The organism is Streptomyces sp. NPDC048352 (genome assembly GCF_040651895.1).
Classification (GTDB): domain Bacteria; phylum Actinomycetota; class Actinomycetes; order Streptomycetales; family Streptomycetaceae; genus Streptomyces.
In genome coordinates this window covers 57,672-113,754 of sequence record NZ_JBEZKZ010000010.1, presented here as the reverse complement: position 1 = coordinate 113,754, position 56,083 = coordinate 57,672, and the positions used below count along the sequence as shown (strand labels likewise).

At 73.5% G+C, this 56,083-nt stretch carries 48 protein-coding genes and 3 pseudogenes (2 of these 51 only partly in view); 18 read left to right on the top strand and 33 right to left on the bottom strand.

Translation table 11 applies throughout. The features are described 5' to 3' along the window. From AB0D45_RS08475 to AB0D45_RS08465, 3 genes and pseudogenes are all read right to left on the bottom strand, one after another. Positions 1-1,373, bottom strand: the 5' portion of a protein-coding gene (locus AB0D45_RS08475; RefSeq protein WP_362456089.1) for a glycoside hydrolase family 20 protein. 262 nt of this gene lie to the left of the window's left edge; the window shows 1,373 of its 1,635 coding nt (coding positions 1-1,373); it begins with the start codon at positions 1,371-1,373; the stop codon falls past the left edge of the window. Positions 1,374-1,448: 75 nt separating this feature from the next. Next, a pseudogene (locus tag AB0D45_RS08470) lies at positions 1,449-1,616 on the bottom strand (heme-binding protein); the annotation flags it as partial. 40 nt (positions 1,617-1,656) lie between these two features. Continuing rightward, positions 1,657-2,871 (bottom strand): MFS transporter, encoded by a 1,215-nt coding sequence (locus AB0D45_RS08465; protein WP_362456087.1) that lies wholly within the window; start codon positions 2,869-2,871, stop codon positions 1,657-1,659. Positions 2,872-3,074: 203 nt separating this feature from the next. Between AB0D45_RS08465 and AB0D45_RS08460 the strand changes: the two genes are divergently transcribed. Further along, complete coding sequence (locus AB0D45_RS08460) at positions 3,075-3,527, top strand: MarR family transcriptional regulator (protein ID WP_361610021.1); 453 nt, start codon at positions 3,075-3,077, stop codon at positions 3,525-3,527. A 1-nt stretch (position 3,528) separates the two neighbouring features. On the opposite strand, the gene AB0D45_RS08455 is transcribed toward AB0D45_RS08460, so the two are convergent. From AB0D45_RS08455 to AB0D45_RS08440, 4 genes are all read right to left on the bottom strand, one after another. After that, entirely contained in the window at positions 3,529-4,080 is a 552-nt protein-coding gene (locus AB0D45_RS08455; protein ID WP_362456085.1) for a hypothetical protein, read from the bottom strand. Further along, positions 4,077-4,751 carry a SigE family RNA polymerase sigma factor gene (locus AB0D45_RS08450; protein WP_362456083.1) on the bottom strand — a complete coding sequence of 225 codons (675 nt, stop codon included), beginning with the start codon at positions 4,749-4,751 and terminating at the stop codon, positions 4,077-4,079. Before AB0D45_RS08450 ends, AB0D45_RS08455 begins: the two co-directional genes overlap by 4 nt. Before the next feature lie 8 nt (positions 4,752-4,759). Beyond that, on the bottom strand, positions 4,760-5,269 hold the full coding sequence (locus AB0D45_RS08445) for an LAETG motif-containing sortase-dependent surface protein (protein WP_362456081.1): 510 nt from the start codon (positions 5,267-5,269) through the stop codon (positions 4,760-4,762). 124 nt (positions 5,270-5,393) lie between these two features. After that, positions 5,394-6,308 carry a nitroreductase/quinone reductase family protein gene (locus AB0D45_RS08440; protein ID WP_362456079.1) on the bottom strand — a complete coding sequence of 305 codons (915 nt, stop codon included), beginning with the start codon at positions 6,306-6,308 and terminating at the stop codon, positions 5,394-5,396. A 479-nt stretch (positions 6,309-6,787) separates the two neighbouring features. On the opposite strand from AB0D45_RS08440, the gene AB0D45_RS08435 reads away from it, so the two are divergent. Next, positions 6,788-7,345, top strand: a complete 558-nt coding sequence (locus AB0D45_RS08435) for a hypothetical protein (RefSeq protein ID WP_362456077.1) — start codon at positions 6,788-6,790, stop codon at positions 7,343-7,345. A gap of 71 nt (positions 7,346-7,416) precedes the next feature. On the opposite strand, the gene AB0D45_RS08430 is transcribed toward AB0D45_RS08435, so the two are convergent. The 4 genes from AB0D45_RS08430 to AB0D45_RS08415 form a co-directional block, all read right to left on the bottom strand. Continuing rightward, positions 7,417-8,349 carry an AAA family ATPase gene (locus tag AB0D45_RS08430; protein ID WP_362456075.1) on the bottom strand — a complete coding sequence of 311 codons (933 nt, stop codon included), beginning with the start codon at positions 8,347-8,349 and terminating at the stop codon, positions 7,417-7,419. 2 nt (positions 8,350-8,351) lie between these two features. Next, complete coding sequence (locus tag AB0D45_RS08425; RefSeq protein WP_362456073.1) at positions 8,352-9,560, bottom strand: RNA ligase; 1,209 nt, start codon at positions 9,558-9,560, stop codon at positions 8,352-8,354. 61 nt (positions 9,561-9,621) lie between these two features. Continuing rightward, positions 9,622-10,602, bottom strand: a complete 981-nt coding sequence (locus AB0D45_RS08420; RefSeq protein WP_362456072.1) for a hypothetical protein — start codon at positions 10,600-10,602, stop codon at positions 9,622-9,624. A 4-nt stretch (positions 10,603-10,606) separates the two neighbouring features. Then, positions 10,607-11,233 carry an alpha-ketoglutarate-dependent dioxygenase AlkB gene (locus AB0D45_RS08415; protein ID WP_361609771.1) on the bottom strand — a complete coding sequence of 209 codons (627 nt, stop codon included), beginning with the start codon at positions 11,231-11,233 and terminating at the stop codon, positions 10,607-10,609. Positions 11,234-11,354: 121 nt separating this feature from the next. Between AB0D45_RS08415 and AB0D45_RS08410 the strand changes: the two genes are divergently transcribed. The 3 genes and pseudogenes from AB0D45_RS08410 to AB0D45_RS08400 all read left to right on the top strand — a co-directional run bounded on the left by AB0D45_RS08410 (position 11,355) and on the right by AB0D45_RS08400 (position 14,692). Then, a complete protein-coding gene (locus tag AB0D45_RS08410; RefSeq protein WP_362456070.1) occupies positions 11,355-12,992 on the top strand; it encodes an AMP-binding protein in 1,638 nt (545 codons plus the stop codon). A gap of 61 nt (positions 12,993-13,053) precedes the next feature. Next, positions 13,054-13,350, top strand: a pseudogene (locus AB0D45_RS08405) (PucR family transcriptional regulator ligand-binding domain-containing protein); the annotation flags it as partial. A 937-nt stretch (positions 13,351-14,287) separates the two neighbouring features. Continuing rightward, the gene (locus AB0D45_RS08400) at positions 14,288-14,692 is read left to right on the top strand and encodes a helix-turn-helix domain-containing protein (RefSeq protein WP_362456068.1); all 405 of its coding nucleotides are present in this window, start codon (positions 14,288-14,290) and stop codon (positions 14,690-14,692) included. A 24-nt stretch (positions 14,693-14,716) separates the two neighbouring features. Here AB0D45_RS08400 and AB0D45_RS08395 read toward each other — a convergent pair whose 3' ends face one another. Beyond that, positions 14,717-16,684 (bottom strand): SpoIIE family protein phosphatase, encoded by a 1,968-nt coding sequence (locus AB0D45_RS08395; protein WP_362456103.1) that lies wholly within the window; start codon positions 16,682-16,684, stop codon positions 14,717-14,719. A 280-nt stretch (positions 16,685-16,964) separates the two neighbouring features. On the opposite strand from AB0D45_RS08395, the gene AB0D45_RS08390 reads away from it, so the two are divergent. Further along, a complete protein-coding gene (locus AB0D45_RS08390) occupies positions 16,965-17,261 on the top strand; it encodes a hypothetical protein (protein ID WP_362456109.1) in 297 nt (98 codons plus the stop codon). 31 nt (positions 17,262-17,292) lie between these two features. Here AB0D45_RS08390 and AB0D45_RS08385 read toward each other — a convergent pair whose 3' ends face one another. Continuing rightward, complete coding sequence (locus AB0D45_RS08385; protein WP_362456066.1) at positions 17,293-17,895, bottom strand: hypothetical protein; 603 nt, start codon at positions 17,893-17,895, stop codon at positions 17,293-17,295. A gap of 136 nt (positions 17,896-18,031) precedes the next feature. Between AB0D45_RS08385 and AB0D45_RS08380 the strand changes: the two genes are divergently transcribed. The 5 genes from AB0D45_RS08380 to AB0D45_RS08360 all read left to right on the top strand — a co-directional run bounded on the left by AB0D45_RS08380 (position 18,032) and on the right by AB0D45_RS08360 (position 23,744). After that, positions 18,032-18,709 (top strand): response regulator transcription factor, encoded by a 678-nt coding sequence (locus AB0D45_RS08380; RefSeq protein ID WP_362456065.1) that lies wholly within the window; start codon positions 18,032-18,034, stop codon positions 18,707-18,709. Further along, entirely contained in the window at positions 18,702-20,207 is a 1,506-nt protein-coding gene (locus tag AB0D45_RS08375) for a HAMP domain-containing sensor histidine kinase (protein WP_362456063.1), read from the top strand. Before AB0D45_RS08380 ends, AB0D45_RS08375 begins: the two co-directional genes overlap by 8 nt. 86 nt (positions 20,208-20,293) lie before the next feature. After that, a complete protein-coding gene (locus AB0D45_RS08370; protein WP_362456061.1) occupies positions 20,294-20,719 on the top strand; it encodes a hypothetical protein in 426 nt (141 codons plus the stop codon). 626 nt (positions 20,720-21,345) lie between these two features. Continuing rightward, positions 21,346-22,440, top strand: coding sequence for a PLP-dependent cysteine synthase family protein (locus AB0D45_RS08365; RefSeq protein ID WP_362456060.1), 1,095 nt, complete (start codon positions 21,346-21,348; stop codon positions 22,438-22,440). Next, positions 22,440-23,744 carry an MFS transporter gene (locus AB0D45_RS08360; protein ID WP_362456058.1) on the top strand — a complete coding sequence of 435 codons (1,305 nt, stop codon included), beginning with the start codon at positions 22,440-22,442 and terminating at the stop codon, positions 23,742-23,744. The genes AB0D45_RS08365 and AB0D45_RS08360 overlap by 1 nt, the downstream gene beginning before the upstream one ends. Positions 23,745-23,754: 10 nt before the next feature. Here the strand turns inward: AB0D45_RS08360 and AB0D45_RS08355 are convergent, their stop codons facing one another. From AB0D45_RS08355 to AB0D45_RS08335, 5 genes are all read right to left on the bottom strand, one after another. Then, positions 23,755-24,462 (bottom strand): hypothetical protein, encoded by a 708-nt coding sequence (locus AB0D45_RS08355; protein ID WP_362456056.1) that lies wholly within the window; start codon positions 24,460-24,462, stop codon positions 23,755-23,757. A gap of 107 nt (positions 24,463-24,569) precedes the next feature. Beyond that, positions 24,570-25,472 (bottom strand): geranyl diphosphate 2-C-methyltransferase, encoded by a 903-nt coding sequence (locus AB0D45_RS08350; protein ID WP_362456055.1) that lies wholly within the window; start codon positions 25,470-25,472, stop codon positions 24,570-24,572. Between the two features lie 2 nt (positions 25,473-25,474). Continuing rightward, complete coding sequence (locus AB0D45_RS08345; protein ID WP_362456053.1) at positions 25,475-26,851, bottom strand: family 2 encapsulin nanocompartment cargo protein terpene cyclase; 1,377 nt, start codon at positions 26,849-26,851, stop codon at positions 25,475-25,477. A gap of 98 nt (positions 26,852-26,949) precedes the next feature. Then, positions 26,950-28,362, bottom strand: a complete 1,413-nt coding sequence (locus AB0D45_RS08340) for a family 2B encapsulin nanocompartment shell protein (protein ID WP_361611277.1) — start codon at positions 28,360-28,362, stop codon at positions 26,950-26,952. Between the two features lie 306 nt (positions 28,363-28,668). After that, positions 28,669-29,811: an amidase domain-containing protein gene (locus AB0D45_RS08335; RefSeq protein WP_361611279.1), complete on the bottom strand. Its 1,143-nt coding sequence runs from the start codon at positions 29,809-29,811 to the stop codon at positions 28,669-28,671. Between the two features lie 252 nt (positions 29,812-30,063). On the opposite strand from AB0D45_RS08335, the gene AB0D45_RS08330 reads away from it, so the two are divergent. Beyond that, positions 30,064-32,205 carry a transglycosylase domain-containing protein gene (locus AB0D45_RS08330; protein WP_362456051.1) on the top strand — a complete coding sequence of 714 codons (2,142 nt, stop codon included), beginning with the start codon at positions 30,064-30,066 and terminating at the stop codon, positions 32,203-32,205. A 33-nt stretch (positions 32,206-32,238) separates the two neighbouring features. Here the strand turns inward: AB0D45_RS08330 and AB0D45_RS08325 are convergent, their stop codons facing one another. Together AB0D45_RS08325 and AB0D45_RS08320 are read right to left on the bottom strand one after the other, a co-directional pair. Beyond that, entirely contained in the window at positions 32,239-33,561 is a 1,323-nt protein-coding gene (locus AB0D45_RS08325) for a hypothetical protein (RefSeq protein WP_362456050.1), read from the bottom strand. A 135-nt stretch (positions 33,562-33,696) separates the two neighbouring features. Next, positions 33,697-34,143, bottom strand: coding sequence for a DUF5709 domain-containing protein (locus AB0D45_RS08320; RefSeq protein ID WP_362456048.1), 447 nt, complete (start codon positions 34,141-34,143; stop codon positions 33,697-33,699). A gap of 221 nt (positions 34,144-34,364) precedes the next feature. Between AB0D45_RS08320 and AB0D45_RS08315 the strand changes: the two genes are divergently transcribed. The 4 genes and pseudogenes from AB0D45_RS08315 (at position 34,365) to AB0D45_RS08300 (ending at position 37,579) form a co-directional block, all read left to right on the top strand. Then, complete coding sequence (locus AB0D45_RS08315; RefSeq protein ID WP_362456047.1) at positions 34,365-34,874, top strand: hypothetical protein; 510 nt, start codon at positions 34,365-34,367, stop codon at positions 34,872-34,874. Positions 34,875-34,944: 70 nt separating this feature from the next. Next, positions 34,945-35,957 (top strand): annotated as a pseudogene (locus tag AB0D45_RS08310) (DNA topoisomerase IB). Positions 35,958-36,119: 162 nt separating this feature from the next. Next, positions 36,120-36,593 (top strand): hemerythrin domain-containing protein, encoded by a 474-nt coding sequence (locus AB0D45_RS08305; RefSeq protein WP_362456045.1) that lies wholly within the window; start codon positions 36,120-36,122, stop codon positions 36,591-36,593. Between the two features lie 92 nt (positions 36,594-36,685). Further along, positions 36,686-37,579, top strand: coding sequence for an SDR family oxidoreductase (locus AB0D45_RS08300; protein WP_362456043.1), 894 nt, complete (start codon positions 36,686-36,688; stop codon positions 37,577-37,579). Positions 37,580-37,640: 61 nt separating this feature from the next. Here AB0D45_RS08300 and cpt read toward each other — a convergent pair whose 3' ends face one another. The 7 genes from cpt to AB0D45_RS08265 form a co-directional block, all read right to left on the bottom strand. After that, positions 37,641-38,174, bottom strand: coding sequence for a chloramphenicol phosphotransferase CPT (gene cpt, locus AB0D45_RS08295; protein WP_361597225.1), 534 nt, complete (start codon positions 38,172-38,174; stop codon positions 37,641-37,643). A 140-nt stretch (positions 38,175-38,314) separates the two neighbouring features. Continuing rightward, a complete protein-coding gene (locus tag AB0D45_RS08290) occupies positions 38,315-38,995 on the bottom strand; it encodes a triacylglycerol lipase (protein ID WP_362456042.1) in 681 nt (226 codons plus the stop codon). A gap of 52 nt (positions 38,996-39,047) precedes the next feature. Beyond that, on the bottom strand, positions 39,048-39,779 hold the full coding sequence (gene narI / locus AB0D45_RS08285) for a respiratory nitrate reductase subunit gamma (RefSeq protein WP_362456040.1): 732 nt from the start codon (positions 39,777-39,779) through the stop codon (positions 39,048-39,050). After that, a complete protein-coding gene (gene narJ, locus AB0D45_RS08280; protein WP_362456038.1) occupies positions 39,776-40,405 on the bottom strand; it encodes a nitrate reductase molybdenum cofactor assembly chaperone in 630 nt (209 codons plus the stop codon). Before narJ ends, narI begins: the two co-directional genes overlap by 4 nt. Continuing rightward, a complete protein-coding gene (gene narH / locus AB0D45_RS08275) occupies positions 40,402-42,033 on the bottom strand; it encodes a nitrate reductase subunit beta (RefSeq protein ID WP_362456037.1) in 1,632 nt (543 codons plus the stop codon). Before narH ends, narJ begins: the two co-directional genes overlap by 4 nt. Further along, positions 42,033-45,719, bottom strand: a complete 3,687-nt coding sequence (locus tag AB0D45_RS08270; protein WP_362456035.1) for a nitrate reductase subunit alpha — start codon at positions 45,717-45,719, stop codon at positions 42,033-42,035. Before AB0D45_RS08270 ends, narH begins: the two co-directional genes overlap by 1 nt. A 216-nt stretch (positions 45,720-45,935) precedes the next feature. Beyond that, positions 45,936-46,820, bottom strand: coding sequence for an NAD(P)-binding domain-containing protein (locus AB0D45_RS08265; protein WP_362456034.1), 885 nt, complete (start codon positions 46,818-46,820; stop codon positions 45,936-45,938). A gap of 280 nt (positions 46,821-47,100) precedes the next feature. Between AB0D45_RS08265 and AB0D45_RS08260 the strand changes: the two genes are divergently transcribed. Next, on the top strand, positions 47,101-47,448 hold the full coding sequence (locus tag AB0D45_RS08260; protein ID WP_362456032.1) for a helix-turn-helix domain-containing protein: 348 nt from the start codon (positions 47,101-47,103) through the stop codon (positions 47,446-47,448). Between the two features lie 92 nt (positions 47,449-47,540). On the opposite strand, the gene AB0D45_RS08255 is transcribed toward AB0D45_RS08260, so the two are convergent. After that, positions 47,541-50,006: a glycoside hydrolase family 9 protein gene (locus tag AB0D45_RS08255; RefSeq protein ID WP_362456031.1), complete on the bottom strand. Its 2,466-nt coding sequence runs from the start codon at positions 50,004-50,006 to the stop codon at positions 47,541-47,543. 103 nt (positions 50,007-50,109) lie between these two features. Further along, a complete protein-coding gene (gene araD, locus AB0D45_RS08250) occupies positions 50,110-50,862 on the bottom strand; it encodes an L-ribulose-5-phosphate 4-epimerase AraD (protein ID WP_362456030.1) in 753 nt (250 codons plus the stop codon). 267 nt (positions 50,863-51,129) lie between these two features. On the opposite strand from araD, the gene AB0D45_RS08245 reads away from it, so the two are divergent. Further along, positions 51,130-52,188, top strand: a complete 1,059-nt coding sequence (locus tag AB0D45_RS08245; protein ID WP_362456028.1) for a LacI family DNA-binding transcriptional regulator — start codon at positions 51,130-51,132, stop codon at positions 52,186-52,188. 94 nt (positions 52,189-52,282) lie between these two features. On the opposite strand, the gene yjfF is transcribed toward AB0D45_RS08245, so the two are convergent. The 4 genes in view from yjfF to AB0D45_RS08225 are tightly spaced (at most 28 nt apart) and all read right to left on the bottom strand, a layout consistent with a single transcriptional unit that may run on beyond the window. Beyond that, positions 52,283-53,305 carry a galactofuranose ABC transporter, permease protein YjfF gene (yjfF, locus tag AB0D45_RS08240; protein ID WP_362456026.1) on the bottom strand — a complete coding sequence of 341 codons (1,023 nt, stop codon included), beginning with the start codon at positions 53,303-53,305 and terminating at the stop codon, positions 52,283-52,285. After that, positions 53,302-54,396: an ABC transporter permease gene (locus AB0D45_RS08235; protein ID WP_362456025.1), complete on the bottom strand. Its 1,095-nt coding sequence runs from the start codon at positions 54,394-54,396 to the stop codon at positions 53,302-53,304. The genes yjfF and AB0D45_RS08235 overlap by 4 nt, the downstream gene beginning before the upstream one ends. After that, positions 54,393-55,952, bottom strand: coding sequence for a sugar ABC transporter ATP-binding protein (locus AB0D45_RS08230; RefSeq protein ID WP_362456023.1), 1,560 nt, complete (start codon positions 55,950-55,952; stop codon positions 54,393-54,395). The genes AB0D45_RS08235 and AB0D45_RS08230 overlap by 4 nt, the downstream gene beginning before the upstream one ends. Before the next feature lie 28 nt (positions 55,953-55,980). Continuing rightward, on the bottom strand, positions 55,981-56,083 hold the 3' end of the coding sequence (locus AB0D45_RS08225) for an ABC transporter substrate-binding protein (protein WP_362456021.1). Its footprint extends 908 nt past the window's final position; the window shows 103 of its 1,011 coding nt (coding positions 909-1,011); its start codon lies off the right edge, out of view; it ends in the stop codon at positions 55,981-55,983.

Below are 56,083 nucleotides of genomic sequence, written 5' to 3'. Positions count from 1 at the left end.
GGGTACGTGAACTGGTTGGGCTCGCCGAGCACGTAGTACAGGTACTCGTCGTTGAGGTTGACCACCTTGCGGCCCGCGGCCAGGTACTCCAGCGGCGGCCGGGCGCCGATCTCCTTGCCCGTCCAGTACTCGGCCTGGATGTCCTGGGCGGCCCGGGCGGTGCCGTCCCGGAAGAACCCGTCGTTCCACGCCTTGAGGGCCTTGCCCGACGGCCGTACCACGGCCGCCCGGTCGTTCAGCCAGCCCGTCGCCAGGTCCTGCACCCGGGCGCTCGGCCCGTAGCGGGCCCGGGCGGCCCTCGCGAGCCCGGGGAAGGAGGCCTGGGGGTCCTTGACCACCAGCGCCTGGTACTCGTCGGCGCCCAGGTGCCAGGATCCGGCCGGGAACAGCGGCAGGTACTCGCGCAGCAGTTCGTCCACGAGCCTGGCCGAGGCCGGGTCGGCTATGTCCACGGCGCCCTTCACGGCCCGGCCCGCCGCGTCGCGCAGTTGCAGCTCCGGGTGGGCCCGGAGCACGGCGCCGAGGTGTCCGGGCGAGTCGATCTCGGGGACGACCGCGATGTGCAGCCGGGCGGCGAGGGCGTTGATCCGGCGCACCTCGGCCTTGGTCAGGTGCGGGGTGGAGACGATCTCGGGGTGGGTGTCGGACTGGATCCGGAAGGCCTGGTCGTCGGAGAAGTGCAGGCCGAGCTGGTTGAGTTTGAGGTCGGCCATCTCCCGCAGGCGGCCCTCTATCCAGTCCGGGGTGAAGTTCTTGCGGGCGATGTCGAGGTTCAGTCCGCGCTGGGCTTTGGCCGGGGCGTCCTTCACCGTGCCCTCGGGGGCCGAACCGGCCCCGCGTATCTCCTGTTTGAGGGTGCGCGTGCCGTAGAAGACGCCCGCCTCGTCGGGGCCGGTGATGCTGACGCGGCCGCCCTGGACGGTGAGGGTGTACGACTCCGCCGGGCCTGAGCCCTTCGCGCCGAGGGCCAGCTGGACGTCGCCGGCCCGGGGCTGCTGCGACTCGGCGTACCCGAGGCGCAGTTCTCCGGCGAGCAGCCTGCCCTCGTCGGCGAGGGCCGCGCTGTCGGCGGGTGCCACGACGACGCGGGCGCCGGGGGCGGGCTTCCAGCCGGGGCCCCGGGCGGGCACGTGCTCGCGTACGGAGGGCACGGTGCGCGGGGCGGTGGAGGGGGCGTACGCGGACGCGGGCGGCCCGGTCGGCGTCTCGGCGGCGCCGGCGGTGGGCGGGACGGGGGCCGGGGAGGAGCTGGGGGCGGTGCGCGTGCCGTCGGCGCCGGCGGAGCAGGCGGGTACGGCGAAGGCGACCAGCGTGGCGGCCGCTGCCGTCGCGATGGCCCGACCTCTGCGGAGCTTCCCGGTCGTGTGCCTCATCGTTCACCCGTGTCCCCCGTACCCAAACTGGCACGGGGGACACGGATGCGCGAGCCGGCGGCCCGGGCCGGTGCCTCAGATCCGGGAGTCGGCGCGCTCCAGGGCCTCCAGGGCGGCCTCCCCGAACCGGTGGTCCTGCTCGGGGGCGCCGCCGCCGATGCCGACGGCACCGACGAGCCGGCCGTCGCGGTGGACGGGGAGCCCGCCCGCGATGAACAGCAGCGGCCGGTCGAGGGCGGTCGGCTGGTGCGGGACATGCGGGGCTCCTGTGCGGTGGGCGGGGTCAGTGGTGGACGGGGGCGGGGGCGGTGGGGGCTCCGGCCGCGACGACCCGGCCGGAGGCGGCGCGGGTGCCCGTACGGCGCTCCAGTGCTCCGGAGACGAGGGCGAGGACCAGGGCGGAGGCGGCGAGGGCGGCGCCGACCCAGTTCGGGGCGGTCCAGCCGAGGCCTGCGGAGATGACGAGCCCGCCGAGCCAGGCGGCGAGGGCGTTGCCGAGGTTGAAGGCGCCGATGTTGACGGCGGAGGCCAGCGTGGGGGCTCCGGCGGCCTGGTCGAGGACGCGCTTTTGCAGCGGAGGGACGGTCGCGAAGCCGAGGGCGCCGATCAGGAAGACGGTGACGGCGGCGCCCGCCTTGTCGTGGGCGGTGAGGGTGAAGAGGGCCAGGACGACGGCCAGCGCGCCCAGGGAGGCGTACAGCATCGGCATCAGCGCCCGGTCCGCGTAGCGGCCCCCGACGAGGTTTCCGGCGACCATGCCGAGCCCGAAGAGGACGAGCAGCCAGGTCACGGAGGGGGCGGCGAAACCGGCGACGTTCGTCAGCATCGGGGTGATGTAGGTGATGGCGGCGAAGACCCCGCCGAAGCCGAGGACGGTCATCGCCATGGCGAGCAGCACCTGGACGTTGCGGAACGCGGCCAGCTCGTGGCGGATCCGTACGCCTTCGGGGCGGGGCAGGTCGGGGACCAGCCGGGCGATGCCGAGCAGGCCGAGCACGCCGAGGGCGGCGACGATCAGGAAGGTGACGCGCCAGCCGAGGTGCTGGCCGACGAGGGTGCCGAGCGGTACGCCGACCACGTTGGCCACGGTCAGGCCGGTGAACATCATGGCGATGGCGCCGGCCTTCTTCTCGGGTGCCACGAGTCCGGCCGCGACCACCGAGCCGATGCCGAAGAAGGCGCCGTGGGCGAGGGAGGCGACGACGCGGCCGGCCAGCATCACGCCGAAGGCCGGGGCGAGCGCGGAGAGCACGTTGCCCGCGACGAAGAGGCCCATGAGCAGCATCAGCATGCGTTTGCGGGGGACGCGGGTGCCGAGGACGGTCATCACCGGGGCGCCGAGGACCACGCCGAGGGCGTAGCCGGTGACCAGGAGGCCGGCGGTCGGGATCGAGACGCCGTAGCCGGCCGCGACCTCCGGGAGGAGACCCATGATCACGAACTCGGTGGTGCCGATCCCGAAGGCTCCGATGGCGAGTGCGAGGAGCGCGAGAGGCATGGAGGTGCTGCCCTTCAGGGTGGGGAAACAAAGGTCGGGGGCGCGAGGACGTCATTGCGTTCGCCGTCTACGCTCGTCCACATTAATTGCAGACGCGGGATATTTGCAAGCGCGGGCTATTGCGTCCGTGGCCTATCCTGGGCGGGACGGCGGAACACGGGGAAGGGCCCCGGCATCCGCGCGCGGCGACGACGGAGGAGCCCATGACGGCCACGGACAGCGCACTGACCGGCCTCGCCCAGGGCTGGTGCGCCCTCTCGCTCCTCCATGGCCGGATCGAGGCGCACATCGAGCGGGCCCTCCAGGCGGGGCACGGGCTGAGCGTGCGCGAGTACTCGCTGCTGGACGTGCTCAGCCGCCAGCACGGCGGGCCCGGCGGGCACCTGCGGATGCACCAGGTCGCGGACTCGGTGGTGCTCAGCCAGAGCGCGACCACCCGGCTGGTCAGCAGGCTGGAGGACCGCGGGCTGCTGAACCGCTACATCTGTGACACCGACCGCCGGGGCATCTACACCGACGTCAGCGAGGCGGGCCTGGCCCTCCTGGCCCAGGCCCGCCCGACGAACGCCGCCGCCCTGCGCGAGGCCCTGGACCAGGCCGCGCTCGACCCGGAGCTGGCCCCGCTGGTGGCGGCGGTGGAGAACACCCGCCGGTAGGTCAGCCCCTCGGCCGCGAGGGGGTGGGCGAGCTCTCCGGGAGCCCGGCGCCCCCCGGCACCGGGGTGGCCGAGCCGGCGGGAGGCGCCTGCGAGGTCGACGGCGCGGACCGGGGCGGTCCCGACGGGCTCGCGGAGGGGGCCGCCGTGGGCGTCCCCTGCCCGGTGCCGGCCGGGGCGGTCGCCGGCGTACGCGGGAACGACGGCTCCGGCGCCGGCGAGACGCTCGGCCGCGGCGGCGCGGTCGGCGCGGTCGGGCTGAGCTCGGGCGGCGCGGCGGGCGGCACCGGGCGGACCGGCCGCTGACCGGGCCCGCCGAGCACGAGGTACCCGGCCAGGGCGGCCGCGGCCAGCCCGGACAGGCCCGCGAAGGTCCACGCCCCGCGCCGCAGCCACAGCCCGCGCGCCGGGAGGCGGCGCAGGTGGGGGCCGGGCGGATCGGCGGGGCGCAGCGAGCGGACCGTGACCTCCTCGGCCCGGGCCTCCAGGGCCTGGCGCAGCCGGCGCTCGACGGGGCGTTCGCCGTCGGACGTGGTGCCCGTGTGGCCGGTCATACCCGTCCCTCCAGAATCCTCTCCAGCGCGTCCAGGGCGCGGCTGGCGTTCGACTTCACCGCGCCCCGGCTGATGCCCAGGGTCTCGGCGATCTCCGCCTCGCTCATGTCGGCCCAGTACCGCAGCACCAGCACCTGGCGGCGGCGCGGGGTCAGCTTGCCGAGCGCCGCCAGCACCTCGCGGTGCGCCTCGCCCAGCACCACCGACGCCTCGGCGGAGGGGACGTCGGCGGTGACCGGCGGGATCCACGCGCGGGCGGTGCGCCGGCGGCGCAGTACCGAGCGCGAGGTGTTCACGACGGCGGTGCGCAGGTAGCCCAGTGCGTTGTCCACCTCCGTGATCCGCTCCCCATAGCGGCGGTAGAGGGCGGTGAAGGCGTCCTGCACCACGTCCTCGGCGGTGCCCAGGTCGTCGACGAGGAGCACCGCGAGGCGGACCATGCCCAACCGGTGGGCGTGGTAGAGCGCGCTGACGGTCGGCGGGGGCGGCGGCTCGTCCGCGCCGTGGCCGCCCGCGCCGTACGCCGGGCCGTACGCGTACCCGTGCGCGGGTGCGCCCGGGCCGGCCGGCGGGGCGGAGCGTTCACGGCGCGAGAGCCACCACCACAAGCCCCGCCACGCCCGGGTGAGTCCGGGCGTGAGGGGGCTGACGGTCGGTGCGAGGTGGAGCACGGGTGTCCTCAGTTGCCGGCGCGGCGCCGCAGGGCGTACAGGGTTCCGCCGCCGGCGGCGAGGAGCCCGGCCGCTCCGCCGCCGAGGGCGAGGGTGGTCGCCGAGGAGCCAGTATGCGCCAGCTCGGCGCCCCCGCCGGAACCGGCCGCCGGGGTGGAGGGCACGGCGGACGGCTGCCCGGTACCGGCCGGAACCGCAGGGGAGACGCTCGGTTCGCCGCTGGCGGACGGAGCGGGGGCGGAGCTCGGCCGGCTGCTGCCCGCCGGCAGCGTGGGGACGGCGGTCGGCTTCGCGCCGGCCGGCTGCGTCGGGCTGGCGCTCGGCTTCGTGCCGGCCGGCAGGGTGGGGACGGCGCTCGGTGCCGCGCTGCCGGTCGGCACGGCGGGTGCGGGCGTCGGTGAGGCAGGGCCCCCCTGCGCCGCGACGGCCGGCCCGCCGAGGGCGACGACCGCCCCGGCGGCGGCAGCGACGACGGCCGCCCGGCGGGCGGACAGGGGAGCGCGCTTCAGGTTCTTCACGGTGGTTCTCCACGGTCGGGTCGGGGGCGCGGAACTTCGCCCTTCACCCCCGCACGACGCGCGAGTGCCCGATCGGTTGCCGCCGATCGCGGAAAACTTTCCGCGCGCCGCGTCCGCCGGACGGTCAGGGCCGCGGCGGCGGCCAGGGGACCTCCTCCAGGAGCGGCAGCAGGGTCTCCTCCTCGTGTTCGAGATGGGCCGTGAGCTCCGCCGTCATCCTCGCCAGCTCCACGCGGAAGCGCTCGGGTTCGGCGATGGCGACCTCCCCCAGGAGGGACACCAGTTCGCCCTGGATCCGGGCGACGGTGCGGTGTTCGTCGCGCAGCCGCTCGAACGTGCCGGCCAGGTGGGGATGGTGGGCGGCGATCCCGGGGAAGAGGTGCGCGTCCTCGCTGGTGTGGTGGAACTCCAGGGTCTGGCAGAAGGCCAGGCAGCGCTGGCGAATCTGCAGCCCGAGCCCCGGCGCGGGCGGGGCGCCCGGGCCGGTGTGGTCGGCGCGGGCGGTGAAGTGGGCCTCCGTCTCGGCGCCGACGTGGCGCAGTTGGGCCCGCAGCCAGGTGTGGACCTCGAGGAGTTTCCCGGCGAGGGTGCGGACCTCGCCGGGGGCCCGCCAACCGTCCGGTTCGGCGGGCAGCAGGCGGACGACGGGGAGGGTGCGGGCGGTACCGGCCTGGTAGTCGGCGTAGCCGGGGACGGCGCGCACGATCTCCCCGAAGAGCTCGACGCGCTGCTCCCCTTCGGCGGGTACGGCGAGGGCCTCGAAGGTGTCGGCGCCCAGTTCCACCTCGACCTGGGGGCGGGCGAGCAGGTTGTGGTACCAGGCGGGGTGCTGGGGGGCGCCGAGGTTGGAGCCGACGACGAGCAGTTCGCCGGCGTGGCGGACGTAGCCGAGGGGGGTGGTGTGCGGGGCTCCCGACTTCGCGCCGGTGGTGGTGAGCAGGAGCAGGTCCCCGCCCTCGAAGGGGCCGCCGACCTTGCCCTGGCGGGCGCGGAACTCGTCGATGACGGACTGGTTGAAGTCGTGTGCGGGTGTGGGCACGGGTGTTGTCTCTCCGGGGAGCGTGGGCATGCCGCCGCGCCCCGGACGGGCCGCTGGACAGCGGGAGTCGCCGGGTGGGGCATGCCGAAGGAAGAAAGGAAGGAGGGAGGGAGGAAGGGGGAGCGCAAGGGGCAGTGACGGGAGCCGGACGTGCGGCTGCTCTACGTCAACTGCGGGTCGCGGAGTACGGACTCATGGCGGATCCCTGGGTGAAGGGTGTTCGCCCGATCACCGGCCGGCCCACTGCTCTGTGGCCGGAGTCACGCGACACCGTTGATCATTAGACGCGGGCCGGGGCGGTGCTGTCAACGCCGGTGATCGCGCGAACCCTGGACGATATTGCGCATATCGGGCTAATGGGCGGAGCGTCGGCCGGGACTCCCCCCGCCGCCTGGCCATAGTCGTCGGTGGCGGCCCCCGGGCTGCCGCCCCCTGCCGCGCCCTGCGGCCGGGCGGAAGCCTTCGTGGAGGAGCGGCTCATGCTGAAGCCCACCAGGACCATCCTCGCTCTTGCCGCCGGCAGTATGGTGCTCGGCCTGTTCGGCGCGGGCGTCGCCGCCGCGGACGACGGTCCGGTGGACGGGCCCGGGGTCCACGACGTGCGCGACGAGGAGTCCGTGCACGACGAGTACTCCGAGTACGACGACGGGTCCGAGTACGACGACTCCCGCGGCGACGAGGACGACGACGAGCAGGGCCGGCCGGGCCGCGACGAGCCCGTGGTGTACCCCAAGCCCAAGTACGCCCTCGGCAGGGTCGTCTCCCAGGGGCCGCTGACGATCCGCAGCAAGCCGACGACGCGCGCCAAGGCCCTCGGCAGGGTCCACCCGCACCAGAAGCTGTCGCTCGTGTGCAAGAAGCGCGGCGAGCGGGTCGACGGCAACGACCTCTGGTACCTGCTGGAGCACAAGAACGACAGGAAGCCCGTGGACGGCGTGGACGACGACGACCGCACGGCCAAGGCGTACGGGCACCGGCACGCCTGGGTCTCCGCCCGCTACGTCAAGGACGTCACCCCGGTGAAGTGGTGCCGCTGACCCCCGGGGTCACTCCCCCGGGCGTACGGGACGGGGCCTCGCGCCCCGGCCTCCGTACGCCCGGAGCCGTGTCAGAAGTCCCCGTAGTTGACCTGCCACGTCGGCAGGCCCATGCGGCGCCACACCGCGACCACCCGGTCCCGGTCGTCGAGCGACATCCGGACCGCGTAGCGGTCGCGCACGTGCGCGTCGAAGAGCTCGGCCTTGACCACGTCGTCGCGGCGGGTGTCGCCGGCCGCCCGCATCCACAGCTCGTCGTAGGGCACCTGGTGGCGCCGCAGCCACGACTCCGTCTGCGGCCGGTGCTCCTCGCTGCGCCCCGACAGCAGCACGATCGCGTCCCCGTCGGCGCGCCGGAAGGCGTCCAGCGCGTAGCGCACCGGCTCGTTCAACAGGTCGATTTCGCAGCGCGAGAAGTCGTACGGGCCGCGGTCCCCGGTGAGGGCGAGCGTGCCGTCGATGTCGCACAGCACGGCGGGCGGAAGTGCCGGGTCCGCGACGTAGGGGCGGACCGGCGGCTGGTCGTTCAGCCACGCGGCGGTGAGCCGCCAGCCGCCCTTGCGCGCCTTGGCGTGCTTGTCGGCCAGGATCCGGATGACCTCCTCGCCCACCGGCCGCTCCCGCGCGGCGTCGCGGCGCAGGCACTCCTCCAGGGGCACGTCGGTGAAGTCGTGCACGACGAAGGAGGCGCGGCCGGCGACCGCGGCCTTGAGCCGCTTGGGGATGTGGGAGGTCAGGTGGGTGTTGTCGACGACCACGTCGAAGCCGTCCTCGACGGCCGCGCGGACCGCCGCGTCCTGGACGGCGAGCACGGTCTGCTCGTGCCGGAACGAGCGGCCCCGCTCGGGGTCGGGCACGTCCAGCATGGCCCGCAGGTCGTCGAGGTTGACCCGGCGCATGCGGCCTGCGGCCTCGGCCTGGAGGGCGCGCGCGGCGGTCGTCTTGCCCGAGGCCGGCAACCCCGTCATGACGTGGACCACGGGGAGTTCGGGCTCTTCGGACACGTTCAGTTCTCCTCGTCGGTGGTGTAGGGGTCGGCCGTCTCCGGCCGTACGGCCCGCCAGCCGGCGAGCTCGGTCGAGCGGCCGTCGAGCCGCATGAACACGGCCGCGCGGAGGCGGCCGTCGCGGATCTCCTGCGCGGCGCGCGCGAAGGCGCCCCGGTCGCCGGCCAGGTGTGCGAGCGCCCCGAAGGCCTCGTCGACGGCCCGTTCGTGCCGCGCGGCGGCCTCCTCCAGCCGGGCGATCACCTCCCGCACCCAGGCGTCGAACTCGTCGGGGACCTGTTCCAGGAGCGCGTCGAGCGGCTTGCCGCCGGACTCCTCGACGTCGGCGACCGTGCAGTTGAGGCCCTGGGCGAGCTGCTTGGCGGGCAGCCCCGCGAAGCGCTGGATGCCGTGGGCGCGCCAGACGTCCCGTTCGGTGACGCCGGTCAGCAGCTTGTGGAGGCGGACGTACTCCGCGAGCTTGGCCTTCGCGCGCACGCCCGAGGCGAAGCGCAGGACGAAGCCCTCGGCGTCGGTGCCGGCGGCGGAACCGCCGCCGGGCAGGGTGTTGGACGCGGCGAGTTCGAGGAGTTCGGCGAGCGGCATGGCGGGCCACACCGTGACGACGGAGCCGATGCCCTCCCAGTGGCCGGAGGCCTCGGCGAGCGGCACCTCGGTGCCGTCCCGGCCGAAGGCGGCGAGCAGGACGAGGTCCCGGCGGTCGCCGTAGTCGACCACGATCCGGTTCTGCGGGTAGAGGATCTCCGCGAGGTAGGTCACGCCGGGCACGAGGGCCGAGGTGTCGCGGGTGTCGAGCCGGCGCTGCGCCCAGGTGGCCTGGGCGCTGATGAAGGAGCCCTTGGAGGCGACCCGCCAGTGGTCCGCGTAGTGGAAGACCACGGCGAGGCTGCCGTCGACCTTGTCGTACACCTCGAACGCCTCGTCGGGCAGGGCGGGCGCGTACGGCCGGCCGGACAGGTGCTCGCCGACGTTGAAGAACTTCGGCAGGGGCAGCGCGACGACCGCTCCGGTCTCGTCGTCGGCGACGAGACCGCGGCAGCGCGTGGTGACCCGGTTCCAGACCTGTTCGTACTGGGCCGTGCGCGTGTAGGTGTAGATGGACAGCGGCAGTCGGGGGTGCCGCTTGCGGGTGACGTGCCCGGCGTCGATGGCGTCCGCCAGCTCCTGCGCGGGCAGCAGGCCGTGCAGAGTCAGGTGGTCCTGGCTCATGGGTTCCTCCCGGATCGAGATGGCTCATTCTCGCGTGCGGGAGGGACGGCCCGGTAATCAATTAGTACTGGTCACCGGCCGAAGCGGCCGAGGGGGCGGGGCGGCGGCCGCGGGCGGTGGTGAGGAGGAAGGCGAGGAGGGTGAGGACCCAGGCGGCGGCCGCGATCCAGAGGAGGACCTCGCCGAGGGGGTGCAGCCACGGGGTGCCGGTGGCGGGGGCGGCGGTGAGGCAGGCGGTGGCGGTCATGCCGAGGGGGAAGACGGTGGACCAGCGGCGGATGTCGTAGCGAGGGCGCGGGCTGCGGAGTTCGGCGGCGAGGAGGACGGCGTACCAGGCCAGGGAGATGCAGAGGGCCGCCAGGGTGGCGGTGCGCAGGGCCGCGTGCGCGGGGCCGGTCCACAGGGGGGAGGCGGTGAGTTTCGCACCGGCGAGGGCCGTGATCGACAGGGCCCCGCCCGCGATCCAGTGGTCGCCCGCGCCGCGGACGACCTCGTGGAAGTCGAAGCGGGCCAGGGCGAGGACGTACAGCAGCAGGCCCAGGCAGCAGCAGGCCAGGGCGGCTTGGGCGAGCCACGCCAGGCTCCAGGCGGCGGAGAGGGCGGCCGCGAGGACGGCGAGGCCCTGGGTGGCGACGCAGACGAGGAAGGCGGCGCCGGGCATGCGGCGCCGCCAGTGCCGTACGACGGCGGCGAGGAGGCCGGGCCACAGCAGGGCGGCCAGCGCCAGCAGGGCGGCGGCCGTGCGCTGGCGGCCGAGTTGGGAGAGCCGGGCGCCGAGCACGGTGGTGGCGGCGACGGCGGTGAGGGCGGCCGGGGTGTCGGCTTCGGCCCGGAAGCGGCCCCGGTCGCCGATGAGCCGGGCGGTGAAGCAGGCGGCCAGGACGAGCCACAGCGCGCCCGCGAAGGCCAGTGCGGCGAGCGAGAGCCGGGTGCGGCCGGTCAGTTCCAGGCCGACGGACAGGATGCCGGCGGCCATGACCGCGCCGCCCGCGGCGGGCGGGAGCGTGCGGAACCAGGCCCGGAGTCCGCTCCCGCTGTGCATGGCCTCACATTACGCCGCGGGTGCGGAACTGGATGCTGATCCGGGGGCCGACGGCCCGCGCCGTTTTGGGGACGGCGTGTTCCATGGTGCGCTGGCAGGAGCCGCCCATCACCACCAGGTCGCCGTGGCCCAGCGGCAGCCGCAGCAGGGTGGGGCCGCCGTCGCGCGGGCGCAGCACGAGGTCGCGGGGGTCGCCGACGGACAGGATCGCGACCATGGTGTCCTCGGTGGCGGAGCGGCCGGTGCGGTCGCCGTGCCAGGCGACGCTGTCGCGGCCGTCGCGGTAGAGGCAGAGCCCGGCGGTGGCGAAGGGTTCGCCGAGTTCGGCGGCGTAGTACCGGTCGAGCGCGGTGCGGGCCTCGGTGAGCACGGGGTGCGGGAGCTCCTCACCCTCGCGGTAGTGCGCCAGCAGCCGGGGGACCTCCACCTGGCGGTCGTACATCTGCCGCCGCTCCGCGCGCCAGGGCACCTCGGCGGCGAGGTGCTCGAACAGGGCGTCGGCGCCGGTGAGCCAGCCGGGCAGGTGGTCGACCCACGCGCCGGCTCCGAGCACGGTCCTGCGCACCGGGGAGAGCGGGCCGAGCCGGATCTCGTCCGTCTGGTCGAAGAGGGAGCCCTGGAGTGCGTGCATGGGACCAGCCTACTCCTCGACTCGAACACCTGCTCGATCGAATGGGGGGCTCCCGGGGGTGGCCCGGCGGCCTGCGGGAGAGGATCATGGCCGCACACCGGCCCCGCCGGGCCGTCGAATCGTGGAGGTACGCGTGTCCGTCGCGCCCAGCGTTGCGTCAGGAAGCTCCGGGGTCCCGCTGCTGGACGAGACGATCGGGGACAACCTCGACCGCACCGTGCGCCGCTTCCCCGGCCGGGACGCCCTCGTCGACGTGGCCGCCGGGCGCCGGTGGACGTACGCGGAGTTGGCCGCCGACGTCGACACCCTGGCCCTGGGGCTGCTGGACCTCGGGATCGCCCGGGGCGACCGGGTGGGCATCTGGGCCCCCAACCGCGCCGAGTGGACCCTGGTGCAGTACGCCACCGCGAAGATCGGGGCGATCCTGGTCACCGTCAACCCGGCGTACCGCTCGCACGAGCTGGAGTACGTGCTCAACCAGTCCGGGATCCGGCTGCTGGTCGCGGCGGAGAGCTTCCGGACCTCCGACTACGCGGCGATAATCGAGGAGGTCCGGCCGCGCTGCGCCGGGCTGGAGCACACCGTCCTGCTCGGCGGCCCGCTGTGGGACTCCCTGCTGGAGCGCGGCGCCCAGGGCGACCCCGCGGACCTGGCACGGGCGCGGGCGGGCCTCGGCCCGGACGACCCGATCAACATCCAGTACACCTCGGGGACCACGGGCTTCCCCAAGGGGGCGACCCTCTCGCACCGCAACATCCTCAACAACGGCTTCTTCGTGGGCGAGCTGTGCGGCTACACCGAGCGGGACCGGGTGTGCGTCCCGGTGCCCTTCTACCACTGCTTCGGCATGGTCATGGGCGCGCTCGCCTGCACCAGCCACGGGGCGGCGATGGTGATCCCGGCGCCGGCCTTCGACGCGGCGGCCACGCTGGCGGCGGTGGAGGCCGAGGCGTGCACCTCCCTGTACGGGGTGCCGACCATGTTCATCGCCGAGCTGGCCGACCCCGGCTTCGACGGGTACGACCTGTCGAGCCTGCGGACCGGAATCATGGCGGGCTCGCCCTGCCCGGTGGAGGTGATGAACGAGGTGATCGAGCGGATGGGGATGACCGGGGTCTCCATCTGCTACGGCATGACGGAGACCTCGCCGGTGTCCACGCAGACCCGGGCGGACGACTCCGTGGAGCGCCGGGTCTCCACCGTGGGCCGGGTCGGCCCGCACCTGGAGGTCAAGGTGATCGACCCGGAGAGCGGCCGCACCGTCCCCCGCGGCACCCCGGGCGAGCTGTGCACCCGCGGCTACTCGGTGATGCTCGGCTACTGGGGCGAGCCGGAGAAGACGGCCGAGGCCGTGGACCCGCAGGGCTGGATGCACACCGGCGATCTGGCCGTCATGGACGCGGACGGCTACCTGAGCATCACGGGCCGGATCAAGGACATGGTGATCCGGGGCGGCGAGAACCTCTACCCGCGCGAGATCGAGGAGTTCCTGCACGGTCACCCGGACGTCCTGGACGTGCAGGTCATCGGCGTCCCGGACGCCAAGTACGGGGAGGAGCTGATGGCCTGGGTGCGGATGCGCGAGGGCGCCGAGCCGCTGACGGCCGAGGCGGTCCGCGCGTACTGCGCCGGGCGCCTGGCCCACTTCAAGATCCCGCGCTACGTCCACGTGGTGGACGAGTTCCCCATGACGGTCACCGGCAAGATCCGCAAGGTCGAGATGCGCGAGGCGGCCACCCGGCTGCTGGAGCAGATGTAGGGCACATTTGGTTGCTTCAGGCGGCAGTTGAAACCGCGACCGCACCTGGCAGGCTGTGGCCATGCAGGTGCGTGATGTGATCCTTTCCGGCGGACCCCGCCCGTTCCGGTTCCTCGGCGGCGGTGAGGAGGGGCTCCAGCGGCCCGTGCTCGCCGCCGTCACCATCGACCTCCCGGATCCGGGACGGTTCGTCTCCCCGGGAGACCTCGTGCTGTCGGGGCTGGTGTGGCTGCGGCAGCACCCGGGCCGCGCCGAGACGTTCGTACGGATCCTCGCGGAGGCCGGTGCCGCCGCACTCGGGGCGGGCGAGGCGGAGTTCGGGAACGTGCCGGACGACCTGGTACGGGCCTGCGCCCGGTACGGGCTGCCGCTGTTCGCGGTGGGGGTGGACGTGCCCTTCGGCCCGGTCGCCGAGTTCGTGGCGCGCGGCCGCAGCGGCGCGCGGGTCGGGAACCTGGCCGCGCTGGTGGACCGGCACCGGCGGCTGGTGGCCTCCCGGCCGGGCAGCGGAGCCGGGGCGGGGGCGCTCCTGGAACTGCTGCTGTCCGAACTGGACCTGCGCGCCCACGTCCTGTCCCCCACCGGCCGGCTGATCGCGGGCGCGCGGCCGCCGCTGCCGGAGCGGACCGCGGCCGCGCTGGCCGGGCGGTTCCTGGCCGGCGAGCGCTCCGGCCGGCGGGCCCCGCACCGTACGGCGGCCGGCGGGCTCCCGTACTCGCTGTTCCCGGTCCGCTCCGCACCGGGGGCCGGGCCCGCGCTGACCGACTGGACCGTCGCGGTGGAGGCCGACTGCGGCGACTGGCACGACGAACGCATCGGCCTGGTGGAGCGGCTGGCCGGGCTGATCGCCGTGGAGCGCGCCGGCCGGGACGCCGACCGCACCGTGCGCCGGCGGGCCGCGGGCAGGCTGCTCGGGCTGCTGGACTCCCGCGCGGCGGCGGGCGGCCGGGCCCTGGTGCAGGACGCGGCCGGGCGGCTGGCGGCGGAGGGGCCCGCCGGGGAGGCCCGCTGGCAGGCGGTCACCGCCCGGCTGGACGGCGTACCCGCCACCGGCGGGCCGTCGCCGGTGCGGGACCTGCTGGAGGAGGTGCTGCTGCACCCGGCGTGCCTGGGCCCCGACGCCGCCCGGCGGGTCGGGGTCGCCGCCGCGCTGGACGGGCGCGAGGCCGTGGCCTTCGTACGGGTGCCCCCCCGGCGGGGAGCTGTCGGCGGAGGCCGTCCGGCGGGCCGCGTGCGGGGCCCTGCCACGGGGGCTGCGCGGTGGGGAGCGGCTCTGCCTCGGGGTCGGCGATCCGGTGGCCGAGGCGGACGACCTGCGGCACACCCTGGCGGAGGCCCGCAACGCCCGCCAGGTGGCGGCCGGGCCGGATGCCGGGGCGGTCGCCGTCTGCGGCCCCGAGGACATGGCGGCGCACGTCATGTCCTTGCTGCCGCTGATCCCGGCGGAGGTCCGCCGGGCCTTCAGCCGTCGGCTGCTGGCACCGCTGCACGCGTACGACCGGCGCTACCACTCCGAACTGGTGCCCACGCTCCGGTCGTTCCTGGAACACGACGGCTCGTGGGCCCGCTGCGGGGAGGCCCTGCACCTGCACGTGAACTCGCTGCGGTACCGGATCAACCGGATCGAGTCCCTGACCGGACGCGACCTGGCCCGGCTGGAGGACAAGATGGACTTCGCGGCGGCCCTGCGCATGGACTGACGGTCCGGCCGGCCCCGTGTCCCCTCACCCGGCACGGCGGATCCGGGCGAGCAGCAGGACCGTGTCGTCGGTCGCCGCATCGGGCCGCAGGGCCGCCAGGACGCGGTCCACCTCCCGCTCCAGCGGCCCCTCCACCGCCGCGAGTTGCTCCCGCAGGGCGTCGAGGCCCGCCTCGATGTCCTGGCCGCGCGCTTCGACGAGGCCGTCGGTGTACAGGGCCAGGACGGCTCCGTCGGGGAGGTCGGCCTCCGCCGCGGCGAAGGGGACGCCGCCGACGCCGAGCGGGACCCCGAGGCCGCCGCCGAGGGTCTCGACGGTGCCGTCGGGGCGGCGCACGAGGGGCGGGGGATGGCCGGCGTTCGCGATGCGGGCGCGGCCGGTGCGGGGGTCGTACTCCACGTAGAGGCAGGTGGCCAGCTCGATGCCGGACTCGCGGGCGCACAGGTCGAGTTCGGCGAGCAGGGCCTCGGGCTCGGGGCCGTGGCGGGCCAGCGCCCCGGCGGTGATGCGCAGCCTGCCCATCGAGGCGGCGGCCGGCACCCCGTGCCCCATCACGTCCCCGACGACGAGGGCGACCCGGTCGCCGGGCAGGTCGATCACGTCGTACCAGTCGCCCCCGACCTCGGTGACGCGGCTGCCCGGCAGGTAGCGGTGGGCGAGGGACATGTACGGGCTGCGCGCCAGGGCGCTGGGCAGCAGGGCCCGCTGGAGGGTCAGGGCGATGTCCTGGACCCGGCTGTAGAGGCGCGCGTTGTCCAGGCACAGGGCGGCGCGGGAGGCGAGCTCGCCGGCGAGGCGGAGGTCCTGTCCGGTGAAGGGCGGACGGGCGGGCGAGCGGCCGAACATGGCGATGCCCTGCACGGTGCCCCGGGCGATGAGCGGGGCGATGAGGATGCGGGCCAGGCCGCTGTCGAGGAGCAGCCGGGCGCGGTCCGGGCGTGAGGCGGTGCGGGCCGCGAACTCCTCGTCGACCACGACGCTGAGCGGGCGTCCGGTGGCGAGCATCCGGTGGATGCCGGAGCCCGGCGGGTACGTCACCCGCTCCACGCCCGCCACCAGCTCGGGAGCGGGCGGCGGCAGGACCGTACCGGAGGCGATGCGGCGGGTGAAGAGGGGCAGCGCGGGGTCGAAGGCCTCCGCGGGGTGCATCCACTCCACCAGCTCCACGACACTGCCGTCGCAGAAGTCGGGCACGGCCACGCCGACCAGCTCCCGGGCGGTGGTGTCCACGTCCAGGGTGGTCCCGACGCGGGCGGCGGCCCGGTCCAGCAGGGCGAGGCGCTGGCGGGCCTCGGTCGCCTCCAGCAGGGCCCGCTCCCGGTCGGTGACGTCGACCAGCAGGCCGCCCACCCCGGGGCGGGTCTCACCGGCACCGCTGAGCGGGAACAGGCTGACCGAGCGGACCTGGTCGCGGTCGGGGCGGCCGGGTGTGCGCATCCCCACGACGGCGCCCACCAGCGGGCGGCCCTCGTCGGCGACGGCGCGCAGCATGCGCTGGAACTCGCCGTCGTCGGAGGTCAGCATGATCTCGTCGGCGGCGCGGCCGAGGTGGTCGGCGACGGAGAGCCCGTCCATGTCGGCGAGGGCCTGGTTGAGGTGGACGTAGCGCAGCTCCTGGTCGAGCATCACCAGGCCGATGGGGCAGGTCTCGAACAGCGCGTCGAGGAAGGCCAGGTTCGTCTTCACCCGGTCGAGCTCCCCGCCGCGGCTGGCCAGGCCCATGACCACCGACTCGCCGGCGTACCCGGCCACCGGGAAGACCCGGAACCCGCAGTCGAAGACCGTGCCGTCCCGGTGCAGGGCCGGCAGCCGGACCCGCCAGTATCCGAGGCTCCGGGCGCGTTCCGTCAGCCGCTCGGCCGGGCCGGGGGCGCCCTCGGGCGGCCGGGGGAAGAGCCGGGCGGCGGGCCGCGACAGCACGGCGGCGGCCTCGTACCCGAAGAGGTCCCTCGCGCCGGGACCCCAGTAACGGATCCGGCCGCCCCCGTCCATGCCGAAGACGGCCACCGCCACGTGCTCGAGCAGGGATCCCGGCTCCGACCGGATCGGACCGGCGTCCCCTCCCCCTCCAGCCCCCGCCTGCTCCGACGGCACGGGATGCCTCCTCTGCCCGGGGCGTGCCGAGCCCCCGCCGCCGGCCGGGCGGGGCGGAGGGCTCGCCGCTCCCTTCATTCTGCGCGCCATCGCCGGAACCGACATCACGACGCCGCCGGGGGGCGCGCCCGCGAGGGGCCCTGCGGGTGGCGCGAGCGGGGGCCCGTACCGTTCGCGGATGGCACGCACGCGCAAACCGCACCGGCTCGCCCTCGGAACCCCGACGACCATCGTCCTGTACCGGACCCCCGACAGGTGGCGGTACGCGGTCTACTTCGCCGGACCGGGCGGCGTCGCCGACGGCGCGCTCGGCGCTCCGGCGCCGTCCTGCGAGCCCGGTGCCGCCCAGGCCGCCGCCGTGCGCAAGGCGGAGGAACTCGGCCGGCGACGGCTCGAGGTCCGCTGGCACGCGGCCCACGAGCCCGGCTGGTGGACCGGCACGGTCACCGGCGCCGGCCCGCTTCCGCCTGCCTGAACCCCGCCCGACCCGAGCCGGCAGAGGTGGCCTAGCGGCGGTTCAGGGGTGTGTTGGCGGTGATCGTGCCGTCGGAGCCCGAGACGGTCACCGCGTGGCGGACGCCGTCCGGTCCGAGGACCACGGCCTGCCAGGCACTGCCGCCGCCCTGCTGGGCGACCGCGCGCAGGCGCTCGACCTTGCCGCCCTCCACCGCGGCGGCCGCCTTCTCCGCCGCCTGTCCGATGGGCAGGGCGGGCAGCGGCGCGGGCGCGTGCTTGCCGGAGCCGCCGCGTGCCGGGACGCCCTCGCGCACCGCCTTCGGGCCGCCCTGGAGGGCGTGCCGGCGCTCGCCCTGGGGCCCGCCCTTGACGGCCTGCCGGCCCGGCTCCGGCCGGACGAGGTGGCGGGCCCGGTCCGCCCGGTCGTGGTGGTGGCCGTGGCCGGCCACCGCCACCGCGGCCGCCCCGCCGCCCACGATCACCGCGGCCGCGCCGACGGCCACCGCCCAGCGCGCGCCCGTACCGCGGGGGACGGCCCCGCCCAGGCCCTTGCGCGGGGACTTCGCCGGCTGCTCCGGCCCGGCGGACGCAGCGGTCTCGCCGGCCGGTTCGGGCTGGGGGTGCTGCTCGTGCTGCGGGAAAGACTCAGACATACCGGGACTCCTCATGCGCAACCGGGCACCGCACCCGGTTCGTCGCCGAGCATGCCGGGGTGATGCTGAAGCCCACCTGAAGCCGCCTGAAGACCTCTTCAGCAAGGCCGGGACGGCACCTGAGACCCTGGGCGGCATGCGCGTACTGGTGGTGGAGGACGAACGACGGCTGGCCCTTGCCCTGCAACGGGGGCTCCAGTCGGAGGGCTTCTCGGTGGACGTGGCCCACGACGGGCCGCAGGGCCTGTGGATGGCCTGCGAGCACGACTACGACCTGATCGTGCTCGACATCATGCTGCCCGGCCTCAACGGCTACCGGGTCTGCGCCCGGCTCCGCGCGGCCGGCAACGAGTCCGGCATCCTGATGCTCACGGCCAAGGACGGCGAGTACGACGAGGCCGAGGCGCTGGACACCGGCGCCGACGACTTCCTGTCGAAGCCCTTCTCCTACCTCGTCCTCGTCGCCCGGCTGCGCGCGCTGGCCCGGCGCACGGGACGCCGGGGTCCGCACACCCTTCAGTTCGGCGACCTGCTCGTGGACCCGGCGCGCCACCTGTGCTCCCGGGACGGGACGCAGATACGGCTGACCGCGCGCGAGTTCGCGGTACTGGAGTACCTGGCCCGGCACGCCGGGCAGGTGGTGCCCAAGCGGGAGATCCTGGAACAGGTCTGGGACAGCGCCTTCGACGGCGATCCGAACGTGGTCGAGGTACACGTCAGCGCGGTACGCCGGAAGATCGACGCACCGTTCGGCCGGTCCGCGCTGGAGACCGTGCGCGGCGCCGGCTACCGGTTGGCGGCCGACGGTGGCTGACCGGGCGCCCGGGGCGACGCCCGGGGCGCCGGCCGCGACTCCCCCGGCCCGCGCGCTCCGCGCTCTCGGCCCCGTACGCCCCCGCCTACGCCTCCTGCTGCGCCGGTTCGGGCCCGCCACCGTCCGCGGCCGGGCCACCGCGGGCGCCGTCCTCGTGGTGGCGGCGGCCCTCGCCCTGGCCTCGTTCGCCCTGCTCGCCCTGCTGAAGGCGAACCTGCTGCGCAACGCCGAGCGCGACGCCGAGCGCCAGGCCGTGACCATCGCGCGGCTCGCGGCCACCGGCGGGCTCGACCGGATGCGCGCGCCGCTGCCCGGTGCCGACTTCGTCCAGGTGGTCAACGCCCGCGGCCGGGTCCTGCGGGCCACCCCGAACCTGGCCGGCGCGCCCGCATTCGGCCCCGCGAAGCCGGCCGGCCCGGGAACCGCCTTCCACACCTGGCGGGTCCGCCCGCTGGGCGCCGAGCACCGCCTGCGGGTGGTGCAGGTCACCACCGACACCCCGCAGGGCCTGGTGACGGTGTACGTGGGGACCTCGCTGCGCGACGTGGACGCGGCCGACGACACCACCACCGCCGCGCTCGCGGTCGGCGGGCCCCTGCTCCTCCTCACGGTGGCCCTGGTGACCTGGCGGGTGACCGGCCGGGCCCTGGGGCCCGTCGAGGCGATCCGCGCGGAGGTCGCCGAGATCACCGACCGGGACCTGCACCGCCGGGTGCCGGTCCCGCCCACCCGCGACGAGGTGGCCCGCCTGGCGCAGACGATGAACGCCACGCTGGACCGGCTGGAGTCCTCCGGGCACCGCCAGCGCCAGTTCATCGCCGACGCCTCGCACGAACTGCGCAGCCCGATCACCGTGCTGCGCACCCAGCTGGAGGTGGCCCTGGCCGTCCGGGACCCGGAGCTGTGGCCGGAGCTGATCGCCGGGGCGCTGGAGGACACCGAGCGGCTCCAGCGGCTCGCCTCCGACCTCCTCCTGCTCGCCCGGATCGACGCGGCCCAGCCCCTGGCGGCGGTCCGGCTGGACCTGGGCGACGTGGTGCGGGCCGCCGTGGAGTCCCGCCCGGGCGACCGGGTGCCCGTGCGCACCGAGCTGGGGGCCGGGGTGGAGGTGGAGGGCAACGAGCTGTGGCTGACCCGGGTGGTCACCAACCTGCTCGACAACGCGCAGCGGTTCGCCGGCCGACGGGTGGAGGTCGTCCTGCGCACGGCCGGCGACCCGGGGGCGCGGACCGCCGTACTGGAGGTCCTGGACGACGGACCGGGCATCCCGCCCGGGGACCGGGAGCGGATCTTCGAGCGGTTCACCCGGCTCGACGACTCCCGCAGCCGCGACCACGGCGGCGCCGGCCTGGGCCTGGCCATCGCCCGCGACCTGATCGGCCATCACGGCGGCACCCTCACGGCCGCCCCCTCCCCCGAGGGCGCCCGCCTGCGAGCCGTCCTCCCCCTGGCGCCCGCCTCTTCCCCGCGTACGGATCCCCGCCGGCCGGCCGCCTGATCCCGGGGCGGCCCGGACGCGGCGCCGTTCGGCGATTGTCCGGTTCGAGGCCGTGCAGCACGCGGGGGACGGGCTACGATCACGGCGTGGTCACAGCCCGGTCCTCCCGTACGCCGCGGGCCCGCGCCTCAGCGGGGCTGCTGCACCTGCTCGGGCTGACTCTGCTGCTGCTCGGCCTGCTCTGCGCGCACGGCACCGGCGCCCACGCCGGCGCCGCGGCGTCGGCCGCCCGGGCGTCGGCCACCCCGGCGGCGCTCCCCGGCACCGCGATCCCGGCCGCGGCCGTCCCCGCCGACCGCCACGACCCCTCCCACCCGGTCCACGACTGCACCCCCCTGCCTCCGCGGGCCGGTTCCGCCGCGGAAGCGCCTCCCGCTCCCCCGGCGGTCACCGTCGCCCGGCCCGCCCGCGCGGCCGACCGGGCCGCGTCCGGCCACGGCGGTACGGCCGGCGACCCGGCCGGTGCCGCCGCCGCGGCGCACTCGAGAGCCTCCGCCGTCCTCCAGGTGTAGGCACCAGGATCCGTCCGGGCCCGTCCCGCGATCCCCGCCACCCCCGCCCCGCCGGGCGCAGGGGTGCCCGCCGCACGGAGGAACCCTGGTGCCCCATCCCCGCGCACGCCCCTTTCACCCCGTTCCGTCCTGGTACGGCGTGCTGGTCGCCGTCACGCTGACCACGCTGCTGTTCGCGTCCCCCGCCTGTTCCGCGCACGCGCACGCGGACGTCTCCCCCGGCTCGTGGCCCGCTGGAGCCGCGCCGCAGAGCGGGCCGACTCCCCCCGCAGATCCGCTGGGCCATCCGCACCCGCATCCCGGTCACGGCACCGGCTGTACGGCGGCCGACCCCGGGCCCGCCGGCCAGGGCCCCGCGCCCCTGCCCCCCGGGCCGGGGCGGCCCGCGGCGCGCGCCGACGGGACGCCGGCGGCAGCCCGGGCGGCACCACCGGGAGCGTCCGGACCGGCCGCAGCCCGCTCCGGACGCTCCACTCTGACCATCGTCTGTCGATGGCGGCTCTAGTCCGCTCCCGTAAGCCCGTTCGCACCGGCTGACGCATGCCCAACGGGCGGACCCTGCCCTGCCCAGGCTCGGCATTTCCCACGAGCGACCACCCGACGCACCATCGAACGAGAGCGGAACAATGCATTCTTCGGCCACCGACGACACTCCCCCCGCCCGCGCCGGCCTCTCGGGGCTGGTCGGCAACACCCCCCTGCTGCGCGTGTCGGAGCCCCTGGCCCCGGCCGGACGCGGCTTCTGGGCGAAACTCGAGGGCTTCAACCCCGGCGGCATCAAGGACCGCCCCGGGCTGCACATGGTCGAACGGGCCCGCGCCCGCGGCGAGCTGGAGCCGGGCGCCCGGATCATCGAGTCCACCAGCGGCACCCTCGGCCTGGGCCTCGCCCTGGCCGGCATGGTCTTCGGGCACCCCGTCACCCTGGTCACCGACCCCGGCCTGGAATCCTCGATGACCCGCCTGCTGACGGCGTACGGGGCGCAGGTCAACGTCGTCTCCGAACCCCACCCCACCGGCGGCTGGCAGCAGGCGCGCCGCGACCGCGTCACCCGGCTGCTGGAGCAGCACCCCGGCTCCTGGTGCCCGGACCAGTACAACAACCCGGACAACACCACCGCCTACACCCCGCTGGCCCTCGAACTGGCCACCGAGCTCCACCACATCGACGTCCTGGTGTGCAGCGTGGGCACCGGAGGGCACTCGGCGGGCGTCTCCCGCGTCCTGCGCCAGCTCTACCCGGACCTGCGGCTGGTGGGCGTGGACACCGTCGGCTCCACCATCTTCGGCCAGCCGGCCCGGACCCGCCTGATGCGCGGCCTCGGTTCGAGCATCTACCCGCGCAACGTGGCGTACGAGCAGTTCTCCGAGGTGCACTGGGTCGCCCCCGGCGAGGCCGTGTGGACGTGCCGCCAGCTCGCCGCGTCCCACTACGCGGCCGGCGGCTGGAGCGTCGGCGCCGTCGCCCTCGTGGCCGGCTGGCTGGCCCGCACCCTGCCCGAGGACACCCGGATCGCCGCGGTCTTCCCCGACGGCCCGCAGCGCTACCTCGGTACGGTGTACGACGACGACTACTGCGCCGCGCACGGGCTGCTGGACCGCCCTCCGGCCGCGGAGCCCGAGACGATCGGCCGCCTGGACGAGAAGGAGGTCACCCGCTGGACCCGCTGCACGAGCGTGGTCGACCCGCTGACCCTGCGCCCGTCGGAGGTGCCGGCCTGATGAAGGGCACCCTCGCGCAGGTCCGTTCGTACGAGCGCAGCGTCCAGCTGCTGATGGTGAACCAGTTCACCATCAACCTCGGCTTCTACATGCTCATGCCCTACCTCGCCACGCACCTGGCCGGCCCCCTGGGGCTGGCCGGCTGGACGGTCGGACTGATCCTCGGGGTGCGCAACTTCAGCCAGCAGGGCATGTTCCTGATCGGCGGCACCCTGGCCGACCGGCTCGGCTACAAACCGATGATCATCACGGGGCTCGTGCTGCGCATCGCCGGCTTCGCGACCCTCGGCCTGGTCGACTCCGTACCGGCGCTCATCGCCGCCTCCGCGGCCACCGGCCTGGCCGGCGCCCTGTTCAACCCGGCCACCCGGGCCTACCTGGCCGCCGACGCGGGCGAACGCCGCGTCGAGGCCTTCGCGCTGTTCAACGTCTTCTACCAGGCCGGCATCCTGCTGGGGCCGCTGGCGGGGATGGTGCTGACCGGCGTCGACTTCCGCGTCACCTGCCTGGCGGCGGCCGGGATCTTCGCGGTGCTGAGCGTCGTGCAGGTCCGGGCCCTGCCGGCCCGCCGGGGCAACGACGCCGCCGAGCGCACCGGGGGCCCCCGGGAGGGGGTGCTCGTCCAGTGGCGGCGCATCCTCGCCAACCGCCCGTTCCTGCTGTTCTCCGTGGCGATGATCGGCTCGTACGTGATGACCTTCCAGGTCTACATGGCGCTCCCCCTGGAGGTCCGGCGCGTCGGCGGCGAGGGGGCGTTCGGCACGGCGGCGGTGGCGGTGCTCTTCGCGGTGTCCGGGCTGAGCACGATCCTCTTCCAGACCAGGGTGACGGCCTGGTGCAAGGCCCGCCTGGAGCCCGGCCGGGCGCTGGCCTGGGGGCTGCTGACGATGGGCGCGGCCTTCCTGCCGCTGCTGGCCGCGACCGCGCTGCCCGTGCCCGACTCGCGGCTGGGGACGCGGCTGCTGGCGGCGGTGCCGCCGGCGCTGTCCGCGCTGCTGCTGGCCGTCGGCACGATGATCGCCTACCCCTTCGAGATGGACACCATCGTCCGCCTCTGCGGGGACCGCCTGGTCGCCACGCACTACGGGCTGTACAACACCGTCTGCGGCGTCGGCATCGCCGTCGGCAACCTCCTCACGGGGGCGGCGCTGGACGCGGCCCGTTCCGCGGGGATGTCGGCGCTGCCCTGGCTGGCGCTGTTCGCCCTCGGTGTCGGGTGCACGGCCGCCCTGTACGGCCTCGACCGTACGGGCCGGCTCGCCCCGCCCGCCCGTGCGGTGCGGGCGGGGACCGTGGCGGCCTGAGCACCGGTGCTCAGGAGATCCCGTACCACTGGCTGGCCCAGCCGGTGTTGATGGTGCTGGTGGACTGCTCGGCGAGGTTCACGGTGGCCGGCAGGGTGTTCTGGCCGGTCAGGACGGTGCTGTAGCGCAGGAGGGGAGGCGCGAGCCCCGCGTTGACCGAGATGCCGGCTCCCGTGGACTTCAGGGTGAGGGCGTTCGTGGCCCAGCTGCCGTTGAGCAGCAGGGCGATGAAGTAGGTCCCGGGGGCCGCGGTGAACGGCTTGGCGAGGGCGAGCGGTTTGGCGACCGGGTCGGTCATCAGCTGGGGGGATATGTCCGGGGTGGCCGCGCGCAGGGTGCCGGTGGCGTCGTACACGCCGAGGTAGCAGTTGGACAGCTGGGCTGCGGTGTCGAGACCGGCCAGCCCCAGCCAGATGTTCGACCAGGTGATCTCCTGGCGCAGGACGATCCGGACCAGGGTGACCCGCCCGCCGACCCCGGCGGCGGACTGGGCGGTGACGTGCCCCGCGTCGTTGGGGTCGCCGGTCCACGCCAGCAGGTTCTGGTCCTGCGGCCGGGGGCCCTCGTACCCGGCTCCCGCGCCGCCCGGCGCGGGAGCGGCGGCCGGGGAACCGGCCGCCGGGTGCGGGCCCTTGGCCGGTGAGGTGCAGCCGGCCAGGACGAACAGCGCGGCGAGCGCGGCGGCGAGAGTGCGCGCGGCGGTGGTGCGGGTGGGCATGCTTCCCCCAGCTGGTGCGGATGTACCGGGGGCCATGGTCACACGCCCCGGAAGGGCCGGGCCCGTCGGCTGACGGTCCCGGCCCTTCCGGTCGGCGGCGGATCCGGTCAGACCCGGTCGGCCGCGATCAGGACGTACTGGAAGGAGCCGTCCTTGTAGGAGTTGATGAAGGCCTCCTCGATGCCGGTGACCAGGGACGAGGTGGCCCGCAGCTCCCAGTAGGGCAGCGTGTCGGGGGTCAGGTCGATGACGGCCTGCGGTACGAGGCGGTTGTCGGCCATGGCCCGCAGGTACTCGCGGCGGGAGTGGATGTTGCACTCGAAGTGGGCGTTGATCTGGGAGACCCACTTGGAGGGCTGGCCGTAACGCGGGTTCCAGCAGCCGGTGATGGTCACGTAGCGGCCGCCGACCGCGAGGACGCGGGAGTGCTCGGCGAAGAGGTCGTGCAGGTCGACGTACATGCTCGACTCGTTGTTCCACGAGGCCGCGGCCGTACCGGTCCCGAAGGGGGTGCCCAGCATGTTGCAGACGCGGGCGCGGACGTGGTCCTCGATGCCGAGTTCACGGGCGCGCTGGTTGGCGAAGTCCGCCTGCTTGGCGGAGAGGGTGACGCCCTCGACCTTGCACCCGAAGCGCTGGTGGGCCATGACCATCGAGCCGCCGCGGCCGCAGCCGGCGTCGACGAGGGTGTCCTCGCGCCCGATGGGGCCGAGGTGGTCCAGGAGCAGTTCGGCCTGGGCCGATTCGAGCCGGTGCAGCTCGGCGATCAGCTTCTTCTCGTACGCGCTGTCCTCGGTGTCGCCGAGGGCCGCGTGGTCGACGTCGCCGATGCCGTAGTGGTGGTGGTAAAGGCCGTCGACGTCGCCCAGCCGCAGGTTCACGGGGCGGGCCTCGTTGTTCCAGTAACGGGCGATGTCCCCCTGGTACGGGGTCGTCGGCGCGGGGATGCGCACGGAACCGGCGGCCGGGGTGGTGGTGGTGAGATCGGTGCTGGTCACGAATAAGTCCATCCTTACCAGAAATCGGGCAGGCTGTAGCGATAGGTGTTGGTCTGGTGCCAGTAGTGGTTGCCGTCGACCCATACGGCCACGCCGCGCAGGAAGCGGAGCACGCTGGGGACGGGGCAGGCGGCGGCCAGGGCGGCGGTCGCGGCCTCGAAGTCGTGCATGAGCTCGTTGTGGACCTCGACCGCCTTGAGGTAGCCCTCCCGGTCGGAGACCCCCTCGCGTTCGGCGATCACCACGGGCAGGTTCAGGTGGCGCCCGGGGCTGGCGAGTTCCTTGGTGTACGAGTACAGGTCGTTGACGATGGTGCTGACGTTCCCGGCGAGCGCGATGACCCGCTGCATCGCGGGCTGGGCGTGCAGGTCGGCCGGCAGCTCGTAGCCGCCGACGGTGTCGGTGATGGTGGGGCAGGGCCGGAAGTTGTTGAACTGCCGCATCACCAGGTATTCCCACACCTCGGGCATGTGGTCCGTCTGCGCCCAGGCGGCCTCGGCGAGGTACCCCATGTGCAGGCGGGCCATGTCGTGCCGGTAGCGGTCGGCCTGGGAGGGCGTGGACTGCCGGACGAAGTACTCCATGGCCGAGCGGTAGGAGCGGCGGGCGGCGTCCGCGTACAGCGACCGGCCCCACTGGGGCTGGTACTCCTCCGTGGTGTGGAGGGGGTCGAGGGCGGTGTGCGCCAGCAGCAGCCGCCCCCCGAGACCGATGGGAGAGCCCCCGTGGTCCTCGCAGTACATGTCGTCGACCGCGTTCTCGGCGACCATCAGCCGGGCGGCGACCATCAGGTGGTCGACGGTGGGGGCGTCCGGGTGGCAGGCGACCATGTAGCGCCCGGTGGAGAAGCCGTCGAACTCGCCCTCCCAGTCCTCCGGGTAGAGCTGGATCTCGTCCAGCGCCCAGGCCTTGATCCTGCGGCTGAGCTCCGCGACCCGAGCCGGGTCGGGCTCCGGGACCGGGTGGTGGTACAGGCCCGGGATGTGGAGGGCCTCCGCCGGCGCGGAGGGCGGCGGCGGCTCCCCGTACCGGGCGGGGTGCAGGTCGCCCGTGCCCAGGCCGCTGGGCCCGCGCATGATCCGCTCCAGGGCCGGGGCCGTCCGCCCCGCATCCGCGGCGGCTTCCGCCGGCGCGGCGGCGCCGGCCGCCGCGGGGGCGTGGGTGCCGAAGGGGAGGACGGGTACGGTCGGCAGGCCGGGCCGGGACGGGACGGGGGCGTCGGTGACGGGGGTTTCCGCGACGGCCGCCGGGGCGGCCGCGGGGGGTTCCACGACGGTGGCCTCGGCGGGCGCCCGGCCCCGGCTCAGGGTGGTGGCGAGGACGTGCGCCCCGAAGTGCGCCGCGGCGGCGGGCAGGCCCGACTGCAGAGGGGAGGGCCCGGGAGCGGGCATCCGTGACTCCTTGGTGAGGTGGGTGGGGTGGCCCGGATCCCGGGCGTGCTCGGCCGGCCCGGGAGGCTCCGGGCCCGGCCGCGGTCCGCCGGACACCCCTAGTCGCGCCTGCGGGCGATCTGTACGTTTTCGAGGACGCCGAGGGCGTCGGGCACCAGGATGGCCGCGGAGTAGTAGGTGGTGACCAGGTAGGAGATGATCGCCTGCTCGTTGATGCCCATGAAGCGCACCGACAGCCCCGGCTCGTACTCCTCGGGCAGACCGGTCTGGCGCAGCCCGATGACGCCCTGGTTGTCCTCACCGGTGCGCATCGCGAGGATGGAGCTGGTGTTCTCCTTGCTGATGGGGATCTTGTTGCAGGGCAGGATCGGCACTCCGCGCCAGGCCGGGACCTGCTGCCCGCCGACGTCGACGTGGTCCGGGTAGAGCCCGCGGGCGTTGAACTCGCGGCCGATCGCCGCGATCGTCTTGGGGTGGGCGAAGAGGAACCTGGTTCCGCGGCGCCGGCAGAGCAGCTCGTCGAGGTCGTCCGGGGTGGGCGGGCCGGAGTGGGTCTGGATCCGCTGCTTGAAGTCGGCGTTGTGGAGGAGGCCGAACTCCCGGTTGTTGATCAGCTCGTGCTCCTGGCGCTCGCGCAGCGCCTCGATGGTGAGCCTGAGCTGCTCCTCGGTCTGGTTGTGCGGGCCGTTGTAGAGGTCGGCGACCCTCGTGTGGACGCGCAGGACGGTCTGCGCGACGGAGAGCTCGTACTCGCGGGGGTTGAGCTCGTAGTCGACGAAGGCGCCGGGCAGCTCGTGCTCGCCGGTGTGGCCGGCCGACATCGCGATCTCGGCCTCGCCGTGACGGTTCTGCCGCTGGTGCGGGAGCGAGCTGAACTCCTGGATGTGGGCCTGGAGGCTCGGCGCCGAGGACAGCAGGGCGGCGAAGTCGGAGCGGGAGAGGGTGAGCAGGGTGCCGGGGGTCTCGGCGGTGGCGGTGTAGTCCCAGCCGGCCTCTCCGTCGAGCAGGGCGTTCTCGCCGAAGCGGTCGCCGTCGGCGAGCGTGGCGATGGCCACCTCGTCGCCGTACTTGCCGACGGAGGTCTGGTTGATCCGGCCGTGGGCGATCATGTGGATCTGGTCGGCCGGGGTGCCCCGTTCGACGAGCACCTCGCCGGCCCGGAAGTCGCGCTGGACGCACCGGCCGGCGATCGCGGTCAGCACCTCCAGGTCGTCGAAGCCGCGCAGCAGGGCCAGTTCGCCCAGCTCCCGGGGGATCACGCGGACCGAGGCACCGTCCTGGACGAACTCGATGCGACCGTCGCCGACGGTGTAGGTCAGCCGCCGGTTCACGCGGTAGGTGCCGCCCTTGGTCTCCACCCAGGGCAGGCTCCGCAGCAGCCACCGGGAGGTGATCTCCTGCATCTGCGGGGCGGACTTGGTCGTGCTGGCAAGGTTGCGGGCGGCCGCCGTGCTCAGGCTGGACTGCTGCGGCGGGTCCAGCTGTGCTTCCGGGCTGGTGTCAACGGTCATGGGGTGGAGCTCTCCTTCGTAAGCGCGGCAACGGGCACGGGCGCACGGAACCGGTGAAAAGGAAAAAGCGGGCGAATGTCCGGTAATCCGTCCAGATCTCTGGGAACAGTAACGGCCGGTGCACCCAGATGACCTTGAAACGCCGAGCGCATTACCTCGATGCAGTGATCTCGGCGGGTGGGTGGTTTGCCGGGGCGACCGGTGGTATCCGGCCGGTCGGGAGCGTGCCGCTGTCGGGCGCAGGAACGAAAAAAGCCCCTCCTGCCGGGGGGATTTCCCGGCAAGAGGGGCCCAGGGGGCCGACCGTCAGGTGCGGTACGCGAAGTAACGCGCGTCCGGGTAGGACGCGAGGATGCTCGCGAGCGACTTACGGTAGGTGTTGGTGGAGTGGTACGTGAGGTACGGCATCCCGGCGCTGCTGCGACGGGTGACGATCATGGAGTGGTCCTTGGACCCGTCCTTGTTGAAGTCCACCTGCAGGATGTCGCCGATGTCCATCTGGTACACGTTCGCCAGGTTCGAGGCCCGCTGGTTGGACAGCGTGAACCAGGCCCACTCGTTCGCCCCGACCCAGGAGTCGGACTGGCGGGTGCCGTCGTACCACCAGTTGCGGTAGTCCGAGGAGGTGCCCGGGACGGGCTTCCAGCCGCCGGCCTTCAGCGCCTGGCTGATGAAGTTGGTGCAGTCGCCCCCGGCCCCGTTGAACTTGCGGTACGCGGGGTTGTAGTTGCTCCAGTACTTCTCCGCGTACTGCGCCATGGCGGAGTAGTCGTACGCGCCGCCGGTCTTCACCTTGGGCTGGGGCGTGGCGGGGTACTTGGTGGACGCGGGCGTGCCGTCGGGGTACTGGTTGCCGTCGTCCTTGACGACGGCGACCTTGGCCGCCACCGGCTCGTTGACCGCGACCGGCGCGTTCCCGCTGTCCTGGGACTTGATCGAGGTCAGCTCCCAGGAGCCGCCCTTCTTGCCCTTGAGGGTCAGCTGGTAGCGCGTCTTGAAGTCGGTGGTGTCCGGCTCGTCCCCGTGCACCTTCTTGTAGGTGAGCGTGGTCTGCTCGGTGACCTCGACGGTCGCCTTCCCCCCGGTGATGGTGGCGCGGTCCACCGTGACCCGGGTGTCGGCGGCCGTGTAGGCCTCGCCGAGCTCCGCGAGCCGGGTCTTGCGGGACCGCAGCGAGGCTATCGCGGCGTCCTCGTCCTTCTTCAGCGCGGTCGACACGCGGGCCTTCTTGCCGGCCGGCCCGGATTCGCGGTGTCGTACCCGACCGTCGACCAGGGCCTGGGTGCGCTGCGAGAGGACGTCGTCGGCCAGGCGGGCGAAGGTGTCCGCGGTGGCACGGTCGGCTTCTTCGGACGTACCCGCACTCGCGGAGTAGGCGAACAGGCTGCCGGACGCGATGGCCACGGTCAGGGCCGCGACGGCGGCCAGCCTGAACCTCTTTGGTATCACTGTGATTCCCCTTGTCACCCGGTCCACACGAACCGGGCACGGAATCTTCGCACAACTGGGCGACGCGTGGGCCGCGTTCCGTTTCGTCCCCTCCTGACCGGCAATGATCGCCCCGGACGCCGGGGGGCTTGCTTCCGCTTCTCCCCCCGGGGATCGCCGCGGGGCTCGGGCCGCTTGCCCCCACCACCCCGTCGGCCGCACAGGAAGTGCATCTAGGGTGTAGGGGGAAGCACGGCACAGGGGGCATGCGGAGTGGGCAGGCAGGACACGGGCTCAAGAGGGCGATCGCGGGGCAGACGGGCCGCCCCGAAGGGCAGCGGCGCGACCGCTGCGGACCGCCGCAGGAAGTCCGGCGCCCGCCGGGCGGCCGGGACGGACCCCGGCCCGGCCGGCCGCTTCGCAGCGGTCCTCGCACCGGCCCTGGCGGCCGCGCGCCCCTGGCTGCGGCGGCTGCGGCCGGACTACCCGAGGCCCGGGCGCGGCGACTGGCGCCGGTGGGTGCCGTCGGGGCGCCAGTGGCTGGGCGCTTTCGCGTACCTGTTCATCGGCCTGGCGGGCTTCGTGGGCATCGCGTACGCCGCAACGGACATTCCCGACGATCTCAACTCGTTCGCCACACAACAGGACAATGTCTACTACTGGTCCGACGGCTCCACCATGGCCCGGACGGGCTGGGTCAGCCGGCAGGAGATGCCGCTGGACAAGGTGCCCCCGAAGGTCCGGGGCGCCGTGCTCGCGGCCGAGAACGCGAGCTTCTACTCGGATCCCGGGGTCTCGCCGTCCGGTGTGCTGCGCGCCATGCGCGCTGCGGTGACGGGCGGTGAGACGCAGGGCGGCTCCACCATCACGCAGCAGTACGTGAAGAACGCCTATCTGAACCAGGACCGCACGCTGTCGCGGAAGTTCACCGAGATCCTGCTCGCCGTGAAGCTCGACAGCCGCGCCGGCAAGGACCAGATCCTCCAGGACTACCTCAACACCAGCTGGTTCGGGCGCGGCACCTACGGCATCCAGCGCGCGTCCCAGGCGTACTACGGCAAGGACGTCTCGCAGCTCAACGCCAGCGAGGGCGCCTTCCTGGCGTCCCTCCTCAAGGGCGCCGGGCTGTTCGACCCCTCCCTCGGCAAGGAGAACCACGAGCGGGCGGTCGAGCGCTGGAGCTGGATCCTGGACCGCATGGTGGAGACCGGCCACCTCACCCCCGCCGAGCGCGCCACGTACACGAAGTTCCCGGAGCCTTCGAGCGCCTCCCTGGTCGGCATGCCGGGCGCGCAGACCGGCTACCTGGTGGAGATGGCCAAGGCGTACGCGATCAAGGCCGGACACCTCAAGGAGTCCGATTTCGACCTCGGCGGCTTCCAGATCTACACGACCTTCGACAAGGCGCGCATGACGGCCCTGACCGCAGCGGTCCAGCAGGCCCAGAAGGACTTCGACCCCGAGCGGCGTCCCGACACCGACAAGCACGCGAAGATCGGCGCGGCCAGCGTGGCCCGCGACGGCCGGCTGCTCGCCGTGTACGGGGGGCCCGACTACCTGAAGCAGGGCTTCAACGAGTCGAACGCGACGACGATCCCGGCCGGCTCGGTGTTCACGCCGATCGTCTACGCCGCCGCGCTGGAGGACGGGGTGCTGCGCACGCGCGGCAAGGCCCGTACGCCCGTCTCCCCCTCCAGCCCGTACGACGGCAACGACCAGGTGACCGTGCAGACGCCCGAGGGCCCGTACTGGGACCGCAGCGGCAAGGTGGTCAAGGGGCACAACGACGGCGACCGGAGCTGGGGGCAGGTGACCTTGCAGCAGGCGGTGGCCAACTCCGTCAACACGCCCATGCTGCAGCTGGGCCTCGACGTCGGGCTCGACCGGGTGGAGTCGTACGCCGAGCGCGCGGGGCTGCTCCGGTCGAGCCTCGGCCCTCGGATCCCCACCTTCGCCCTCGGGGAGAACTCCAAGCCCAGCGCGATCCGGATCGCGGGCGCCTACCAGACCTTCGCGGCGGACGGCATGCACACCGACCCCTACTCGGTGCGCTCGGCCACCCGCGCCGGCGCGGCCGTGCCGCTCGACCCGCCGAAGGCGGCCCGGGCGGTGTCGCAGAAGACCGCCCGCTCGGTGACGGAGGCCCTGCGGGCGGCCGTCACCGACGGATCGGCGAAGGCGGCGGCCAAGGCGCAGCCCGGGGCGGCCGGCAAGACCGGCACGACCGCGGCGAACACGGCGGGCTGGTTCGTGGGGACCACGGCGCAGGAGTCGACGGCCGTGGTGGTCTACCGGATGGCACTGACCGACCTGATTCCGCTCCCGCTGACGGGGCTGGGCGGGGACGCCCCCACGACGCCCGGCAGCGCGCGGGCCGTGGCCCTGTGGGCCGACTACGCGAAGGCCGTCAAGTAGGCCGGGTGGCGAGCGCCGCCCGGCCCCGGCCCGCTACTTGACGAGCGTCTTCCAGTCCGGCGCCTGGGCGGGGTCGAGCATCCGCAGCTGGGCCAGGACCTTCGGGTCCTGGGCGTCCAGCCAGTCCGCCACCTCGCGGAACGACGCGCAGCGCACGTCCTGGCGGGTGCAGACGTCCTTCATCACGTCCTCGACGGCCTTCATGTAGATGCCGCCGTTCCAGTCCTCGAAGTGGTTGCCGATGAACATCGGCGCCCGGCTGCCGTTGTAGACGCGGTTGAAGCCGTTCATGTAGGAGCCGCGGACCTGGGCCTGCCAGCCGGCGAACTTGGCCGGGTCGCCCTGGGTGCTGTCGCCGGACTGGTTGTAGAGGAAGTTGAAGTCCATCGAGAGGACCTGTACCTCTTTGCCCTGCAACGGGACGAGCTGGAGGGGAAAGTTCCATATGCCGTCCATCTTGGACGGCCACATCTGGAAGTCCCCCGAGGAGCTCGCGTCGTAGCGCCAGCCGTACGGCTTGATCGCGGTCACGAGGTTCTTCTGACCCTCCAGGCAGGGCGCGCGGCCGCCGACCACTTCCCGGTCCGGGTCGAAGGGCAGGGGCGCCTCCTGGGTGAAGCCGGTGTTGGTCTTCCAGCCCTTCATGAACCCGTACGCCTGGTCGATCTCGCTCTTCCACTCCTCGGGGGTCCAGTCCCCGCCGCCCTTGGGCCCGCAGAAGTGCCCGTTGAAGTGCGATCCGATCTCGTTGCCGTCGGTCCAGGCGCCGCGCAGCTGCTGGAGCGTGGACTTCACGTGGGGTGCGGTCGGATAGGAGATGGCGGCCGCGCCCTGGCCGTGCTGCGGCGGGCGGTAGAGCGACTTCTTGGCGTCGGGCAGCAGGTAGATGCCCGTGAGGAAGAAGGTCATGTGGGCCTTGTTCTGCTTGGCCACCTGACGGAAATGGGAGAAGAGGTGGTCGTCGCCCTCCAGCGCGCCGTCCCAGGAGAAGACGACGAACTGCGGCGGCTTCTCGCCCGGCTTCAGCTTCTCGGGCTTGAGCTGCCCCGGCTGCGGCCCGGTGTAGGAAGTGGAGCCGTCGCCCAGCACCTCGACCTTGCCGTCCCAGTCCGGCTTCGGCCCCTTGCCGAAACCGGGCCCGCCGCTCACCGCGCCGGCGCCGGCCGGGGCGGCCAGCCGCGCGTCGCGCTGGGCCTCCGAGGAGCCGGTGAAGGTGACCGCGAGGGCCGCGGCCGTGCCGCCCACGGCGATCACGGCCGCGCCTATGGCCAGGCGCTTGCGGTTGCGCGTCTTGCGGCGCGCCTGCCTCGCGGCACGGGACTGCGCCCGGGCCCCGGCGGCGTCGGTCTCGGCCATCGCGGTCGTACCCCCCTGAATCTCCGCAGCAGGGCCGCGCGTGGATGCTTCGTACGAATATAGAACTTGTAGGCACTCCTCCTGTACCACGCCCCCCGGGGTGCGGCGTTTCACAGCCAATGCACAGCCGTCGGCCTACGGCTCCGGTTCGGGCTCCTCGACCACGTGCACCGCGGCCTCCTCGGCGGACGCCGCGCCGCCGTCGATGCCGACGTCCCTGGCCAGTACGGAGATGTGGCGGTCCGGAGCCCCTTCCTCCACGGAGGTCAGGCGCCCGGCCCGGTCCGGGCCCGCCAGAGAGGCTTCGCCGGTCTCGTCCGGGGTCTCCTCCTCCGCGCTGACCTCGGGTTCCTCCCGCGCGAGCCGCTGGTCCAGGGACTCCCCCGTGTGCTGCTCGGCGGCCGTGGTGCCGGTCTCGTCGACCGCCAGCGGGCGGTCGGGCGGCACGAACGCGGTGTCGAGGATGTCGTCGAGGTTCGGGGTGTCGAGGGTGTTCTCCAGGTCGGGCTGGGCCTCGGCGGCCTCGTCTGTCTCCTGCGGCTGGTAGACGTCGTCGCCGTAGGAGCCGTCGGCGCTGCTCATCACGTCCTCCGATCGGTCCGGTTCCGCGGGCGCGTCCTCGGCGCCGGGGACGTACCACTTCCTACGGGGCGCCTGCCCCTGGCGGGGGGCTCCCAATCATGGGCGGCCGAACGGATGGATCTTCGGATTTCCCGGTCTCCGTCACCTGCTTGCCCCCTCCGGTGGGCATACGGGCCCCGGAGGCTTTGACTGGGAGGCCCCGGAGAACCTTGGGAGGCGTGGTGGCGGCGGTCGCGTGGATGCGTGGTGCGGCGGGTGGCGTGGCGTTGGCGGTGGTGGCGCTCGGCGCCGCCGGCTGTTCCGGCGGGGACGGCACCCCGTCCGGGACGGTGTCGAGCGCCGCGTCGGCGGTGAAGTCGGCGGGCGAGGCGGTGTCCTCCGCCGCCGCCGAGGCCGGGCGGGCCGCGGAGTCCGCGGCCGCCGTCGCGCGGGACAAGCTCGCCGCGGTCAAGGACGGGGCCGACGCCAAGGACCAGGTGTCCCTGGGTCCGGTGGCGACGGGCGCGGACGGGTACGCGACGGTGCCCGTGACCGTACGGAACACCGACGAGGGGACGAAGTCCTTCGCGGTGCAGGTCGAGTTCGCCGACGAGAGCGGCACGCTCCTGGACACCGTGGTGGTGACGGTCCGGGACGTCGCGGGCAAGGGCTCGGGCGAGGGCTCGGCCCGCAGCACGCACAAGCTGTCCGGCACGGTCACGGCGCGGACCGGGACGGCCCTGCGCTACTGAGCGGACGGTGCGCCCGCCCGCCGCGACGGCGGGCGGGCGCCGGCCGGAGGGAGACCGGAGGAGGTGGACGATGCGACTGCGTACGAGCCGTCCTGACCGGCCCGGCTACGCCCGGGTGCGGCACGGCCGCGGCTTCCGGTACCTGGACCTGGAGGGCAATGCCCTCCAGGACGCGGCGGAGATCGCGCGGCTGCGGTCGCTGGCGATCCCGCCGGCCTGGACCGACGTGTGGATCTGCCCCTGGCCCGGCGGTCACATCCAGGCGATGGGCACCGACGCGGCCGGGCGGCGCCAGTACCTCTACCACGGCCGGTTCCGGGCGCAGCAGGAGGAGAGCAAGCACGAGCACGTCCTGGACGTCGCGACGAAGCTGCCCCGGCTGCGGCAGGGCATCACCGCGGACCTCGACGGGCGCGGACTGACCCGGGAGCGGGTGCTGGCCTGCACGGCGCGCCTGCTCGACCTCGGCTTCTTCCGGGTCGGCGGCGCGGCCTACCGCCGGGACCACCAGTCGTACGGTCTGACCACCCTGCTGCGCGAGCACGCCACGTGCCGCCGGGGCGAGGTCTGCTTCAGCTACCCGGGGAAGTCCGGGCAGAGCCAGACCCGGGCGCTGTGGACCCGGCGGCCTACGACGTGGTCAGGGCGCTGCTGCGGCGGGCCGACGCCGAGGGCCAGCTGTTCGTGTACCGGCAGGGCCGCTTCTGGCACGACGTGCGGGCCGGCGACGTCAACGACTACCTGCACGACCGGGCCGGTGCCGACATCACCGCCAAGGACTTCCGGACCTGGCACGCTACGGTCCTGGCGGCCGTGGCCCTGGCCGTGTCCGTCGACGTCGCCGGGGCCTCGCGCACCCAGCGGGCCCGGGCCGAGACCCGGGCGGTGCGCGAGGTCAGCGGGTACCTCGGGAACACGCCGGCGGTGTGCAGGGCCTCGTACATCAACCCCCGCCTCTTCGAGCTCTTCGAGGACGGGATCACGATCAGGCCCGCCCTGGACCGGCTCGGCATCGGCGTCGACCAGGGCCATCCGGCGACCCACGGCGAGGTGGAGGCGGCCGTGCTGCAGCTGCTGAGCTGAGCGGGTCGCCCCGGCGGGGCCGGCGGGACCTCGCCGTACGGCCCAGTGGCGTCCACGTTCCGGCGAATCGCGCGCGGCTCGCGGGCGGTCCGCCGGCCCGTCGGGTACAGGAGTGCCGGGCGGCGCAGGGTCGCCCGCCGAGGCCCCAGGCGAGGGAGCGACATGGACGCGATCGTGCTGCTCAGGGAAGACCACAAGACGGTCGAGAAGCTGTTCAAGCAGTTCGAGAAGACCGACGAGGACGAGCACGCCGAGAAGCGGAGGATCGCCGACCAGGTGATCGAGGAACTCACCGCGCACACCTGGATCGAGGAGAAGATCTTCTACCCGGCGGCCCGCGAGGCCGCTCCCGACACGAAGGACCACGTCCTGGAGAGCATCGAGGAGCACCACGTCGTGCTGTGGATGCTGTCCGAGCTCAAGGACCTCGACCCCCGTGACGAGCGGTTCGACGCGAAGATGTCGGTCCTCATGGAGAACGTCCGCCACCACGTCGAGGAAGAGGAGAAGGAGTGGTTCCCCGACGTGCGCAAGGCCATGGGCCGCAACCGCCTCACCGAACTCGGCGAGCGGATGGACGCGGTCAGGAAGGGCGCGCCGGGCGATCCCCTGGCCGTCCCCAGCGCCGGCGCGTAGGCGCGGGATTCCCGCCCGCGGGCACGTGAGAAGCGGGCCGACGCGGGTACGCGCGCCGGCGCACCGAGCACCAGCGAACGACGGAGTTGCCGATGGCACCGCACGAAGAAGCCCGCCCGTCCGATCCGGTGACCGCCCACCCCCGGCCGCCGTTCCCCGACCAGCAGCAGGACCACCCCGGGTCGACCGAGGAGATGGATCCCCGTCCCGACCACGGGGAGGACTCCTACCGCGGCCACGACGTCCTGCTGGACCGGGCGGCGCTCGTGACCGGCGGGGATTCCGGCATCGGCAGGGCCGTGTGCCTGGCCTTCGCCCGGGAGGGGGCCGACGTCGTCTTCACGCACCTGCCCGAGGAGGCGGACGAGGCGGCGGAAACGGCGCGCCTGGTGCGGGAGGCGGGCCGCAAGGCGGTTCCGGTCGCCTGCGACATCCGTGACGAGGAGCAGTGCGAGGCGCTCGTCGAGCGGACCGTGGCCGAGCTGGGACGCGTGGACGTCCTCGTCAACAACGCGGCCTACCAGATGGCGCAGCCCGACGGGATCGAGGCCATCAGCACGGAGCAGTTCGACCGGGTGATGAAGACGAACCTGTACGGAATGTTCTGGCTCTCCCGCAAGGCCCTGGCCCACATGCCCCGCGGCGGCTGCATCATCAACACCACGTCCGTGCAGGGCTACCAGCCCAGCCCCCACCTCCTCGACTACGCGATGACGAAGTCGGCGATCGTCTCCTTCACGCACGGCCTGGCGCAGATGCTGGCCGAGCGCGGCATCCGCGTCAACGCCGTCGCCCCGGGGCCGGTGTGGACCCCGCTGATCCCGGCGACGATGCCGGATCCGACGGAGTTCGGGAAGCAGTCGCCGCTCGGGCGGCCCGCCCAGCCGGCCGAGATGGCGCCCGCGTACGTCTTCCTGGCCTCGCCCCAGGCCGGTTACATCACCGGGGAGATCGTCAACGCCACCGGCGGCACCCCCCTGCCGTGACCTCCCCGGGGGCCGGGCGCGGGGGTGCTCCGCGCGCCCGGCCCGTGGCCGGCGGCGCCGGTCAGCTCACGTGCCCGGCGATGGTGCGCGCGCAGTCGAGGGATTCGGCGCGGGTGGTGTCGACCTCCACGTCGTACTCCACTCCCTTGTGCACCGTCTCGGCCTGCAGGGCCGCCATTCCGGGGACGCGGTCGCCCCGCGCGATCTCGCGGGCCGCGGCCGTCTCGGGGGCGCAGCGCACCCCTACCCACAGCACGTCCAGCCCGTCGAGGTGTCCGCGCAGGCGCTCCTGGTCGGTCCGGCCGCCGAGGAAGACGTCGTCGATGACGATCCGGGCCCCGGCCCGGGCCATGGCGGCGACGCCCTTCGTCCAGGCGGTCTCCATCGCCCGCCAGTCGTCGCCGAGGATCACCTCGCCGCCCTCCCCGAACGACACGCCCGCGCCCGAGTCGAGGAGGGAGGGCGGAAGCCGGTCGATCAGGTCGTCGACGCCCAGGTTGATCCACGGCTGCGGGAGGATCGCCTTGAGGCAGCGCACGATGCCGGACTTGCCGGAGCTGGAACCGCCGTTCAGCACGATGACGTTGGTGCCCATGTACCCGAACTCGCCTCTCGCTTCCGCACGTTGCGGGCCGACTCCAGTCCACCCCGACGGAGTCTAACCGGCCCCCGTCAGGAGACGGCGTGCGTCGCACGGGGTGCCGTGGCCGGACCCGCGGCACCCGGCGGGCGGGGTCAGCCGAGGTGGGCTTTCACCTGCCCGTAGACCGCGGCGTCGTCGGTGATGGCGGTGTGCTGGAGGCAGGAGGTCCGCGTGTTCACCGCGCCGTCCAGGGCCACGGTGCTGTCGGGGTTGATGATCCCGTCGCAGGGGGACCACCACGTGGCGTACCGGGTCGACCCGGGAGTCTCGTCGCCGGTGTTGAGCTCGTTCAGGAACGCGGAGCCCGGACGCATCTCGACGCAGGCGGCGCCTCCGCACCAGTGGGCGGTGTCCGTGCCGTGGTTGGGGCCCGCGAGGGAGACCCACGCGTCGACCTTCGCGTCGCCGCCGAGGTTCTTGAGGTAGTACCGGGAGGACAGGCTGCCCATGGAGTGGGTGACGAGGTCGACCTTGGCGGCGCCGGTCGCGGCCAGGACGCGGTCGATGGTGGCGGCGAGCTCCGAGGCGGTCGTGGCGTTGGACTGGTAGGCGGGGTACGTCCACTGGAACAGGCGCTCGGAGGGATGGCCGTCCGACCGGAACCGGCCGGCCATGACGTTCCACGCCGATCCGTCGCTGTTCCAGCCGTGCACGAAGACGACCGGGTCAGGCAGGGCCGCGACCGGGGCGGCGGGGGCGGCCGCGGCCGGCGCGGCACAGGCGGCCAGGGCGAGCACGACGGCGGGCAGGGAGCGGAGGGTCTTCGAGTTCATGGGCCGTTTGTAGCGGCCCGGGCCCGCCTCTTCGCGCGCGGAGCCGGGCCGCTCACCCGTCCGGCCGCCGCCCTTCACTCCAGGAACGTTTCGGCCCGCTCGTGCCGGCTCCGCGCGAGCGGTAGACCACGTAGGGCCGGGCCAGGTAGCCGACGGGCGCGGTGAAGGCGTGCACGAGGCGGCTGAAGGGCCACAGGGCGAACAGGGTCATGGCCAGCAGCGCGTGCACCTGGTAGACGAGGGGCGCCCCGGCCATCGCGGGGACGTCGGGGTCGAGGGCGAGCAGCGAGCGGAACCAGACCGAGACGCCCAGGCGGTAGTCGTAGGGGTGCGGGACGAGGGTGGTGGCGGTGGCGGACAGGCCGGCGACGACGACGGCGGTCAGTACGGGCAGCACGGCGCGGTCGCTGCGGCTGGTGGCGGCCCGCACGGCGGGCACCGTGAGGCGCCGGTACAGCAGCAGCGCCAGTCCGGTCAGGGTGGCGAGCCCGGCGGCTCCCCCGACGAACAGCGCGTTGGCGTGGTACAGCGGTTCCTCGATGTGCACGCGTTCGGTGAGCGATTCGGGGACGATCAGCCCCACGACGTGTCCGGCGGCCACGAACAGCAGTCCGTAGTGGAAGAGCGGGCCGCCGACGCTGAGCAGCCGGTGCTCGTGCAGCTGGCTGGAGCGGGTGGTGAAGCCGAAGCGGTCGTAGTGGTAGCGCCAGGCGGTGCCGGCGACGAGTACGACGGCGACGATGTAGGGCAGGACGCCCCACAGGGCGATGTTCAGGTGGTTCACCGTCGGTTCTCCTCGGCTGCGGCTGCCTGCGGGCGCAGGGCGGGGAAGGGCAGCAGGCCCACGGTCTCGGTGGGCGGGCCGCTGCGCACCAGGTGCAGGGCTGCCGCGCGGTCGGCCGGGGAGGGGCCCGGCAGGGTCAGGCAGACGGCTTCGAGGACGTCGGCGTACGGGCTCCGGTGGTCGGTCAGGGCCATGCGCAGCAGTTCCAGCGCGGCCCGGTGCTGCTGGAGCGCGGCTCGGCCGGGTCCGGGACTGCGGGCGGCGAACTCGAGGGCCAGCGGCAGGTGGTCGGGCAGCTCGTCGGCGGGTGCCTGCCAGCCGTGCTCGCGGTAGAGCCGCCGCCAGCGTACGAGGGCCTCGCCGCGGCGGCGGGTGTCGCCGTCGGTGTAGTACGTGAGGTGCAGGGTGCGGCGGCGGCTGCGGTCGAAGGTGGCGACGTAGCGTGCGGACAGCTCCAGCTGCGGTACGCCGGCGACGGCCGCGCAGAAGCGGAGCAGGAGCGCGCTCTCCTGTCCGGGCAGTGCCCCGAGGGCGTCGCGGACGAGGTCCAGGCGCTGGTGGACGTCCTCGTCGGGGTGGGACAGCAGCAGGGAGGCGGCCTGGTGGAGGGCGGCGGTGCGGCTCATGATCCCTCCGTGCGGGGGAAGAGCCCCGAGGGGGTGCCCTGGCCGTTCCAGTTGAGGAGGTTGACGCGGCCGTGGAGCGGGCCGGCGGGTTCACCGGACGCGTTTCCGGAGGTCGCGAGCGGGGCGTGGAAGGTGTCGGCCGTGTACATGCCGGGGCCGCCGTCGCCGTCGAGGCTGCAGCCGGCTCCGGGGTCGGCGTGGTCGGAGCGTCCCGCGGTGTAGCCGGTGGGGATGACGTAGCGGTCCTCGTACTTGGCGATGGCCAGCAGCCGGTACATCGCCTCGACGGCGTCGCCGTCCATGCCGACGGAGCGGGCGATGGCGGGATCCTGTTCCTCGCCCAGGTTGACGCGGCGCATGTGCGCGCGCATCGCCGCGAGCCGGCACAGTGCCGCTTCGACGGGGCCGGGATCGCCCGCCGTGAACAGTTCGGCGAGGTAGCCGACCGGGATCCGCATCGAGTCGATCGCCGCGAAGAGCTTCGCCGGGTCCTCGCCGTCGTGTCCGGTGGCGGTCAGGGACTCCACGATGGGCGACAGCGGGGGGATGTACCAGACCATCGGCATGGTGCGGTACTCCGGGTGCAGCGGCAGCGCCACCTTGTACTCGCTGATCAGCGCGCGTACGGGTGAGCGCTGGGCGGCGGTGATCCAGTCGTGCGGGATCCCGGCCCGGGCCGCCGCCTCCTGCACGGCGGGGTCGTCGGGGTCGAGGAAGCAGCCGAGCTGGGCCTCGTAGAGGTCCTTCTCGTCCGGGGTCGCGGCGGCCGCGCCGACCGCGTCGGCGTCGTAGAGGATCACGCCGAGGTAGCGCAGCCGCCCGACGCAGGTCTCGGAGCAGACGGTGGGCTGGCCGGCCTCGATGCGCGGGTAGCACATGGTGCACTTCTCGGCCTTGCCGGTGCGGTGGTTGAAGTACACCTTCTTGTACGGGCACCCGGTCACGCACATCCGCCAGCCGCGGCAGCGGTCCTGGTCGACGAGGACGATGCCGTCCTCGATCCGCTTGTACAGCGCGCCGGAGGGGCAGACGGCCACGCACGACGGGTTCAGGCAGTGCTCGCAGATCCTCGGCAGGTGGAACATGAACGCCTGCTCGTACTCGAGGCGGACCTGCTCGTTCATCTTCTTCAGCACGGGGTCGCCGGCCAGGTGCTCGGGGCCGCCGCCGAGGTCGTCGTCCCAGTTGGGGCCCCAGGTCACCTGGGTGGGACGCCCGTCGATGAGGGAGCGGGGGGCGGCGGTGGGCACGTCGTCGCCGAGCGGCGCGCTGATCAGGTTCTCGTAGTCGTACGTCCACGGCTCGTAGTAGTCGGCGAGGGAGGGCAGGCGTGGGTTGGCGAAGAGGGTGGCGAGGCGGCGGGCCCGGCCGCCGCTGCGGGGCACGAGGCGGCCCCGCTTGAGCCGCCAGCCGCCCTGCCACTTGTCCTGGTCCTCGTAGGAGCGCGGGTAGCCCTGGCCGGGGCGGGTCTCGACGTTGTTGAACCAGGCGTACTCGCTGCCGGAGCGGTTGGTCCAGGTCTGCTTGCAGGTGACCGAACAGGTGTGGCAGCCGATGCACTTGTCCAGGTTCATCACCATCGCGATCTGTGCCATGACGCGTCCGACGGTCGCTTCGCTCCGGGGCATCAGTACGTGACCTCCTGGGATCGGCGGCGGATGACGGTCACCGCGTCGCGCTGGTTGCCGGTGGGGCCGTAGTAGTTGGGGGCGAAGGAGAGCTGGGCGTGGCCGCCGATCAGGTGGGTCGGCTTGATCAGCAGGCGGGTGAGGGCGTTGTGGACGCCGCCGCGGCGGCCCGTGGTCTCCGAGAGGGGGACGTTCACCATGCGTTCCTGCACGTGGTACATGAACACCGTGCCGGCCGGCATGCGGTGGGAGACGACGGCGCGGGCGACGACCACGCCGTTGGCGTTGACCGCCTCGATCCAGTCGTTGTCGGCGGCGCCGATGGCGGCGGCGTCCTCGGTGCCGAGCCAGATGACCGGGCCGCCGCGTGCCAGGGTCTGCATCAGGAGGTTCTCCTGGTACTCGGAGTGGATGGACCACTTCGAGTGCGGGGTGAGGTAGCGGACCGTCACCGACCGCCGGCCGTCGTCCTCCTCGCGGCGGGGCCGCTCGCCGAGGGCGGCGAGGTCCAGGGGCGGTTTGTAGACGGGGAGTTGTTCGCCGTACTCGGCGATCCACTCGTGGTCGAGGTAGAAGTGCTGGCGGCCGGTGAGGGTGTGCCACGGCTTGCGGTGCTCGGTGTTGATGGTGAAGGGCGCGTAGCGGCGCTCGGGGCCCTCCTTGCCGGACCATTCGAAGCTGGCGCCGACCTGCACCGGGCGGGCCTGGGTGTCGGAGAAGACGATGCGCCGCTCGGCCACCGTGGCGGCGAGTTCCTCCAGGCCGGCGGCCGGTCCGCAGCGCAGGGCGAGCCGGCGGAAGCCCTCCGCGGCGACCCGGCCGTTGGTGGTGCCCGACAGGGCCAGGATCGCCTCGCACAGCTTGACGTCGGTGTCGAGCAGCGGGCGGCCGCGGGCGGCTCCCTTGCGGGCCGTGCCGCAGCGTCCGGCGAGCCAGTGTGATTCGTCGTTGGTGTGCACGGTGAGGCCGCGCACCCGCATGCCGTGTTCGTCGGCCATGGGTCCGAAGGCCGCGAGCCGGTCGGCGAGGGCGGTGTAGTCCCGTTTGACGAGCGTGTACTCGGGGCGGGTGGGGCCCTCGGGGGGTGCTTCGCCGGGGGTGTCGTGCTGGAGGGGCGTGGCGACGAGGTCCCAGGCCTGCTCCAGGCGGCCGGCCGCGAGTTCGGAGACCTTCGCGGCGAGGTTGTGGAAGATCTCGAAGTCGGTGCGGGCCTGCCAGGGCGGGTCGATCGCCGGGGAGAAGGCGTGGACGTAGGGGTGCATGTCCGTACTGGACAGGTCGTGCTTCTCGTACCAGGTCGCCGCCGGCAGGACGAGGTCGGCGAACAGGGTGGTGGAGGTCATGCGGAAGTCGAGCGCGAGCAGCAGGTCGAGCTTGCCGCGGGGGGCCTCCGCGCGCCAGGCCACCTCGCGCGGGCGGTGCTCCTCGGGGGCTTCGGGCGCGTCGGCGTTGTCGTCGGCGCCCAGCAGGTGCCGCAGGAAGTACTCGTTGCCCTTGGCGGAGGAGCCGATGAGGTTGGCCCGCCAGACGGTCAGGACGCGCGGCCAGTTCGCGGGGTCGTCGGGGTCCTCGCAGGCGAAGCCGGGCCGGCCGGCGGCGCGCTCCCGCTCCAGCCACTGCTCCACCCACTGCGCCGGTTCTGCGCCGGATTCCCGTACGCGCCGGCCGAGGTCCAGCGGATTGGCGCAGAAGGTCGGGAAGGACGGCATCCAGCCCTGGCGTGCCGAGCGGGCCACCAGGTCGGCGGTGTGGGCGCCGGCGAAGGTGCCGCGCCCGGTGGGTGCGGTGAGGGTGTCGGCGGCGGAGCCCTCGTAGCGCCACTGGTCGGTGTGCAGGTACCAGTAGGGGGTGCCGGCCATCTGCCGGGAGGGGCGCACCCAGTCGGAGGCGGTGGCGAGCTGCTGCCAGCCGGCGTACGGGCGGACCTTCTCCTGGCCGACGTAGTGGGCCCAGCCGCCGCCGTTGACCCCCTGGCAGCCGGTGAGCAGCAGGAGGGAGAGGAACGAGCGGTAGATGGTGTCCGAGTGGAACCAGTGGTTGGTGCCGGCACCCATGACGATCATGCAGCGGCCGCGGGTCTGTTCGGCGGTCCGGGCGAATTCGCGGGCCGCCCGCAGCACGGCGCTCGCGGACACCGAGGTGACGGCCTCCTGCCAGGCCGGGGTGCAGGGGAGCGAGGCGTCCTCGTACGAGGCCGGCCACTGCCCCGCGAGGCCGGGCCGGGCCACCCCGTACTGGGCGAGCATCAGGTCGAACACCGTCGTCACCAGGCGGTCGCCGAGGCGCTGGACGGGCACGCCCCGCAGGAGGGTGGCTCCGGCCTCGTCGAACCGGGGCAGCAGCACCTGCGCGCTGGGCCCGTCGCCGCCCGCGTACAGGCTCAGGCGCGGCTCGACGTCGCCGAGGTCCAGGTTCCAGCGGCCCTCGCCGAACTTCGACCAGCGGTCGCCGAGGGTTCCGTTCGGCACCACCGGCGCGCCGGTGACGTCGTCCAGCAGGACGGGCATCCAGCGGCGGGTCGCCTCGTCCTGCACGTCCCGGGTCAGGCGCAGGTCGGCGGCGGTCACGAAGCGGCCCGGTACGTACCGTCCCGGCTCGCGCTCCTCCAGCTCGACGAGGAACGGCAGGTCGGTGAAGCGCCGTACGTAGTCGGCGAAGTACGGGACCTGACGGTCGACGAAGCACTCCTTGAGGATGACGTGGCCCATGGCCATGGCCATGGCTCCGTCGGTCCCCGGATGGGGGTGGAGCCACTCGTCGGCGAACTTGGTGGCGTCCGCGTAGTCCGGGGAGACGACGACGACCTTCTGGCCGCGGTATCTGGCCTCGGTCATCCAGTGGGCGTCGGGCGTGCGGGTGACGGGGACGTTGGAGCCCCACAGCATCAGGTAGGCGGCGTCCCACCAGTCGCCGGACTCGGGGACGTCCGTCTGGTCGCCGAAGACCTGCGGGGAAGCGATGGGCAGGTCCGCGTACCAGTCGTAGAAGGTGAGCATCGGCGCGCCGATGAGGGCGTGGAAGCGGGCTCCGACGGCGTGGGAGGCCATGGACATCGCCGGGATCGGCGAGAAGCCGGCGATCCGGTCGGGGCCGTGTTCCCGGAGGGTGTGTACGTGGGCGGCGGCCGCGATCTCCAGGGCCTCCTGCCAGCCGACGCGGACGAGGCCGCCCTTGCCGCGGGCCCGGTGGTAGCGGCGCCGCTTGTCCGGGTCGGTGGTGATCTCCGCCCAGGCGGCGACCGGGTCCCCGCCCAGGCGCTGCTTGGCCTCGCGGTACATCTCCACGAGGACCCCGCGGGCGTGCGGGTAGCGGATGCGGGTGGGCGAGTAGGTGTACCAGGAGAAGGAGGCCCCGCGCGGACAGCCGCGGGGCTCGTACTCCGGCCGGTCGGGGCCGGTCGAGGGGTAGTCGGTGGCCTGGGTCTCCCAGGTGATCAGGCCGTCCTTGACGTACACCTGCCAGGAGCAGGAGCCGGTGCAGTTGACCCCGTGGGTGGAGCGCACCACCTTGTCGTGTGCCCAGCGTTCGCGGTACGGGGCGTCGTTGACGCCCTGATCGGTGCGGAACACGGCCCGGCCGTCCGCCGTCCGGGGCGCCTTGCCGAGCAGCCGCCCGGCTTGCAGCAGCCGGTCCGTGATCGCGTCGGCCGCGTGTTCTGCGGTGTCCCTGGCCCTGCCGCGCTTCACCTGGTGGCCCCTTCCGGGAGACAGCGGAGCCGGCCCAGTGGGCGAACCGGCCGACCCGTGGATGGGTCGCGCCCAGGCTGCCGCGCGGGACCCGCACCGCCGGTGATCACGCTCCGGGGTTGAATGTATCCACAACGTATCTTGGCCGGCTCTTGATACGCCGCCCCGTCGCCGCACCGCTCCCGGCGGCGGCCGCGACCACCGCCGCGATGCCGGCTACCCGGGGTTCCTGATGACCTCGAACATGCCGGCCGGCGCCTCGTGGCCGTGGCCGTCGGCGACGCGCTTCTCCAGGAACTCCTTGATCGGGACCATCAGGTCGGGGCGGATGCCCTGCGCCTTGCTGGCCTCCACCATCTTCGCCAGGCCGGCCGCGTTCAGCGCGGCGGTGGATACGGTGGTGCCGTACTCCCCCGTGTCGACCGCCTGGGCGGCCCCCTTGACGCTGGGCAGCACGACGTGGGTGATCCAGGCCTCCGCGTACGGGGCGAGCGCCGCCGCCGGGATCTTCTCGGTGCCGACCAGGGCGTAAGCGTGCAGCGCACTGGTGAGGCCCGCCCAGAGGATGCCCAGCAGGGCCAGGTCGTAGAGGGCGGCGGTGCCGGCGTCCTCGCCGAGGAAGACGCTGTTGCCGCCGAGGACCTTCAGGGTCTCCTCGTACGCCTCGAACGTGGCCCGGGAACCGCCGTAGAAGAGGAGCGTCTGCGGCTGTCCGACCGCCGGGGGGACGGTCATGACGTACCCGTCGAGGTATTCCACGCCGATCCCGGCGGCCCACCGGGCGGCCGCGCGCGCGTCCTCGGGAAGGCCGGAGGTGAGGTTCACCAGCACCTTGCCGGCGAGCGACTCCCTGACCGGCTCAAGGATTGCGTAGAGGGCGTCGTAGTCGACGACGCAGACGACCAGGACGCCACTCGCGGCCACGGCCTCGGCGATGCCGTCGGCGAGTACGGCGCCCTGCGCGACGAGCGCGTCCGCCTTGCCCTCGGAACGGTTCCACACGGTCGTGCGATGACCGGCCTTCAGGTACGCGCCGGCCAGCGCGGCACCCATCATGCCCAGGCCTAAAACTGAAACGGGTACAGGATTTTCCTCAGCCACCGGAATCACGTTCCTTCTTGCAATTCACAGGAATCAGTACGCCTTCACAAGCTAAACCGGCGGCCGTGACCTGCTCAAGTACTTACCGCAAAGTACGTACCGGCTCGGCGAGGCCTCGAAATCGAAGGAAAACCACCCCTTGATTCCGGCGTCCACAGCCCCTTGTTTCCCGGAAATTCACCGTCGGATGAGTGCGTTATGTTGGGGTTACCCGTCCGGAGGGGGCCATGTCCGGGCCTGGGAGCGCAAACTGTCAGCCAGTCAGCGGGAGTGGGGGAGCATGAGCGTCAGGGTGAGACCGACTCACTGCGGACTGGACGCCGCGGTGGAGGTCATCAGCGGCAAGTGGAAAGTCGTGATCCTGTGGGCGTTGGCCGGCCAGAGCCGGCGTTTCGGCGAACTGAAGCGCCTCATCCCGGGCGTCAGCGAGAAGGTGCTGTTCCAGCACCTGCGGGAACTGGAGGCGGACGGTGTCGTGCACCGCGAGTCCCACGACGCCCCGGTGGTCCGCGTGGAGTACTCGCTGACCCTGCGCGGCTCGGCGCTGAACGACGCGCTCAAGCCGCTCGGCGCCTGGGGGCGGGAGTACCTGCCCGAGCGGGCCGAGCCGGTGTCCGAGGACGCCTGACCACATCGGCCGGCCGCACGTCGGACTCCGCGGGCCTTCGCGCCCTGCACCCCCGCCGCAACCGGGCGGGGGGAGCAGGGTCTGGCGGGTGCTCAGGAGCAGAGGGCGCCGCCCAGCGTGAAGCGCGCCGGGGAGGCGTTGGTGCCCGAATACCTCGCCTGGAAGCCGAAGCTCACACTGCCGCCGGGCTCCAGCGCGCCGTTCCACCCGACGTCCCGGGCGGTGACCGCGCTGCCGGACTGGCTCACCGTGGCGTTCCAGGCGTTGCCGATCCGCTGATCGCCCGCGAAGCTCCAGCCGAGGGTCCAGCCGGAGATCGGCGAGCTGCCGGTGTTCTTCAGGGTGACCGTCGCCGTGAAGCCGTCGGCCCAGGCGTTGTCGATCCGGTACGCCACCGCGCAGGGGGCCGCCGGCGCGTCGTCGTCCGCCTCCGTCGCCGTGAACGTCGCCTGCTGCACTCCGGGGCCACCGGCGGTGAAGGTGGCGCTGCCCGACACCGTGTCGGCGTCGTGCGCGGCGAAGACCGGGACCTGCTGGGCGCTCGCCCAGTTCGCCGCAGTGAACACCAGCGTCGCCGCCGCCGACAGGTCCTGGTCGCCGGAGCTCCGGGCCACGGTCACCGTCACGTTCTGCGCCGGCGCGGCCGTCAGCCGTACGCCCACCGGTGCCGAACCGCCCTCCGGGACCGTCACGGCCGCCGGTGCCACCTGGACCGCGGGGACCGCAGGGGCGCCGCGCCGCTCGGCCGCGAAGGCCGCCAGCCAGGCCAGCGAGGCGTTCCAGTTGACCGCCACCTCGTTGGTGGAGTATGAGCCGATGTCGTCCACGTAGCACGCCGCAGGAGCGCAGCCGGCGAGCTTCTCCCTGGCCACCGGGTCCTCCAGTCCCGCGTTCGGCCCGCCCGCCATGGAACCGGCCGGCGGGTGCGGCAGGGAGGCGTCGTTCTGGTGCGCCCAGAAGCGGTGGTGCTGGTTCTCGGAGTGGCGTTCGCCGTAGCCGGTGACGTAGGAGAGGTCGAGCGCGTTGCGGCCGAGCAGGTAGTCCAGGGACTCCAGCACTCCGGCCCGGTAGCGTTGCTGCCCGGTGAGCTCGTACGCGACCGCCAGCACCATCGCATTGTTGGAGACCGAGCCGTTGGAGCCCCACACGTACCCGGTGGCGGGGAGCGGCACCGGGTAGCCCTGTCCGGCCATGGCGGACAGGTGGCCGTCGGCGGCCGTGGTCAGCAGGCCGCGCAGCCGGGCCACGTCGGCGGCGGGCAGGACCGCGCCGGGGACGGTGGCGAGGGTGATGCGGCCGAGAGTGGCGGTACCACCCCACCAGAACGCGTCGACGGGCCTGCTGTGGTGCGGCGAGGAGGTGACGGCGTCCCGGTACTGAGACTCCCCCGTGGTCGCCAGGAGTTCCGCCGCCGCCCAGTAGAACTCGTCGGAGACGTCGGCGTCCTCGTAGGCACCGCCGCCGGTGTTGTCGCCCGCCGGGGCGAGCACGTCCGGGTGAGCCCGGGCAGCCGTCCAGGCGCGGCGGCCGGCGTCCAGGCAGCGCGCGGCGAACGCGGCGTCGTACGGCGCGTACACCCGGGCGCACTGTGCGGCCGAGGCCGCCAGGTTGAGCGTGGCGGCGGTCGAGGGCTTGTGCACCTCGCGCTGTTCGGAGTCGAGTTCGGGGCGGGTCGGCAGGGCGGTCCACCGGGCGTCGTGCACCTTGTGGAAGGCCATCCCGGCCATCGGCTTCCCGGCCGGGACCTGCATCCGCATCAGGAACTCCAGCTCCCAGCGGGCCTCGTCCAGCACGTCCGGCATCCCGTTGCCACGCTCCGGCACCCGCAGCGTCGCGTCGCCGAGCGCCGCGTCGCCCCCGGAACGGCGGGCCCGTTCGAAGGAGTTGACCATCTCCCAGACGGATATGCCACCGTTGACCACGTACTTGCCGTGGTCCCCGGCGTCGTACCAGCCGCCGCGCACGTCCAGGGAGTAGTCGCACGCCCCGGCCTGGCAGGGGGTGCTGCTGTCGCCCTTGTTCGGGGCGACGCCCAGGTGCCCGGCGGGGCGGGCGTAGGCGCTGCCGCCCGCCAGGGCCGCGTCGATCGCGATGCCGCTGCGCTGCTGGTGGAAGAACGACATGCTGTCGGCGCGCAGTCCGTCGTACAGCGATGCTGAGACGTCGAAGGGGTGGCTGGTCCGGCCGTCGACGGTCAGGGTGTAACCGGTGCCGGTGCCGGTGTACGCGCCGAAGTCCACCAGGTGCGTGGACTGGCCGGACGCCTGGTCCGCGCCGCGCACGGTGGTGGTGCCCGAGGCGGCCACCGCGCCGGTGGAGTCGCGCAGTTGCCAGCCGAGCGGGGTGGTCGCGGGGCTGACCACGGTGGCCCGTTTGGGGCCGTCGGGCAGGTAGCCGAGCTGGTTGACCCGGACGGTTGTGTCGGCAGCCGCGGTGGGAGCGGCCGCGGCCGGGACGGCCAGGGCGGTCAGGGACGGGCCGCCGACAGCCAGGGCCAAGCCGGCTAACACAGCGGCCGCGCGGCGGGGCACACCGCGCGCGAAGGTGACAGGAGGCACGGGCAGGGCCTTCCTAGCGGGGAATGGGAGCGCTCCCATGAAGCCAGCCGCCGGAAGGCCCCGTCAAGTGCCGTGCCCGGCCCGGGCGCGACGCCTCTGCGCGTCAGGAGGTCGTGCGGGCACCCGGAAGCCGGCCGGCGGTGTTGCCGTAGTAGGCGTCCGGTCCGTGCTTGCGGGTGAAGTGCCGCTCCAGCAGATGCCCCGGCGGCGGGGAGGTGTCCCCGAGGCGGGCTCCCAGCGCCAGGGTGTGCAGCGCCATCTCCGCCACGGCCTCGCAGACGACGGCGTTCTCGAGCGCCGCCGTTGCGGTGGCGCCCCAGGTGAAGGGGCCGTGGCGCGAGACGAGCGCTCCGGGGACTTCGTCGGCCCGGCGGGGGTCGCCGTCGAGCCGGGCGACGATCACCTGTCCGGTGTTGTACTCGTAGTCCCGCGCACACTGCTCCGCGGTGAGGTCCGCCGTCACCGGGACGGGCCCGTTGAAGGTGTCGGCGTGCGTCGTGCCGAGCACGGGGATCGGGCGGCGCGCCTGGGCGAAGGCGACGGCGTGCGCCGAGTGCGTGTGGGTGACGCCCCCGAGCGAGGGGAACGCCCGGTACAGGCAGCGATGGGTCTCGGTGTCGGTGGACGGCCTGAGGTGCCCGTCGACGACCCGCCCGTCCTCCAGCGCCACCACCACGAGGTCCTCCTCGGTGAGGTCGGCGTAGGAGACCCCGGACGGCTTGATGACGAAGACACCGGCGTCCCGGTCCACTCCGCTGACGTTCCCCCAGGTGAGGGTGGCCAGCCCGGCTTCCGGGATGCGCAGGTTGGCCGCGAGGACCTCGCGGCGGAGGTTCTTGAGGCTGGTCTGGCTCACTACGCTCTCACCGTCTTTCCGGTATGCGCGGCGGCCGCCCGGGACCGGCGTCCCACAGGCTCCGCGCTCGCGCATCAGGGGGCTGGGCTGATCGGGGGCAGCGTCGGAGCCATGACCGGGCTCCGAGGCTGCCCCCGTCGAATTGTGAGCGCTAACAAGCAGTAAGCTCAAGACCTTGGAGCACATTCCCGCCCGCAGCATGCGACGGACACTGCATAATGTGAACGCCCACATCGGCATGGCCGCTCGACGAGGAAAGGACGAGAGGTGACCCGGCTCCCAGACGTCTCGCGAGCGCCCACGATGACGGACGTCGCACGCGTGGCAGGCGTGTCCCATCAGACCGTTTCGAGGGTGCTCAGCGACCACCCCAACGTCAGCGCCAAGACCCGGGCCGCGGTGACACAGGTCATCGAGCAGCTGGGGTACCGCCGCAACTCGGCGGCCCGGGCCCTGGCCACCCGCCGGACCCACACCCTGGGCGTCATCGCGGTGAACACCACGCTCCACGGGCCCGCCAGCACCGTGGCGGGGGTGCAGGAGGCGGCTCGCGACCGCGGCTACCTGACCTCCGCCGTCACGCTCCGGACAGCCACGCAGACGGCCCTGGCCGAAGCCATGCAGCACCTCGCCGGCTGGGGCGTGGAGGGGATCGTCGCCGTCACCCCCCAGCGCGCCGCGGTGCGGGCGCTGGCGGCACTGGAAGCGCCGTGCCCGGTGGTCACCGTGGAAGGCGGCCACACCCTGGACCTGCCGGGGGTGTCGCTGGACCAGAACCTCGGCGCCCGCATGATCACGGACCATCTCCTCGCCTCGGGCCACTCCACCGTGTGGCACGTCGCCGGCCCTCCCGACTGGCTGGAGAGCGAGGCCCGCACGCAGGGGTGGGAGGGGGCCCTGCGCGAGGCCGGCGCCGAGGTGCCGCCCCTGCTGCGCGGTGACTGGAGCCCTCTTTCGGGATACCAGGCCGGCCAGCAGCTCGCGGGCCGGGTACGGGCGTCCCGCGGGCGGGGAGCGGGCCTCACCGCGGTGTTCGTCGCCAACGACCAGATGGCCCTCGGTGTCCTGCGGGCCTTGCGGGAAGCGGGCCTGCGCACCCCGGAGGACGTGGCGGTCGCCGGCTTCGACGACATCCCCGAGGCGGAGTTCTTCCCGCCGCCGCTGACGACGATCCGTCAGGACTTCGCGTCCCTCGGCCGGGACAGCATCGGCCTGCTCCTGGACCACATCGAGGGCCGGGCGAAGGAGTCGGCGCACCTGGTGGTGGCCCCCGAGCTCATCGTGCGCGCCAGCACGGCCCGCAGGATCGCTCCCCCCGGCGCATGACCCGCCCTGCCCGGTGCCCGGTCCTCCCCCCGGAGGGCCGGGCACCGGGGCACGCCCCCGGGCGAAGGCGCCGCGGGAGCCGGAGCGGCCGGGGTCAGCCGGTGGCGGGGCGGCGGCCGCTCATCAGGCGTTGCAGCACGATGAACACGAGCAGCAGGGCGCCGATGACGATCCGGGTCCACCAGGAGCTGAGCGTGCCCTGGAAGTTGACCACCGTCTGGATCATGCCGAGGACCAGCACCCCGAGGGCGGTACCCAGCACGAAGCCGGAACCTCCGGTCAGCAGCGTGCCGCCGATCACGGTGGCGGCGATGGCGTCGAGCTCCATGCCGAGGGCGTGCAGGGCGTAACCGGAGAGCGTGTAGAAGGTCAGCAACAGGCCGCCGAGCGCGGAGCACAGACCGCTGATGCCGTACACGGCGAGCTTGGTGGAGCCCGTCGGCAGACCCATCAGGCGGGCGGAGGTCTCGTTGCCGCCCAGCGCGTACACGGTGCGGCCGAAGCGCGTGTGGTGCAGGACGACGAAGGCGGTCGCCAGCACGGCCAGGGCGATGACCACCGGGATCGAGACGAACAGGCCCCCCGGGCCGTACAGCCGGGTCTGCGCGATGGCCGCCGTCGTGGGATCGGTGATCGTGAGGGATTCGGTGCTGATGGTGTAGCAGAGCCCCCGGGCGAGGAACATGCCGGCGAGGGTGACGATGAACGGCTGGATCTCGAAGGTGTGGATGAGCCAGCCCATCAGCGTCCCGCTCGCGGCGCCGACCAGCAGGACCAGGGGGACGACGGCGGCCAGGGGCCAGCCGTGCGACTCGACCAGCCAGGCTGTGATCATGGTCGAGAGGGCCACCATGGAGCCGATGGACAGGTCGATGCCGCCGGTGAGGATGACGAAGGTCGCCCCGACCGCGACGACCAGCAGGAAGCCGTTGTCGATCAGCAGGTTCAGCACGACCTGGGCGGAGAGGAAGCCCTCGTAGCGCACCGATCCGATCCCGAACACGACGAGCAGCAGCACCGCGGTGACGATCAGCGGGATGCGGGTCCGGGTGCGCGGGGACACGGTCGCGAAGGGGCGGGTGAGGTGCGCGGCGGCGTGTCCGGTGCCCGTGCTCATGCTCGTACCTCCTGCTGCTGCGGGGTGGCGCCCGCCGGGGTGTGGGATCGGGGAGCCCCGCGGCGGCGCATGACCTTGGCCCGGAAGGCGGGGGACTGCACGAGGCAGACGGCGATGACGACGAACGCCTTGAACACGAGGGTGGTTTCGGGCGGGACGCCCAGGGTGTAGACGGTGGTGGACAGGGTCTGGATGATCAGGGCGCCCAGGACGGTGCCGCCGAGGGAGAAGCGCCCGCCGGTCAGGGCGGTGCCCCCGACCACGACGGCGAGGATCGCGTCGAGTTCGATCCACAGGCCGGCGTTGTTGCCGTCGGCACTGGAGACGTTCGAGCTGATCATCAGCCCGGCGACGGCGGCGCACAGCGCGCTGAAGACGTAGACCAGGGCGAGCAGACCGCCGGCCCGGATGCCGACCAGGCGGCTGGCGGCGGGGTTCCCGCCGACTGCCTCGATCAGCATGCCGAGGGCACTGCGGCGGGTGACGAAGGCGGTGAGCGCGACGAGGACGGCCGCCAGCAGGACGGCGAACGGGAGGGCCAGCCAGTAGCCGCCCCCGATCATCTTGTAGGGGGCGCTGGTCACGGTGATGATCTGGCCGTCCGTGATCAGCTGGGCGACGCCGCGGCCGGCGACCATGAGGATCAACGTGGCCACGATGGGCTGCACCCCCAGCCCCGACACCAGGAAGCCGTTGGCCAGGCCCAGCACGAGGGCGACCCCGAGCGCGAGGGCCACGGCGGTGAGCATGGTGGCGACGCTGCCGGGATGCGCGGCGGTGGAGAGGTGCCCGCAGGCGAGCGCGCCGGCGATGGCGACGGTGGAGCCCACCGAGAGGTCGATCCCGCGGGTGGCGATGACCAGGGTCATGCCGAGCGCCACCAGGACGAGGGGCGCGCCGAACCGCAGGATGTCGACGAGGCTGCCGTAGAGGTGGCCGTCGCGTACGCGGACCGAGAAGAAGTCGTGGTGGAACGCGAGGTTGCCGAGGAGCAGGACGAGCAGGGTGGCCGCGGGCCACAGCAGGCGGTGGCGGACCAGGCGTCTCCCGGTTCCGGCGGCCGTCCCGGACTGGGCGGGCTGGATGGTCATGAGTCCGTTCCGGTGGCGATGGTCGTGAGGAGGCGGTCGGGCGTGACGGTGTGGTCGTTCGTCAGGGTGGCCACCATGCGGTGGTCGCGGAGCACGGCGATGCGGTGGCTCAGGCGCAGGACCTCTTCGAGTTCCGCCGAGATGAACACCACGGCGGTGCCGTCGCCCGCCAGGCGGGCCACGAGCCTCTGGATCTCCGCCTTGGCCCCGATGTCGATGCCCCGGGTGGGTTCGTCGAGGATCAGGAGCCGCGGTGCGGTCAGCAGCCAGCGCGCGAGGAGCACCTTCTGCTGGTTGCCTCCGCTGAGGTGGCGTACCTGCGCTTCGGGGTCGGCGGGGCGGATGTCGAGGGCCCGGATCCACTGCCCCGCCACCTCGTCCTGCCGGGCGCGCGGCAGCGGTCTGGTCCAGCCGCGGGCGGCCTGGAGGGCGAGCACGATGTTCTCGCGGACGGTGAGCTCGCCCACCAGTCCCTCGGACTTGCGGTTCTCGGAACAGAAGGCGATGCCCCGGGCGATGGCGTGGCGGGGGCTGCGCAGGAGCACCTTCTCGCCCTCGACGCGCACTTCTCCGGCGTCCGCGCTGTCCGCGCCGAACAGCAGGCGTGCCGCCTCGGTGCGGCCCGAGCCCAGGAGGCCGGCCAGTCCGACGACCTCGCCGGCGTGGACGTCGAGGTCGTAGGGTTCGATCGAGCCCGTGCGGGTCAGTTGCCGCGCCTGGAGGAACGGGCGGCCGGCCGCCCGTTCGGCCCCTTGCGCGGGACCGCGGTCCGACAGCTGGTCGAGGGTGGCCAGTTCTCCGCCGATCATGCGCTGCACGAGCGTCACCGGAGTGAGCTCGCCGATGGGGTACTCGCCTTCCAGCCGGCCGTTGCGCAGGATGGTGACCCGGTCGCAGAGATCGAATACCTGGTCGAGGAAGTGGGTGACGAACAGGATGGCCACACCGCGGTCCCGCAGCCGCCGTACCAGGGCGAAGAGCTGGGCCACCTCCTCGCGGTCGAGGCTGGATGTGGGTTCGTCGAGGACGAGCACCTTCGCCGAGACGTCCACCGCCCGGACGATGGCGACCAGTTGCTGCACCGCCAGGGAGTGCGAGCCGAGCAGGCTGGTGACGTCCAGGTCGAGGTCCAGTTCCGTCAGCAGAGCGGCCGCGCGCCGGCGCGCCGCGGACCAGTGGACGAGACCGAACCGGCGGGGTTCGCGCCCGATGAGGATGTTCTCGGCGACCGAGATGTTGGGGCAGAGGTTGACCTCCTGGTAGACGGTGCTGATTCCGGCCCGCTGCGCCTGGAGGGGGTCCCTGAAGGCGTGGGGCCGGCCGTCGACGACGAGGGTGCCGCCGTCGGCGGGGTGGACGCCGGTGAGGACCTTGATCAGGGTGGACTTCCCGGCGCCGTTCTCGCCCATCAGGGCGTGCACCTCGCCCGGGAAGAGCCGCAGGGCGACTCCGTCGAGGGCGAGGACACCCGGGAACCGCTTGCGGATGCCGTGGGCCTCCAGGACCGGCCGCGCGTCGCGGGCGCCCGTGGGCGGCGGGGTGGACGGGGCTTCCATCCGCCCTCCTCTCGTGTGTGGGTCCGCGTCAGTACGTGCGGGACGGCAGCGCGGCCGCGGCCTTGTCCTGCGGGAACACGCCTTCCTGGGTCTCGACCCGGGCCGGCACGCTCTCCCCCGCGACGACCTTC

Bases quoted from the DNA above. Each gene is read 5' to 3' on its own strand.
- AB0D45_RS08420 (WP_362456072.1), bottom strand. From the start codon at position 10,602: ATGCACAGCGGGAGCGGACTCCGGGCCTGGTTCCGCACGCTCCCGCCC.
- narH (WP_362456037.1), bottom strand. From the start codon at position 42,033: ATGCCCCGGAGCGAAGCGACCGTCGGACGCGTCATGGCACAGATCGCG.
- AB0D45_RS08415 (WP_361609771.1), bottom strand. From the start codon at position 11,233: ATGCACGCACTCCAGGGCTCCCTCTTCGACCAGACGGACGAGATCCGG.
- AB0D45_RS08390 (WP_362456109.1), top strand. From the start codon at position 16,965: ATGGCACGCACGCGCAAACCGCACCGGCTCGCCCTCGGAACCCCGACG.
- AB0D45_RS08300 (WP_362456043.1), top strand. From the start codon at position 36,686: ATGGCACCGCACGAAGAAGCCCGCCCGTCCGATCCGGTGACCGCCCAC.
- AB0D45_RS08395 (WP_362456103.1), bottom strand. From the start codon at position 16,684: ATGGACGGGGGCGGCCGGATCCGTTACTGGGGTCCCGGCGCGAGGGAC.
- AB0D45_RS08340 (WP_361611277.1), bottom strand. From the start codon at position 28,362: ATGACCGTTGACACCAGCCCGGAAGCACAGCTGGACCCGCCGCAGCAG.
- AB0D45_RS08345 (WP_362456053.1), bottom strand. From the start codon at position 26,851: ATGCCCGCTCCCGGGCCCTCCCCTCTGCAGTCGGGCCTGCCCGCCGCC.
- narJ (WP_362456038.1), bottom strand. From the start codon at position 40,405: ATGAGCCGCACCGCCGCCCTCCACCAGGCCGCCTCCCTGCTGCTGTCC.
- AB0D45_RS08360 (WP_362456058.1), top strand. From the start codon at position 22,440: ATGAAGGGCACCCTCGCGCAGGTCCGTTCGTACGAGCGCAGCGTCCAG.
- AB0D45_RS08320 (WP_362456048.1), bottom strand. From the start codon at position 34,143: ATGAGCAGCGCCGACGGCTCCTACGGCGACGACGTCTACCAGCCGCAG.
- AB0D45_RS08355 (WP_362456056.1), bottom strand. From the start codon at position 24,462: ATGCCCACCCGCACCACCGCCGCGCGCACTCTCGCCGCCGCGCTCGCC.
- AB0D45_RS08325 (WP_362456050.1), bottom strand. From the start codon at position 33,561: ATGGCCGAGACCGACGCCGCCGGGGCCCGGGCGCAGTCCCGTGCCGCG.
- AB0D45_RS08235 (WP_362456025.1), bottom strand. From the start codon at position 54,396: ATGACCATCCAGCCCGCCCAGTCCGGGACGGCCGCCGGAACCGGGAGA.
- AB0D45_RS08455 (WP_362456085.1), bottom strand. From the start codon at position 4,080: ATGACCGGCCACACGGGCACCACGTCCGACGGCGAACGCCCCGTCGAG.
- AB0D45_RS08435 (WP_362456077.1), top strand. From the start codon at position 6,788: ATGCTGAAGCCCACCAGGACCATCCTCGCTCTTGCCGCCGGCAGTATG.
- AB0D45_RS08260 (WP_362456032.1), top strand. From the start codon at position 47,101: ATGAGCGTCAGGGTGAGACCGACTCACTGCGGACTGGACGCCGCGGTG.
- AB0D45_RS08425 (WP_362456073.1), bottom strand. From the start codon at position 9,560: ATGAGCCAGGACCACCTGACTCTGCACGGCCTGCTGCCCGCGCAGGAG.
- AB0D45_RS08385 (WP_362456066.1), bottom strand. From the start codon at position 17,895: ATGTCTGAGTCTTTCCCGCAGCACGAGCAGCACCCCCAGCCCGAACCG.
- AB0D45_RS08465 (WP_362456087.1), bottom strand. From the start codon at position 2,871: ATGCCTCTCGCGCTCCTCGCACTCGCCATCGGAGCCTTCGGGATCGGC.
- AB0D45_RS08230 (WP_362456023.1), bottom strand. From the start codon at position 55,952: ATGGAAGCCCCGTCCACCCCGCCGCCCACGGGCGCCCGCGACGCGCGG.
- AB0D45_RS08460 (WP_361610021.1), top strand. From the start codon at position 3,075: ATGACGGCCACGGACAGCGCACTGACCGGCCTCGCCCAGGGCTGGTGC.
- AB0D45_RS08365 (WP_362456060.1), top strand. From the start codon at position 21,346: ATGCATTCTTCGGCCACCGACGACACTCCCCCCGCCCGCGCCGGCCTC.
- AB0D45_RS08290 (WP_362456042.1), bottom strand. From the start codon at position 38,995: ATGAACTCGAAGACCCTCCGCTCCCTGCCCGCCGTCGTGCTCGCCCTG.
- AB0D45_RS08350 (WP_362456055.1), bottom strand. From the start codon at position 25,472: ATGGACTTATTCGTGACCAGCACCGATCTCACCACCACCACCCCGGCC.
- AB0D45_RS08380 (WP_362456065.1), top strand. From the start codon at position 18,032: ATGCGCGTACTGGTGGTGGAGGACGAACGACGGCTGGCCCTTGCCCTG.
- yjfF (WP_362456026.1), bottom strand. From the start codon at position 53,305: ATGAGCACGGGCACCGGACACGCCGCCGCGCACCTCACCCGCCCCTTC.
- AB0D45_RS08305 (WP_362456045.1), top strand. From the start codon at position 36,120: ATGGACGCGATCGTGCTGCTCAGGGAAGACCACAAGACGGTCGAGAAG.
- cpt (WP_361597225.1), bottom strand. From the start codon at position 38,174: ATGGGCACCAACGTCATCGTGCTGAACGGCGGTTCCAGCTCCGGCAAG.